The following is a 57,671-nucleotide window of genomic DNA, read 5'->3' on the forward strand; positions in this document are numbered from 1 at the left end:
TTTGGAGAAGAGGAATCCGTGTTATGAAAAAGCTTCGGTTATCTTTGATGCGGAAGTTATGTTGACGGATGCAGATGTGGAGGCGATAGTAGCAGCATTAGAAAAGGTATTATAATATGTATGTTTATGGAAACAACTGGCGGTAAAGAGACCCAATGTGCTTATATCCCTCAGGAGTTATTGAAAGAAATAAGTAAAATCGGCAATCGTTTGTTGATAGGCATTCCACGTGAACGTAATCAAGATGAAAGACGTTTGGCGCTGACACCTGAGGCGGTGGATATGCTTACGGATTGCGGACACCGCGTGTTAGTAGAAAGCGGAGCCGGTTTAGGTATTAATTATTCCGACAGCCATTTTTCAGAAGCCGGAGCAGAAATTGTTGCTACACCGGCAGAAGTCTTTCAAGCAGATATTATATTAAAAATATTACCGCCTCTTGCAGCAGAAGTGGCATTAATGCGGTCTCGTACTACCATTTTGTCGATGGTTCAATTCAATGCGTTTGCTTTGGAAACCATTGAGCTTATGATGGCGAAGCGTATAAATGCGATAGCCTATGAATTGATTGAGGATGAATACAGGCGATATCCTATACTAAGTATTATTTCGGAGATTGAGGGGGCTGCTTCTATTACCATCGCTTCCGAGTTATTAAGTAATACACAAGGAGGTAAAGGCATTTTATTGGGAGGTATTCCAGGTGTGTCGCCAACAGAAGTTGTGATTGTGGGAGCCGGGAATGCCGGTACGGTTGCAGCCCGGGCTGCTTTGGCTTTAGGGGCTTCCGTTAAAGTGTTTGATGATGATATTAATAAACTTCGAACCATACAGCAGGTCTTGGGACAAGGGCTTTTTACGTCGACATTCCATCCCAATGTATTGCGTAATGCGTTTCAAAGTGCTGATGTGGTAATAGGTGCCATGCGTTATATAAATACACGCCATCGTTATGTGATAGCGGAGGAACTGATCCGCACCATGAAAAAAGGAGCGTTGGTTATAGATCTCCGTATTAACCAGGGAGGTTGTTTTGAAACGACTTGTTGCTTATCCCCGGAGAATGATCCGACGGTATTTGAGCAATATGGCGTATTACATTATTGTAAACTTAATATAAGTAACCGTGTGGCAAGGACTACTTCCATGGCTTTTAGTAACATACTTGTACCGTTGCTTCTTTCTTATGGCGATACAGGTTCTATTCAAGGACTGATAAAGGCGGATTATGGTTTTCGTTCGGGGGTATATATGTATTGTGGCAAACTGGTTAACAGTTATGTTTCCAATCATTTTAATTTATCGTCCAATAGTTTGGATTTATATCTGTCGGCGTTTTAGGTAATAAAAGTTTTGAACTCGTAAAGTTTATGCTTTACTTTGCAGTTGAGGTCTTAAATTAAAAGCGATAAAGCTAATATAGAATATTATGGCAGAACAGACAAAAGTTACAACTTTGGAGAAGGTTGTAGTCCGTTTCTCTGGTGATTCAGGAGACGGAATGCAGTTGACCGGAACAATCTTTTCAAATTTGTCGGCTATTTTCGGAAATGAAATATCAACGTTTCCTGACTATCCGGCAGAAGTACGTGCTCCTCAGGGAACACTAAGTGGTGTATCAGGATTCCAGGTGCATTTGGGGTCGCGTAAGATTTTTACACCGGGTGATAAAGCCGACGTATTGGTAGCGATGAACCCGGCAGCATTGAAAGTAAATGTAAAACACCTTAAACCGAATGCGATTGTTATAATTGATACGGATTCATTCCAAAAGAATGATTTGGATAAAGCATTGTTTACAACAGATGATCCGTTTGCGGAACTGGGATTGAATAGTGTACAGGTTGTTGCTGCTCCTATTTCTACTATGGTAAAAGACGGATTGGTTGAATTTGGCCTCGATAATAAGTCTGCGTTACGTTGTAAAAATATGTTTGCTCTCGGACTTGTGTGCTGGTTGTTTGAACGTCCTCTTGAAGAAGCCATGCACATGCTGCAGAATAAGTTCGCTAAGAAGCCAACGATTGCTAAAGCAAATATTAAAGCACTTACGGACGGATATAATTATGGTCATAATATACATGCTTCCGTTTCTACTTATCGTATTGAAAGCAAGAAAGCAGAACCCGGTTTTTATACGGATGTAAATGGAAATAAGGCTACTTCGTATGGTTTGATTGCGGCAGCAGAAAAAGCAGGGCTGCAATTATTCTTAGGAAGTTACCCCATTACTCCGGCTACGGATATTTTGCATGAATTGTCTAAACGTAAAGACTTAGGCGTTATTACTGTACAGGCCGAAGATGAAATAGCTGGTATCAGTACTGCTATTGGCGCCAGTTTTGCCGGCTGTCTTGCCGCAACATCCACCTCAGGTCCGGGTTTGGCATTGAAAAGTGAAGCTATCGGTTTGGCCGTAATAGCCGAATTGCCTTTGGTGATTATTGACGTACAACGTGGAGGCCCTTCTACCGGAATGCCTACCAAGAGTGAACAAACAGATTTGATGCAAGCTCTGTATGGTAGAAACGGCGAAAGCCCGTTGGTTGTTGTTGCTGCTTCTACTCCGGGTGATTGTTTCGATGCCGCATATTGGGCAAGTAAATTGGCCGTTGAGCATATGACTCCGGTTATTTTGTTGACAGATGCTTTTATTGCCAATGGCTCTTCTGCCTGGAAGTTGCCGGATTTAGATAAATATCCTGCTATTCAGCCTAATTATGTATCAAATTACAAGGACGAAAAAGTATGGAAAGCTTATCGTCGCGATAAAGAAAGTCTGGTCCGTTATTGGGCTGTTCCCGGAACGGAAGGATTTACGCACCGTTTAGGCGGATTGGAAAAAGATTATGAAACCAGTGCAATATCTACAGACCCGGTTAACCACCAGAAAATGGTAACTACCCGTCAGGCTAAGATTGATAAAATTGCAGATTATATTCCTGAATTGGAGATCGTTGGTGATAAAGATGCTGATTTGTTGATCGTGGGATGGGGTGGAACTTATGGTCATTTATATGAAGCGATGGAGACTATGCAGGACCATGGAAAGAAGGTTGCGTTAGCTCACTTTAAATTTATAAGCCCGCTGCCGAAGAATACGGCTGAGGTTCTTTCTAAATATAAAAAGGTTGTTGTAGCAGAACAGAACAACGGACAGTTTGCAAATTATTTACGCAGTAAAATATCCGGCTTCAATCCATGCAAGTTTAATCGTGTGAAGGGGCAGCCTTTTGTAGTATCAAGGTTAGTTGAGGAATTTACTAAAATAATGGAGGCTTAAAAGATGGCAACAGAAGAATTAAAATATCAACCGAAAGATTATAAAAGCGATCAATATGTCCGTTGGTGTCCGGGCTGTGGAGACCATGCCGTATTGAATTGTCTGCATAAAGCGATGGCCGAAATCGGTGTAGCTCCTCATGATATGGCTGTTATTTCCGGTATCGGGTGTTCTTCCCGTTTACCTTATTATATGAACACCTATGGTTTCCACACTATCCATGGTCGTGGTGCGGCAATTGCAACAGGTGTAAAAACTGCGCGTCCGGATTTGAATGTATGGTTAATTACCGGAGATGGAGACTGTCTGGCGATTGGCGGTAATCATTTTATTCATGCGGTACGCCGTAATGTAGACCTGAATATCGTATTATTCAATAATAAAATTTATGGTCTCACGAAAGGTCAGTATTCTCCGACTTCGGATAGAGGTTTTGTGTCTAAAAGCTCTCCTTACGGAACGGTAGAAGACCCGTTCATCCCTGCTGAACTTGCATTAGGTGCTCGTGGTAATTTCTTTGCCCGTGCTATTGATGTCGATTTGAAAAATACAACGGAGATTTTGGCAGCCTCTGCCCGTCATAAAGGAACTTCTGTTACGGAAGTGCTTGTGAACTGCGTTATTTTCAATGATGGTATCCATAAAGGCATTGTGGATAAAGAATATCGTGCTGAACGTACAATTTTCCTTCGTCATGGAGAAAAGATGCTGTTTGGTAAGGACAACCAGAAAGGGATTGTTCTGGATGGATTGAAATTAAAAGCGGTAACAATTGGTGAAGACGGTTATACGATAGATAATGTATTAGTACATGATGCTCATGAGAAAGATAATACTTTGCATATGATGCTGGCCATGATGGGAGGCGATATGCCTGTTGCACTAGGCGTCATTCGTGATGTGGACGCTCCGACATACGATAAGGCCGTTCATCAGCAGATAGAAGAAGTTCAGGCAAAAAATCCGACACGTAAGCTGCACGACCTTCTTATGAGTGGCGAGGTGTGGGAAATTAAATAGCAGAATGAGGCAAATTGTAAAGTCCACTGAGCAAAAGGAATGCGCCTATTGTTAAATGGATAGAAAATAGTAATTATTACTGAAAAATTTCCTTAATAGAGTTTTGCCTATGAAAAAATGTATTACTTTTGTACCGCGGTTAACAAGGTGAGGCAAACAATAAGGTTGGAACTACAGTAATACATTAACCGTATTTACACACAGCGTGAGATAAAAGTTATATAAAGTCAATCAATTAAAATTAATTCAAGATGGCTAATTTAGATTTAAGCAAGTACGGAATTAAGGACGTAAAGGAAATCGTTCACAATCCGTCTTATGATGTTCTGTTCGCAGAAGAAACAAAACCGGGTTTGGAAGGCTTTGAAAAAGGTCAGGTAACCGAACTGGGTGCTGTAAACGTGATGACTGGTGTTTATACAGGTCGTTCACCTAAAGATAAATTTTTCGTAAAGAATGAAGCTAGTGAAAAGTCAGTATGGTGGACTTCTGAAGAATATAAAAACGATAACAAGCCTTGTAGTGAAGAAGCTTGGGCTGATCTGAAAGCTAAAGCTGTAAAAGAATTGTCTGGCAAACGTTTGTTCGTTGTTGATACTTTCTGCGGCGCTAACGAAGCAACTCGTATGAAAGTACGTTTTATCATGGAAGTAGCATGGCAGGCACATTTCGTAACTAACATGTTCATCCGCCCGACTGCTGAAGAATTGGCTAACTACGGAGAACCTGATTTCGTATGTTTCAACGCTTCTAAGGCAAAAGTTGACAACTACAAAGAATTGGGCTTGAACTCTGAAACTGCTACTGTTTTCAACTTGAAGACTAAAGAACAAGTTATCCTGAATACTTGGTACGGTGGTGAAATGAAGAAAGGTATGTTCTCTATCATGAACTACATGAACCCGCTACGTGGTATCGCTTCAATGCACTGCTCTGCTAACACAAACATGGAAGGAACTAGCTCTGCTATCTTCTTCGGTTTGTCTGGTACAGGTAAGACTACTTTGTCTACAGACCCGAAACGTAAGTTGATCGGTGACGACGAACACGGATGGGATGACGAAGGTGTATTCAACTACGAAGGTGGTTGCTACGCTAAGGTTATCAACCTGGATAAAGAAAGCGAACCGGATATTTACGCTGCTATCAAACGTGACGCTTTGCTTGAAAACGTTACTGTAGCTGCTGACGGTAAGATCGACTTCGCTGATAAGAGCGTAACAGAAAACACGCGTGTTTCTTATCCGATCTATCACATCGAAAACATCGTTAAGCCGGTTTCTAAAGGTCCGCACGCACAACAGGTTATCTTCCTGTCTGCTGACGCATTCGGCGTATTGCCTCCGGTATCTATCCTGAACCCGGAACAGGCTCAATACTACTTCCTGTCTGGTTTTACAGCTAAGTTGGCTGGTACAGAACGTGGTATCACTGAACCTACTCCTACATTCTCAGCTTGCTTCGGTGCTGCTTTCTTGTCATTGCACCCTACAAAATATGCTGAAGAATTGGTTAAGAAGATGCAAAAGACCGGTGCTAAGGCTTATTTGGTTAACACTGGTTGGAATGGTTCCGGCAAACGTATCTCTATTAAAGATACAAGAGGTATCATTGATGCTATCCTTGACGGTTCTATCGACAAAGCTCCTACTAAGGTTATTCCTTACTTCGACTTCGTTGTTCCTACAGCTCTTCCGGGTGTTGATCCGAAGATTCTTGATCCTCGCGACACCTATGCTAATGCTGCTCAATGGGATGAAAAAGCGAAAGATCTGGCTGGTCGTTTCATCAAGAACTTTACTAAGTTCACTGGTAACGAAGCAGGCAAGAAGTTGGTTGCTGCCGGTCCGAAGTTATAATAGATTAAAAATTGTTGGCAAGCACTGCCAACAATTAAAAATATTTGTTTTAAAAAGCGTAGAGATTATCTCTACGCTTTTTTTATTATGTATAGGTTAATTTTATTATATAATGTGAAGTAGTTTTAAAAAATATCACTACCTTTACCCCAAATTATCTTTTATTAAAAGGGAAAAGACAGTATAATGATAAAGAAGTTAATATGTTTTATCGGGATATTGTTGCTCTTGTCATCATGCGGCGATAGCAATACTTACCAGATTGAAGGGAAACTGACCAATCTGGAAGACCAGACTGTTTTTGCCGTTTTTGAAAGAGATGATTATAAGGTGGTGGATACGGTTGTATGTGATAAACCCGGCCACTTTGAAATAAAGCAGCCAAAAGACGGATTTAATTGTGTAACCATTTTCTTTGAAAATAAAACACGCTGGATTACCGCATATCTTCAATCAGAAAGTAAGATAACTATAACCGGTGACGCCAACTATCCTTTATTATTAGAAGTAAAGGGAGGGCGCATCAATAACAAACTATCCGCTATGCGGAAAGGGATAACGCCTTTGTTAAAAGAGTTTACGGATTTAAACCGGATGCTGAATGAAAAGAAATACAGTAATGCTATAGAAGAGGCCGATATTGCATCTCGTTTTGCCAACGTAAACTTACAATTGTCGGAGTACGCAATGTCCTATATAAAGGAAAATCCGGATGAAGAAGCATCGATTGTCTTGATACAACTATTCTTTACTGATGCTGAGGACACGAGGAAGATGGATGAATTGTTGGCCTTATTAGATCCGAAAATAAAAAGTTTTTACCTTATACACGAACTTGAACAGTATAGTGCGCGTGCTAAACGTACGGCATTAGGAGCCGAAGCTCCGGGCTTTACCGTAAAGAATATTTATGGCAATTCGGTAAGCCTCGATTCTTTTCCTCAAAAATATGTGTTGCTTACATTTACAGCTCCCTGGTGCGATATGTGTCAAACAGAGGATTTGTATTTGGATAAAGTGGCAACCAAGTATCCGAAAGATAAACTTGATATATTATTGATAAGTCTGGACGATAACCAGAAAAATGTCCGTGATGTATTGAAAAAGGACAGTATCCAGTGGAATTTAGTTACCGATTCAGCCGGTCAGGCTACCATGCTGATCGATTTATATAATGTAAATGCATTGCCGCGTTGTTTTCTTATTGATGAAAATGGGAAAATACTTCTTAAAACTGATAACGGCGGCGAGATAAAACAAACATTGGAGAATCTGATGGATGATGAATAAGCAAATAAATAATAGTAAGTAAATAGCAGAGAAATTCTGCTATTTCTGTTTTTAATAAAAATCTTAACTATGTTAGTAAAATCTTATGCTGCCGCATTGCAGGGTATCTCTGCCACTGTAGTTACTATCGAAGTAAATTGTACCAAAGGAATCCAGTTCTATTTAGTAGGCTTGCCGGATGTTGCTGTGCGCGAAAGCCATGAGCGAATTATATCGGCTCTACAGGTAAGCGGCTATAAGTTTCCCCGTAACCGCATTGTTATTAATATGGCTCCGGCAGATATCCGTAAGGAAGGTTCTGCCTACGATTTGCCTTTGGCGATTGGAATAATGGCAGCCGCCGAAGAATTGGATATTTCATTATTAGATAAGTTTATGCTGATGGGTGAACTCTCGCTGGATGGAAGTTTGCAGCCAATTAAAGGCGCTCTATCCATTGCTATCAAAGCGCGGGAGGCCGGTTTTAAAGGCTTTATTTTACCAAAAGAAAACGTGCGGGAGGCAGCTGTAGTAAATGATTTGGACGTTTACGGCGCTACTAATATCAAAGAAGTCATAGAGTTTATGAACGGCAAACAAACCATGCAACCTACGCTGGTGGATACCCGTAAAGAGTTTTATGACAACCGTGAATTATTTGACTATGACTTTTCGGATGTACGTGGACAGGAAAATGTAAAGCGGGCGTTGGAAGTAGCTGCGGCAGGAGGACATAACCTGATTATGGTAGGACCTCCGGGCAGCGGCAAGTCTATGTTGGCAAAACGCCTGCCGTCTATTCTTCCGCCCTTTACATTGAGAGAATCTTTGGAGACAACTAAGATTCATTCGGTAGCCGGAAAAATAGGAGGAGGAACATCTCTTATGGTGCAACGTCCCTTTCGTTCGCCTCATCATACTATCTCTACTGTGGCAATGGTAGGCGGAGGCACTTTTCCGCAACCGGGGGAAATTAGCCTGGCTCAAAACGGAGTTCTTTTCCTCGACGAATTACCCGAGTTCAACCGGAGTGTATTGGAAGTGATGCGCCAGCCGCTTGAAGATAGGAAAATCAGTATATCAAGAGCCCGGTTTACGGTAGACTATCCGGCTAGTTTCATGTTAATAGCTTCAATGAATCCATGTCCGTGCGGTTACTATAACCATCCGGAACGCCCTTGCTTGTGCACTCCTGGAGCGGTACAAAAATATATGAACCGCATTTCCGGCCCACTATTAGACCGTATCGATATACAAATAGAGATTGTACCCGTCCCGTTTGAGAAAATCTCCGAACAACGTCCTTCTGAGGCAAGCGCTTCTGTCCGCGAGCGTGTAGTGAAGGCTCGCGCAATTCAGGAACAGCGTTATGCCGGTTATGAAAACATCTTTTGTAATGCGCAAATGAGTACAAAATTGCTCCATGAATATGCTGTTCCCGATAATGCCGGATTATTGTTATTGAAAAATGCCATGCAGCGCCTTCATCTTTCAGCCCGTGCCTACGACCGTATTCTAAAGGTCTCCCGTACGATAGCCGACCTGGAAGGCTCGCCTGATATTGAATCTTCCCATTTGGCAGAAGCTATTCATTACCGTAACTTAGACAGGGAAAATTGGGGAATGTAGGGAGAGGTTGTCTGTAAATCCGCTTCTTTCTACCTCTTTTGTTACTTTTACTTACTGTTTTTGTCTACTTATTTTAGCTCAAGATACCGCTCTTTTTATTAGGCCGACACCTGTCGGCCTATAGTTTGACAAAGGTCGGCTTATGGACCGACAGCTGTCGGTCTATTAAAATAAGCGGGCTTTTCGGCTAATAGGTAAGCTGTATTGCTTTAAAACGTGCCGGCATTGAGCGTTTATGAAGGAGTGGTTAACTGTTTCTATACTCTTGCGGTCCCATGCCGACATACCGTTTGAAATACTTTCCGAAGAAAGACATGTTTGTAAAGTTCAGGGAGTAAGCAATGTCATGAATAGATAAATTAGTGGACTTGAGTTGTGTTTTCGCATCCATAATTACCATAAGAGAGATAATCTCGATACAAGTTTTGCCGGTTACCTGTTTAACAATTGTGCTAAGATGAGCCGGAGTTATGCCAAGCTTTTTGGCATACCACACAACGGAACGTTGTGTGGTATAATTCTGCGTAACTAATTGTCCGAATTTTTTACTTATCTGTTCGGCCTTAGATAAGCTTACTTTATTAAATACCTTGTTTTTATACATGGCACCTATTCCCAGTAATATTCCGGAAAGAAGATGATTCAACATTTCTTTTCCCATATTAGAGCCATAGAGTTCATAAGTCTTAATCAATAAAGTGAAATAATCTTCCATCAATTCGGCCGCGTTCTTTTTCAGGAATACAACGGGCGTTTCTTTTACAACGTAAAGTACATCCATTGCCGATTTTACAACATTGGAGTCGTTAATAAAGTTGGAAGAGAATCCCATAAAGTATATTTGCAGGTTTCCTTCTATTTTATGTATCTGAAAAATAGATCCCGGCAGGATTGTAATGAAACTGTATGGCTTTACCTGAAAACGAATCAGATTAAAAGAAACCTCTATTTCTCCTTCCATGCACAATACAAATATTCCGGCTTTCAACCGGCAGGGAAAGTCTGTATAGAGCCCTAGTAGCTCTTTGGTAATATTCGTACCTATAATCCAGTCTTGAGGGAGGTCTATTTTAGGGATATCATTCTCCATTTTTCTCTATTTTTATGTACGTTACAAAGATAAAATGATTTTATATAAATAAGTGCGATATCTGATAAATAGGACACGGTTGTAGCTTGTGTATATGTTATATGTAAGAAAACAAACTGTTAATGTTGTGTCTTTTTTATTTGATATCTAAAAAAAAGAACACATAATCGAATAAATAGACCTTGTGAGGATGATGGAGTTATATTTACTTTGCACCGGTTTAATTAGGCAAAAAGGGTATTTTCCGCAAACAACTGCATTTGTTTTTATTTAAGGCTGAATAAGTAAAGATACACTAACATAATGAAAAAGAGAAAACTAACACGTGGCTTGGCAAAGACATTGTTGTGTTTTGGAGCTATAAGTGCAGGACTTTTTTCTTGTGATTCGGATCGCCTGAATGAGAATGGAGGGTCCGGTCGTTTACGTATAAGTTTATCTGCAGATACTACGTCTTTAAAGAAAGGCGTGACCAGTTCCACCCGGTCTGTATCCGTAGATGATGAATTTCTTCCGTTCCTTACTACCGGCGATTATAAAATCCGTATCGTACAAGATAAAGATACGGTGAGTTCCTTTGACCGTTTCGATGAGATGCCTTCCGAGATAAAATTGAAAGAAGGGGCTTATACATTGGTTGCATATAAAGGCAATAATCTCCCTGCTGCTTTTGAGAATCCTTATTTTGAAGGTAATGCAGACTTTATCATTAAAGCGGATATGAATACTCCGATAGATATAACCTGTACTTTGGGAAATGCCCGCATTATGGCAGACTATACGGAGGATTTTAAAAAGATGTATTCGGATTATGCTACTCTTCTTAAGACTTCTTTTACAACAAATAACCTGGAAATAGTGAAAGGCGAGCAGCGTCCTGCTTATCTGCAGATTGACAAGGAAGGAACAGAGCTGTCAATCTCAATTCGCGTGAAAAAGGTGGGTGAGGAGAAAGAAAAGACATATACTGTACCTTCTACCATCCTTATAGAACGGCGTCAGAATGTGCGTTTGATCTTTAAAACGGATGGTAGTACGAACGGAATAGGCCTGGATGTTTTGTTGGATGATAAACTGGAAGAGAAAACCTACTGGCCTGAAATTCCTGATTTTATGCTTCCGAAGAATTAAAAATGATATTAAGATATTTATAAGATGAAGTATATAATTTATTCTATATTATTTCTTATGGCAGGTTTAGGTATTACCGGATGCGGTGATTCGGATAACCTGAAAGGCGGTTTTGCCGAAGGAACGGGAGGGCTTAACCTGAAAGAGCCGTCAACAGAAAAAGAAATTGATATACCTGTTATATATACACGTTCGGGCGATATTGCATTTGATTTGCAACCGGAGACGTTCCCTGTTTCTATTTATAAGAAAGGAAGCGAAACGAGTGTGAAAAGTTTTGAATCGTTTGCGGCCTTGATTGATGCCGGTTCTCCGCTGGTATTGCCTGTTGGCGAATATACGGTAAAGGCATCATCATTTACTCCTTCGGAAAAAGTTTCGGAGAAACCTTACTTTGATGGTTCTACCGATTTCGAAATAGAGGAAGGCGAAGTATTGAACACTTCCGTTAAGTGTTTCTTTAAAAGTCTGGGCGTGGAGCTTCGTCTTTCCGACCGGTTCAAAGAATTGCTTGCTGCACAACCCGAAAATTATGACTATACGGTTACGGTTTCAAATGAATTGGCAACCTGGACTTTTGATAAAAAGGAGATGAAGACGGGATATTTTCTAGATGGTTGTACTCGTTTGATTGTGAAAGTTGTAGTGAAAATGGGGGGACAGACCTACCCGGAACGTACGTGGTATTTTAAGAACGGTGAGAATGCTCCTCAGATAGGAGAATACTATATTATTACTTTGGATGCAGGTAAGAGTGAGTTGAAAATGTCTTCATGTAAACTTTAATAATTAAGAGGGAATGAACGCTTTTGCTAATAGATTGTTTTTAGTCTTTTTTGTTTTGGTTTCTGTTCTTTCTTCCTGTGAAATGAAGAAAGATATACTTGGACAAGTAGATAAACCGACAGACAATAAGATAAAGGGAGACGCAGGTTTACTTGATTTGGAACTGAAGCCTCAAAAAGAAGCGAGTATTCCGGACTCTAAAGGAGGCGTTTCCGGCTCGGATGTTGTTGTGATTGATGTAAATGATTTTGCCATAGAGATATTAGACAGTCTCGGACAAGTTTATAAGTCTTATAGAAGCTATGCCGACTTAAAGAATGAAGGCGGACTGCTTCTGCCTGTAGGCCGATACTCTGTAAGGGCTACATTAGGCGAGGACCTGGATGCCGCCTTTGATTCTCCTTTTTACTCCGGATCGAACGAATGCGAGATTACCCCTCAGGAGGTTGCTAAGGTAATTACCGATTGTGTGTTGAGTAATAAGAAAATTATATTTAGGTGCTCGGATGAATTTAGAAGTAGCTTTGAAGATGATTATTCGATTGTGGTAGATAATGGAAACGGGGCTTTGACTACATTCAGAGACGAAACAAGAGCCGCTTATCTTAGAAATACAGGTGTATTGCAATTCTGTATTTATGCCACTACCCGTAGCGGAAAAAATGATAAGGTTTATAATATCAATCTATCGGGTATGCAGGAAGTGAAAGACCATAATAATATTTTAGTTGATCTGGGTATTGTGAATGATATCCCCGGCGGAGATGATAATCCCGGCGGAGAAGATCCTGATGAACCGGAAGATCCGGGAGATGATGATAAACCGGAGCAACCGATAAAAGCCCCTACGATTAAAGTGGATGTCTCTTTGATAGAAAAAGACTATGTAATTGAGATACCTTCCAACTTTGTGGATGCCGGTGGAGAAGAGCCGGAGAATCCTTCGGGAGATAAAGATTTGCCGGCAATTACTGCAGAAGGTTTTTCTTTCACCAAGCCGGTGGAAATATCAGCGGGTAATTCGGATGTTATGGTAAAGATTAATATAAAGACTCCGAAGAAGCTTGCTTCCTTAGAAGTGGCGATTACTTCTGCAGTATTAGAGCCGTTGCTGGAGGAACTAGGGCTTGGAGCTACATTCGACATGTGTAATCTTTCCGGTGAACAGGCTTCCATATTGACAAGCTTACAATTGGCTATTCCTGAAAAGGGAGGAATTGAGACGCTATTTGATATATCGGCATTTATGCCAATGATTGCTCTTCTGGATCAACCAGGTAATTATCTGTTTAAGATATCTGTTAAAGATGAGGCCGGAAATACGGCATCGCAAACGCTTACTGTAACGATGAAATAACTAAAAAGGATTGAGTTATGCAAAGGTTAATACAATATATATATGCATGTTGCTGCGTTCTGCTTTTTATGTTCGTATCTTGTAATGACGATAAGAGTGGGCTGGCTCCCAGTGGAACTCTTTGTTTGAATGTAAATCAGGACGAAACTGTATTAACGAAAGCCCAGAGTGCTGTCGTTAATGAGAGTTTACGTGTGGATGTTATAGCGGCAAGCGGAGATACAATTAAATCGTATAATGACTATGTGAAGGAAGTGCAGAATGAAAAATTGGTACTGCCTGTCGGGACTTATACGGTGTCTGTAGTATCCAATCAATCGAAGGATGCCGGTTGGGAGAAACCTTTTTATGCAGGGGAAGAAACAGTGGAGGTGAAGGCTGGAGAAATAACCAGTGCTACTGTTATCTGTAAAATTGCAAATGCGAAAGTAACAGTAGTCTATACAGACGGTGTAAAGGAAAACTTTGTAAATTATGAAACAACAGTTAGTAACAATAGCGGTTCTTTACTTTATACACGTGACGAATACCGGGCCGGATATTTTACACCCGAGAAGTTAACAGCCAGTTTGGCACTGACTAATAATGATGGCAAAGCATATACATTCCGACAAGTATTTACAGATATCAAGCCTCGTTACCATTATACGATTAAGTATAAGATGGGAGATAAACCCGGAAGTCCGGAAGGAGGAAGTGACTTTAATATAACTGTAGATGATGAAGCTAAAGTAGTGGAATGTGAGGTGGTGATTGATGAAAGTGATATGGAAGGGCAGAAAGTGCCTGTTATCAAACTGTCCGATACTTTCAAAGAAAATATGCTTTCGATAAAAGTAGGCGATAATTTGCCTTCTTCATCTTTGCAGATTGTTTCTCAGGTGGGAATAGAAACGCTGACAGTGAAAGCCGAGTCCGATTTGTTTGCTGCTGTTGGTTTGGATTTGTTTGATTTAACCAAGCCGGATGAAACGACGAAAAACAAACTGGGTGTACTTGGTTTCCCTTTGTTGCCGGGTGGTCAGGATATGAAAGATATTACATTGAATTTTGATGCCTTGGCTGGAACATTCTTGCAGGATATCGCATATCTGCAATCAAAGAAGCTTCATACCTTCACAGTTTATGCAATGGACTCATTGCATCAGGAAACGGAGATAAAGTTTGTATATGAGGCTCGTCCGAATGTGTCTATTTTGACAAATAAACCTAATGCGTTTTCTACATTTGCTTTCTTATGTGGTGAATCACAGGAGGCATCTGGGCATGCTTTTGAGTTTAGGAAGCAAGGTGATATAGAGTTTAAAACTATTGAAGCTACACAAGTAGATGCGGATGGAACTTTTTCTGCGCTTGTAACTTCGTTAATTCCTGGACAAACCTATGAATACAGGGCCGTTGCCGGAACAGATAGCGAGGGAGATTTGGTCTCCTTTAAAACAGAAGGAGCGGTAGAATTGCCCGGAGGTAAGTTTGATGAGTGGAATGGTAATAATCCTGCTAACTCTTTTTGGAGTTCTGGTAATAATAGTTTTGCAGGTAATTTACTTTCACCAACTGATGATGTTGTAGGAAATGTTAACTCTATAAAGGCTGCATCACTCCAATCACAATTTGCAACGGTTAAATTTGCAGCAGGTAATTTATTTACAGGTGATTTTAATTTAAGTGGGACTACCGGTTATATAAAGGTCGGCCGATTGTTTTCTGCAAGACCTACTAAATTGAAAGGGTGGTATAAATATAGTCCGGGAAATATTGATTATTCAGGTGAGATAACAACTCCAAGTGGAAGAAAAATAAATGTACAAGGAATGGATACTTGTTCGGTTTTTATTGTGTTACTGAAAAATACTTTTACAATTAACTCTAATGATCAAAGTACATTCTTTGACTTAGAAACTGACTGGTTCAAAGAAAATGTCATAGCTTATGCGGAATTGCCATCCAGTCAATGTGTGGAGACTAAAGATTATACACAATTTGAATTGACATTGAATTATTTTTATCCTGATTATAATACCTCTTATTATTTAGCGATCATATGTTCAGCTTCTAAATATGGTGATTATTTTAAAGGAGGTACAAAAAGTAATCTGAAGCTTGATGAATTTGAATTATTATACGATTACGACCCTAAATGCTTTTCTAACGAATAATATAATGTAGATGAAAAGAATATTATTATCTCTTTTGGTATGTATATTTCCTGTGACGGGAATGGCAAAAGAGTCAAAATACGACCGTGGAATTGTGATGAAGACTTTTATTCCGAAAGGACAATGGATGGTTGGTGCAACTTTTTCATATTCGGAACATGTTGATGATAACTTTGAGTTCATGTCTTTATTGAAAGATATAAATAGTGAGGGCTATACTTTTAAAGTAACTCCGATAGTGAGCTACTTTATCCGGGATAATATCAGTATAGGAGGACGTTTGGCTTTTTCACGTTCATATACGAAGCTGGATAATATAAGTCTTTCATTAGGGGATGATCTGAATATTGAAATAGAGGATTATAATAATGTATCAAATACTTATTCGGCGGCTGCGTTTTTACGTACTTATCTGAATTTAGGGGATAGTAAACGTTTTGGCCTGTTTAATGAAGCACGGGTTAGTTACGGCTATTCGCAAAGTAACGGTTCTTCAGGAACGGGGGTGGACTTAAGTGGAGTGCATCAGTTGAAACATAACCTGAATATAGGTGTGGCACCGGGTATAACTTGTTTTGTGAATGACTTTACGGCTGTTGAAGCGTCTATTAACGTGGCAGGTTTGAATTTTAACTGGTATGATCAAACGCGAGATCAGGTATATAAAGGTTCGCGCTCGTCCAGTTCTGCTAACTTCAAGATTAATTTATTGTCGATAGATTTGGGTATTGTTTTTTATCTTTAATATAAAATGAGAGGGAATAAAGCTTTATATATCTGTTTGTCTGTCTTTTTGATCTTTACCGGATGTATCAAGAATGATTATCCGTTGCCTACTATTAAAGCGGAAATAATGGAGATTGCTATAGAAGGCACTCAATCTATAAAGATTAATGACGAAACAAATACGGTAACGATTAAAGTGGCCGATACTCTCGATTTGAAAAATCTGCAAATAGAAAAACTTGTTGTAACGGATAATACAACAATTATCCCGGATGAAAAAGCCTGTAAAGATTTTGTAAACTTCCCTGATACAAGTTTCTCTTCTATCAACTATTTACCGGCGTCGGCTAATACTTATATGGATTTCAGAAAGCCGGTATCTTTCCTGCTTCGTTTATATCAGGATTATGAATGGAAGGTAAATGTATCTCATGCGATAGACCGTAAGATAAGAGTGAAGAACCAGGTGGGACAGGCGTTGGTTGATGAAAATACGAAAAATGTGATTATTTATGTGGATGAAGAAGAACAACCCTCATTCCGCAATATAGAGATTCTGGATTTGCAATTGGGAAGTTCTATTGCAGAAACCGTTCCCGATCCTGCATTGGTAACCGACTTTACGCGTCCCCGTGTTTTTCTGGTTTCCCTCTTTGGTGAGACAGACCAATGGACGGTTAGTGTAAAATACCCTCCTGCAGATATGGAAACAACTACTATTTCACCATGGGCCAGAAGGGTTTATATTGAAGGTTATACAAAAACAGGCATTGTAGATGTGAAATACCGGGTAAAAGGTGATCAGGATTGGGAATACATGCTTTCCAGCGATTTGACCGTAGAGGATGGTTCATTTCAGGCGATAATAACTCATTTGCAGCCCGAAACTACCTATGAGTATGTATTAACAGTAGACGGAAGTGATAAAAGCGTTGAAGAGTTTACCACTGAAAAAATGGAACTTGTTCCGAACTTAGGCTTCGATAATTGGATTAATACGAACGGAACCTATTATCCGAATCTGGATTTGGAGGCTAATTACTTTTGGGATTCCGGAAATGGAGGAGCAAAGAGTGCGAATAAAACACCTACGGAAGAAGAAAAACGAAATGTGGTAAAAGGCTCGGCTGCTTATTTGCATTCAGAATATGCAATGGTTGCATTTGCCGCAGGTAATATATATACGGGCCAGTTTCTTAAAGCGGTGGTTGATTTAAAAAATCCCGGAGCAGAACTGGACTTTGGCCGTCCTTACACCGGTCGTCCTTCCGGATTGAGGGGGTACTATAATTATCGTCCGGGTATCATCGATTATGCAAAAGAACCATACGCGGATATGATGGGACAAAAAGACTCCTGTCATATTTATATCGCATTATTTGACTGGACACAGCCGTTCCGGGTAAATACTCAAAAGTCGTTGTTTGTGGATTTATCATGGAATAATGAGTCGATGATTGCTTTTGGTGAATTTAAAACAAATGCAACCTCCACTGATTATAGTACATTTAAGATAAACCTGAAATACCGGGATTATTTTACGAAACCAACTTATATACTTATTGTAGCTTCGGCCAGTAAGTATGGGGATTACTTTACGGGAAGCACAAGCAGCGCCTTGTGGCTGGATGAGTTTGAATTGGTGTTTGAATAATTATTGTAATCTATGCTGGAAGAAAGACGGATTGCAATATAGTAGTTTTAAGTATATGAAAACAAGAATGAATTATTTAAAGTACTTTGTGATATTGGTTTTTGCAGTATTGGGAACAACTGTGGTTTGGAGTGCAGATGTAAAAGTTCTTGTTGGTTCGGCTAATGAATTAAGAACAACTGTCAATGACGCTGCAAATAATCCAACAAATACATATTATATTCAACTAGTAGCCTCTCCTATAGAGCTCGGTGATAATCCTATAGTTATTTCTGCAGGTAAAATTGTGCTTGATTTAAATGACCAGACCTTGTCCGCTGCTCGTGAGAATGACGGAGCGGCTATTTGTATAGAGATGAAAGGGGGCTTTCTAACAATTGTAGGAGGAGGGACAGTTTCAGCGACAGCTAAAGGTACAACGGGGGGCTTTTTGGGTTCAGGAAAAAATGGATATGATGCTAGCACTATAAATTATAGTGCAGGTACGCTTAATATTCAGAAAGGAACTTTTATGGCTACGGCAACTAATGGTGCCGGCATTATTGCTGGTTCGGATGGAACAAGTTATTCTTTAAAGTCTGTTAAGACTATAGACGATATAGTAATGAAAGGCTCTGTTTTAAATAGAAATGGTGAGTATATGACTGACTATAGTATGACTGGTTTTAGCCAAAAAGGAGCTTCTTCTTCTTTTTCGGTTGAAATAGTTGACTATAAATTGACTTACAATCCTGCCGGTGGTACAAATCCTACTAGCTTATTAACGTCTTATACCATAGAAACTAAGGATATTTCTTTTCCTCCACCATTGGAGCCAAAGAAAAAAGGATATGATTTTAATGGATGGTATTATGAGTCAGGACAAAAAGCGGATGTGGAATCTTTATTTCCAAGAGCAACATCAAATCCGTATGAAAGAAATCTTACAACCCATTGGGAGGCAATCCGTTATCCTATTACTTATAACCTCAATGAAGGTGTCAATACCGATAATCCACAAGATTACACTATTGAATCAGAAATATCATTGAAAGATCCAACCCGAGCAGGTTATAAGTCTATGGGATGGTATGATAACAAAGAATTTACAGGAAATGCGGTAACTTCTATACCTCAGGGTTCTACAGAACCAAAAATATTTTATGCAAAGTGGTCTAAGCTTTATGCTATTCAGTATTATACAACAGAAGGAACAGGACCTTCGGATGCATCTTATGTAGTTGAAGATACCCCATTTAATTTGCCGAAACTCACTCCACCCGACGAAAGTTATAAATTTATGGGTTGGTGTGCAAAGAACGATTTCACAGACGATCCCATTTTTTCTTTACCCAAGGGTACTGTAGGTGATAAAGTTTTTTACGCAAAATGGAATAGAACTTATTATATTACCTATCACTGGCAAGTTCCGGAAGGGAAACCGACAATGACCCCGATGGGAGATGAAAAGCATCCTTATACTAAAGATGATGCCGTAACTCTTGAAACTCCTGTAAACGGAGCTTATCAGGTTGCCGGTTGGTATGATAATGCAGGATTGCAAGGTAGCCCGGTTCCTCCGGTTATTCCTAAAGGGACAGAAAAGAACTTTGAGCTTTATGCCAAATGGGAGCCTGCTAAATATTCAATTAAATTTGAAACTTACTATGGTTCTTTCCCTACGGGAGTTACTGTGCCTGATACATATACTTATGAATCGGAAAATATCACTTTGCCTAATCCGATTCGTAGTGGCTATACTTTTGCCGGTTGGTATACGGATGCCGCTTTGACGAATGGTATTGCTACATTGGAAAAGAATTCAATGGGAAATAAAACTTTCTATGCGAAGTGGACTTTGGGTAATGCCGTTAGCATATTAAAGCCGACAAATGGCCGGATTGTAGTAAATAGCGGAAATATAGAGATTAAGAATAATGAAAAAGTAGGAGCCGGAATTGCTTTAACAGTAACTGCTATACCGGATTCATCTATTTATAGCCTGACCAAGCTAACAATAGGGAGTAATATATATACTACTACTTCGGTTGATACGATTATGCCTGGAAATGATGGCCTAACCATTTCTGCAGAATTTGCGGATCTTCGTCCGTCCGCTTCTGCGCCTAAGGTAATAACAACGCCTTCGATTACGGATTATATTCCGGCAGGAGAGAGCGTGACTGTTTCTTTGGTGAATACGGATGCTGCTGCCACATTATATTATAGTATAGACGGCTCTGCTCCGAAACTCTATACTCAGCCGTTCCAGATCAGTAGTCTTTCGGTTGATAAGACCATACGCGTGGATGCTTATGCAAAGAAAAACGGTTATAAAGATGGGGTAACCACACGTAATATTACGTTTGGGAAGGGAAAAATTACGATTACTTTTGTATTGCCAAAAGGGGTAACAGCGGTTAATCCGGAGGGTGGTGAAGTCATATCGGCAGTTGCCAGTGGCGGAACATTTGAATTTAAACTGGTAGTAGACAAAAACTATTTTGAATCGTTGGATGATCTCAAAGTAATGGCGAATAACAAAGAGCTTTTGCCAAATACAAAAGGTGTTTATACATTAAACAATCAGACAGGGAATATAACGGTTAATGTGAGTGGAATTACCGGTATTACCCATACGGTAACATTGAAACAATCGGCAAACGGGTATATTTGCTTTACAGGAGACGATGAAGACAGCGCCCCTCGTACGGTGAGCCATGGCGACCGGGTTTCAATAACTGCTAAAGGGGATGCCGATTATAAATTCTTTTCATGGACGGACGGGACGAGCGATAATCCGCGTTTGGTACTGGTAGAGAAAGATACTACTATTCAGGCTCGTTTTGTGCAGGAAGATCCCGGATTCTTGATGGTATTACCTACACTGACCGGAGCAAAAGTGAAACCATTGACAGGTTATTCTACTTCTGTGAAGAAGGGTGGGACGTTTAAGTTTTATATCAGTAAAGAAAGTGACTATAGTGATTCGGAACCAGTGGTTTATGCGAATGGTGAGAAGCTTACTGTATATAAAGATGTATATAGTCTGTATAATATAGCTGAGAACTATGTGATTTCGGTTGATGGCATCCGGTTGAATAAAACGACACTTAAGTTGGCCGACAATGTTATTGCATTTAATATGGAGACGGCTAAGCAGATAACGAATGAGGCACTGACGCCTACGACGATGGTTTATCTGCTGGCGAAATCACCGGCAGGCAAGCGTTTCTCTATGTGGAATGATGGAAAGGTTGATAATCCGCGCATTATAGCGGTGAAAGATGCTCAACAGTTATTGCCTTTGTTTGTCTCTCTTCCGAACGAGAATTTGTTGAAAGTGGATTTACCTGTGATACCAGGTGCCGGTATGGGGGCAGTCAATGCGAATGCGGAGGCGTTGAAATCCGGAGACAATATTCAGTTGAAACTGGTTATTCTGCCTCAATATAGTAAAAGTTCGGTGAAGGTAACAGCAAATGGTGATGTTGTGGAGCCGGACTTGGCCCTTCGTTCGTCAACTGAGACTAAAACGCAGTTCTATACATTAAATAATGTTTCCGATAATGTAAAGGTTGAGGTGTCCGGGTTGGAATTGAATAATTATACTTTTTCTTTGGAACAGAATAAAGGAGGGAGAATAAGTGCTTCAAAGACTGGAACCGTAAAACATGGTACGGTGGTAACAGTAACTGCCACTCCGGATAATGGTAATCTGTTTTTGAAGTGGAGTGATGGCAATACGTTGAATCCTTATCCGTATACCGTGACCGACAATTGTGTTTTAAGTGCACAGTTCGGTAATGCAAGCATACCATTAGATAATGAGTCCATCCAAAAGGATGGTGTGCGTATTTATACGAAAGAACATACTTTGTATATAGAGACGGCGAAAACTTCGAATCTGCAAGTTTGGGGCTTTAGCGGGCAGATGGTATATAATGTATCTATTCCCGAAGGCCATTCTGCATTCTATTTACTAAGTGGAGAATATATTGTAAAGGTCGGTGATAATAAACCCGTGAAGGTTTCCATACGATAAGACAGAAAAGGCTTGCAAAGAAATGCAAGCCTTTGTCTTTTAGTGTGGTTTTACTGATATAACTTGTTGAATTTATATACCTTTTGATTATAAATGAAAAAAAATTCTTTTCTTTGTCTGTAAATAAGTTTCTGTTTATGAAGACAAAAGTAGAATGTTTGGAATTATTGCATAATTACTTTCAGAATGTGGCTAAGCATTATGGCATTGTAAGAATGGGGCTTTTTGGCTCAGTTGTCCGCAATGAACAAACGGAAAGTAGCGATATCGATATTGTGTATGAAGGTAAGCCTGATATTTTATTGCGTAGTCGAATGAAACAAGAATTGGAAGCTTTGTTAGGTTGTAAGGTAGATATAGTCCGTTTGCGCAAACAACTTTCAGGTTCAGCTTTTGAAAAGAGCATTTCTAAAGATTTGATTTATGTTTGATAAAGATCGGATATTAAGTTTGTTGGACAGAATAGAAGATTCGATTCTTCTTATTCAGAATAAATCAGGAGAAATAATTGATTCGGATGATTTTTTATTAACTCAGGATGGAATGTTTATTTTAAGTGGTATTTGCATGCAATTAATATTTATAGGGGAAAGTGTTAAAACAATTGATTACAAAACGAATCATGAGTATCTGAAAAATTATCCATGTATACCTTGGACTGAAATCATGGGTTTACGTGATATCATTGCTCATGAATATCATAAAATTGATGAAGAGGAAATATTTAATGTCATTAAAAATGATATACCTTCTTTACTCCATGAAATCCAAAAAATGAAGCAGGATTTAATAGATTCTTAGTAAGTAAAAAGGCTCGCTCCGTTTGATAATCTTATGTTGAAGGATTTAGCGGAGCGAGTTTTTTATTTTAAATGTAATTCCTGACGGTCTATTCTTTTATTTGCTTTTTCAATATCGGATAAAGTAATTCCGCGTATCGCATAAAACCTAAGTCTGTAAAATGGATGCCGTCTACGGTTGCTTCCGCATCGTGCCCTATCATGTCTTTGGAAGATAACATATAGATGTTCTTCTCTCCCCGTTGTTTTAGAGAACGGAAAATCGCATTGATCTCGTCATTTTTATCCTTTACCTCTTTCGCTATCTGCTGGTCGAAACGGGTATGGGTGAATATGGGATCTTCTACAAAAAGGATTGGCGTGTCCGGATGTTTTTCGCGGATAATGGAATAGAACTTAACCGCCCGCTCTTTCATCTGGTCGACACTCGCGTTTGGAACAAAATCCAATATGAACATCGAAGCGTCCACTCCGGAAATCAACTCTGCTATTTCCAAATCTAATAGGGCATTACCACTGAATCCTAGATTAATACATTCACGGTTTAGCCAACGGGACAGAATATTGGTGTGTGCCATACCCGGACGATTGGCACATCCTCCCTGAAGAATGCTGCTGCCGTAAAATACAACGGGTTTTTCTCTTACCGGCAGGTTTACTTTCGGTTGTGTGATTTCTGCTAATGAATCGATGCCTATACTCAAAGACACAGTTCCGTCGTATAATGGCAGATATAGCATATATTCCCGTTCTTCCGGTTTCATATTGGAAATGATAGTTGCCGTATTGTCTTTTCCTGTTGGACGTCCGCTATTAACGAATATCCATTTTCCGTCCTGTAAACAATAAAGGTCGAGACCTTTTGTGCCGGTTGGAGTCATGTGGTTCATGGCATTATTGTTTAATACTTCCCACTTTGCGGCTATGGTTGTGGAGTTGGAATGGAAGCGAATAGCAAGTCCGGCACTGTTTTGCCCTAATTCCCAGACAGGCCCTCTTGATATGTTTTTTAAAGATTCAGGCAAACGGCTGTAACGTGTGTAAGTATCAGGTGTAGCCTTGCCTAAAAGAGGAAAAACGGATGCGTCATGGTAAACGATCTGCCCTTTTATCGAAAGAGATAGAGATAAGAGGAATAATGAAATTAAAATAACAGGAGTTTTCATATGTGTATTGTTAATAAAATATTGTTTCAAAGGTATAAAATAGAATACGAATCTCCAATATCTTACTTTCATAATAATTCCTTACCTTTGTATTTCAAAAAGAAATCACAAAGTATGGAAAAGCATTTTAAAAGAACGCTGATAACTACGGCTTTGCCGTATGCTAACGGACCTGTACATATTGGCCATCTTGCCGGAGTATACGTGCCTGCCGATATTTATGCACGTTATCTTCGTCTTAAAGGAGAAGACGTTTTAATGATAGGTGGCTCGGACGAACATGGTGTGCCTATTACATTACGGGCTAAAAAAGAAGGTATTACTCCGCAGGATGTAGTGGATCGTTATCATGGTATAATCAAGAAGTCTTTTGAAGATTTCGGCATTTCGTTTGATATCTATTCCCGTACGACTTCGGCAACACATCACCAAATGGCGTCGGATTTTTTCCGTACTTTGTATGATAAAGGCGAGTTCATCGAGAAAACGAGTGAACAATATTATGATGAGGAAGCGAAGCAATTCCTTGCGGATCGTTATATTACTGGAACATGTCCGCATTGCGGTAATGAAAAGGCTTATGGCGACCAATGTGAGGCTTGCGGTACTTCTTTGAGCCCTACCGATCTGATAAATCCGAAATCGGCTATTAGTGGAAGTGAGCCTGTAATGCGTGAAACAAAGCATTGGTATCTGCCTCTTGATAAATGGGAACCCTTCCTGCGTCAATGGATTTTGGAAGAGCATAAAGAATGGAAACCTAATGTATATGGTCAATGTAAAAGCTGGCTGGATATGGGATTGCAACCTCGTGCGGTAAGCCGTGACTTGGATTGGGGAATTCCTGTTCCGGTAGAAGGGGCTGAAGGAAAAGTGCTTTATGTTTGGTTTGATGCTCCTATTGGTTATATCTCTAATACAAAAGAATTGCTGCCTGATAGCTGGGAAACCTGGTGGAAAGATCCCGAAACGAAAATGATTCATTTTATCGGAAAAGATAATATTGTATTCCACTGTATCGTATTTCCTGCCATGTTGAAAGCGGAAGGTTCTTATAATCTGCCGGAAAACGTACCGGCTAATGAGTTCCTGAATCTGGAAGGAGATAAAATTTCTACATCACGTAACTGGGCGGTATGGCTGAATGAATATTTGGTGGATATGCCAGGTAAACAGGATGTGTTGCGTTATGTCCTGACTGCCAATGCACCGGAAACGAAGGATAATGATTTCACTTGGAAAGATTTTCAGGCACGTAATAATAATGAGCTGGTTGCTATTTTAGGTAATTTTGTAAATCGGGCTTTAGTACTTACGGATAAGTATTTTGAAGGAAAAGTACCTGCTGCCGGAGAGTTGACAGATTATGATCGCCAGACGCTAAAGGATTTCGAAGATGTAAAGGCGAATGTGGAACGTTTGTTGGATACTTTCCATTTCCGGGATGCGCAGAAGGAAGCAATGAATCTGGCACGAATCGGTAATAAGTATTTGGCGGATACTGAACCCTGGAAGTTGGCTAAGACCGATATGTCCCGCGTAGCTACCATTATGAATATCGCTCTGCAGATTACGGCAAACCTGGCTATAGCATTTGAACCGTTCTTACCGTTTAGCATGGAAAAGTTGAATAAGATGCTGAATGTAGAACCGCTTGGCTGGAATCGGCTGGGGGCAACTGACTTATTGGTGGCTGGTCATCAATTGGGAAAAGCAGAGCTTTTGTTTGAAAAGATTGAAGACAGTGTAATTGAAGCTCAGGTTCAGAAATTGCTGGATACAAAAAAAGCAAACGAAGAAGCTAATTATAAGGCAAAACCGGTACGTGAGAACATTGCTTTCGATGATTTTATGAAATTGGATATTCGTGTAGGAACTATATTGGAATGCACTAAAGTTCCGAAAGCCGATAAGTTATTGCAGTTCCGTATTGACGATGGTTTGGAGAAACGTACCATCGTTTCGGGTATTGCTCAGCATTATAGCCCGGAAGAACTGGTAGGAAAGCAGGTTTGTTTTATTGCTAATCTGGCTCCTCGCAAACTGAAAGGCATTGTTTCGGAAGGCATGATCCTTTCTGCGGAAAATTTTGACGGAAAATTGGCTGTTATTACTCCTGAAAAAGAAGTGAAACCGGGTAGCGAGGTAAAATAATAAGTTGTATATTGCGTTCGTATAATAAAAGTATTAAGAAATAATGTCTGGAAAACAAATAGAAATGGTCGACCTTCAATCTCAATATTTTCGTTTGAAGGACGAGATTGACAAAGCTATTCTTGCTGTCAACGAGAGTTGCGCTTTTATTAATGGTCCGCAAGTAAAGGAGTTTGGTACTCATCTTGAGACTTATTTGAAGACTTCGCATGTCATTCCGTGTGGAAACGGAACTGATGCTTTGCAAATAGCATTGATGGCTTTGGGATTACGGCCTGGAGATGAAGTCTTGGTGCCTGCCTTTAATTATGTGGCTGCCGCAGAAGCAGTCGCCTTATTGGGTTTAGTTCCTGTGATGGTAGATGTTGAACCTAGAACGTTTAATATTAGTCCCTGGCAGATAGAACCATGTATTTCACGACGCACAAAAGCTATTATTGTTGCACATTTGTTTGGGCAGGCTTGCGATATGGAAACTATTTTGAATATTGCAAAAGCTTATCACTTGTATGTAATAGAAGATAATGCCCAATCACTTGGAGCTGATTATATTGATAAAGATGGAGCGCTTAGAAAGGCTGGTACTTTAGGACATATCGGTACGACTTCTTTTTTTCCGTCTAAACCATTGGGATGTTATGGAGACGGAGGAGCCATAATAACAGCCGATCGACGTTTGGCAGAACGTATCCGTATGATTACCATGCATGGACAGGAGAGTAAATACCATCATAAAGTGATAGGATGCAATTCCCGTTTAGATACGATTCAAGCGGCTATACTGGATGTGAAGTTGAAGTATCTGGATGAGTTTAATGCCTACCGGATTAAATTGGCTATTCGTTATAATAAAATGCTTGCATCTTGTAAATATCTTAAAATACCGCAGAAATCATCTTTCTCATCACACATATACCATCAATATACTCTTATAATAAAAGATGGAAAGCGTGATTTCTTCCAGCAGTATTTAAGGGAGAAAGGCGTTCCTTCAACAGTTTATTACCCACTGCCGTTACAAGATCAGGATGCGTTTAAAGGCATAGCTTTTATGCCTACTAAACCGAAGGTGGCATCTGATTTATGTAAATCGGTTTTGTCTATTCCGATTCATACGGAGATGACGAAAGAGGTGCAGGATTATATTATAAAGACTGTACAGGAAGCCGATCAATTGGCTTGATAAAGGTAGGAAATGAAACAAAAGAATAAAATCCGTTTTGCAGTAGTTGGCTGCGGCCATATCGGTAAGCGCCATGCGGAAATGATTTCACGTGATGAAGGTGCGGAATTGGTTGCATTATGTGATATCCGGCCAAAAGAGGAGTTGGGGATAGAAACTTATGATGTTCCCTTTGTACAAAGTTTGGAGCAATTGCTGGAGTCTGATCTGGATATAGATGTTATTAATATATGCACCCCTAACGGCTTGCATGCATCCATGGCGATTTGTGCTATTGAATCCGGGCATCATGTAGTTATTGAAAAGCCAATGGCATTGACTTTGCCCGATGCCGAAAAAGTGGTTTATACTTCTCTGAAATACAGTAAACAGGTGTTTTGTGTCATGCAAAACCGTTATTCACCTCCTTCCGTATGGATCAAGGAAATGGTAGAATCCGGAAAACTCGGTAAAATCTATATGGTGCAGCTGAATTGTTTTTGGAATCGAGACAATCGCTATTATAAACCGGACGGATGGCATGGTGATGCGACTCTGGATGGTGGAACTCTGTTTACCCAGTTCTCGCACTTCATAGACATAATGTATTGGCTGTTTGGCGATATATGTAATATCCAGGCTCGTTTTGCCGATTTTAATCATAAGGAACTGACCGCTTTTGAAGATTCTGGTTTTGTAAATTTCCAGTTTGTGAACGGTGGTATGGGAAGCCTGAACTATTCTACTTCTGTGTGGGATAAGAATATGGAAAGCAGCATGTTGATCGTTGCAGAGAACGGAAGTGTTAAGATTGGCGGACAATATATGAACGAAGTGGAATATTGCCATATCAAGGATTATACAATGCCGGAATTAGCGCCAACTAATCCGGGTAATGATTATGGCCCGTATAAAGGTTCTGCTCAGAATCATAATTTCGTTATCCGTAATGTCGTTAATGTCTTGTCAGGTGCGGAGGCCATAACCACTAATGTTTTGGAAGGAATGAAAGTGGTAGACATTATCCAACGTATCTATGCGTTGAAATAATAGAAACATCCTGATCATTTTTATAAAACATCCCGATGATTTTTTGAAATCATCGGGATGTTTTATATTATCTCTATGAGAATAGATTTACTGGAAAAGCATAGAAAATTGGCGAAATCTGTTATAACTCAGTCTGAATTGGAAATACACCTTGACCTAAATTCTTTCCATTCAAATAATGAAAGCCATAAAACAGATAAATAACTACTATTTTATGAATTTTAATCTATCCAAATTCCTATCTTTGTGGCAGTTTTGTCGCACCATATATGGGAGTGACGAGCCTTTGGTGTATCTATATGGCAGCTTTGCGCATAAATAAATGAGGAGGAATAATATGAAACAGATTTTGGTTACCGGTGGTGCCGGATTTATTGGCTCACATCTTTGTGAACGCCTTCTGAAAGAAGGGAACAATGTAATATGCATGGATAACTATTTCACCGGGCGAAAGCGAAATATTGTTCATTTATTAAACAATCCTTATTTCGAATTAGTTCGCCATGATATAACATTTCCATATTATGTTGAAGTAGACGAAATTTATAATCTGGCGTGTCCTGCTTCACCTGTTCATTATCAGTTTGACCCCGTAAGTACTTTAAAAACGTCTGTTATCGGTGCTATTAATATGTTAGGGTTGGCAAAACGTGTTAAAGCGCGTATCTTGCAGGCTTCCACCAGTGAAGTGTATGGTGATCCTATTGTGCATCCTCAGCAAGAAAGCTATTGGGGAAATGTTAATCCGATAGGGCTTCGCTCTTGTTATGACGAAGGCAAGCGCTGTGCCGAAACACTGTTTATGGATTACCATCGCCAAAACAACGTGGATGTAAAGATTATCCGTATATTCAATACATATGGTTCAAATATGCGTCCGGATGATGGCCGTGTGGTTTCCAACTTTATCGTGCAGGCATTGAAAGGTGAAGACCTTACTATCTACGGTGATGGAACACAAACCCGTAGTTTTCAGTATGTGGATGATCTGGTAGAAGGGATGATACGTATGATGGCGACAGAGAATTTTACCGGCCCGGTTAATTTAGGTAATCCGGGTGAGTTTACTATGTTGGAACTGGCCGAAATCGTTATTCGTATGACGGGTTCTAAATCCAAAATTACTTTTATGCCGTTACCGTCCGATGATCCGAGACAACGTAAGCCCGACATCACTCTTGCAAAAGAAAAGCTAAACGGTTGGGAACCTAAAGTAAAATTAGAAGAAGGTTTAAAACCTACCATTGAATATTTCCGTAATTTGTAATCGAAAAAATCTTTATATGAAAATCGCTATAGTAGGAACGGGTTATGTAGGCCTTGTCAGTGGTACCTGTTTTGCAGAAATGGGTACTGAAGTTTTTTGTGTGGATGTTGATACCAAAAAGATAGAAAATCTGAATAACGGTATTATGCCTATTTACGAGCCAGGTCTGGAAGAAATGGTAAATCGCAATAAAAAAGCAGGTCGCCTTCATTTTACTACAGATTTGACCGAATGCCTCAATGAGGTGGAAGTTGTATTCAGTGCTGTTGGAACACCTCCTGACGAAGACGGTAGCGCCGATTTAAAATATGTGCTGGAAGTAGCCCGTACAGTGGGACGTAATATGAATAAACACCTTTTAGTCGTTACTAAAAGTACCGTTCCGGTTGGTACGGCAAAGAAAGTACGTAAAGCTATTCAGGAAGAATTAGATAAAAGAGGATTGGATATTGCTTTCGACGTAGCGTCTAATCCTGAATTTTTAAAAGAAGGAGCTGCCATTAAAGACTTTATGAGTCCGGATCGTATCGTTGTAGGCGTGGAATCCGAACGTGCGAAGGAGCTGATGACTCGATTATACCGCCCATTTCTATTAAATAACTTTCGCGTAATCTTCATGGACGTCCCTTCTGCGGAAATGACTAAATATGCAGCTAATGCTATGTTGGCTACTCGTATTAGTTTTATGAACGATATAGCAAACCTTTGCGAGATTGTAGGAGCCGATGTCAATATGATCCGTAAAGGAATCGGAACAGATGACCGTATCGGTCACCGTTTTCTGTATGCCGGATGTGGCTATGGGGGGTCTTGTTTCCCTAAAGATGTAAAAGCATTGATAAAAACGGCAAATAAGAATGGATATCCGATGCGTATTCTTCAGTCGGTAGAAGATGTAAATGAAGATCAAAAATCTATTCTTTTCCGCAAGTTGGAAAAACAATTCAAAGGAGATTTGAAAGGTAAACGCGTTGCCATTTGGGGATTAGCCTTCAAACCGGAAACAGACGATATGCGAGAAGCGCCTGCGTTAGTTATCATAGAAAAATTGTTGGAAGCCGGTTGCAAAGTATGTGCTTATGATCCGGTAGCCATAGACGAATCCCGTCGTCGGGTAGGAGATACAATCCGTTATGCAAAAGATATTTACGATGCTGTTGTTGACGCTGATGCCCTGTTACTTGTTACCGAATGGAAAGAATTCCGCATGCCTTCCTGGGCAGCTGTTCATAAATTAATGGCAAATCCGTTGGTAATAGATGGTCGAAATATTTATGATATCAAAGAAATGGAAGAATACGGATTTGAGTACCATTGTATAGGGCGATGAAAGATAAATATTAAATTAGTACGTAATAATCCGGACCAATTCCCGATTGGTTATTGTTTTAATTTGCAATTCGCTGAGAAACAGTATGTGGTGGAAAATTTCCACCGCTTTCAATCGCTTAAATTTTCAACTATGGAACCTCGGGCCTTTACCGAAAAAGGCCTCTATATGCTCGCCACTATTTTAAAGAGTGAGCGTGCAACCCAAACAACAATTGCTATTGTTGAAACATTTGCCAAACTAAAAGAGCTTTCTCGTACTGTTTCTGCTTTATCCGAGGCAAACGAACAGGGACAAAAAAACTTGATGCAAAAAGGCAGCGAACTTATTGCCGATTTACTGGATGACGAACAGAAAGTAACAGATTCCGAAACAACAATCGAATTGAATCTGGCAGTGTTGAAGGTAAAACATACGGTGAAACGGAAGGCGGAGAAGGAATAAGTAAAATACCCATAATGACAAAAGAAGTTCTTTTACATCTACTTCAAGAAGGAGAATGTTTTCATCTGGAAGCGAAAAAGGCGGAAAGAGACCTTCCTGCATCCATCTGGGAAAGTTATTCTGCCTTTTGTAATACGGATGGAGGAATAATTTTATTAGGGGTATCCGAAGATAAGAAAAAGAATTTATCTGTAACAGGTATACAGGATAGTAGTAAGCTCATCCAAAACTTTTGGAATCAGATAAATAATAAACAAAAAGTAAGCGACAACCTATTATTTAATCATCAGGTATATCCGTTTACTATTGATGATAAAGAAATTATAGTTATTGAAGTTCCTCGTGCCGATCGTCATTATAAGCCTGTTTTTATCAGTGATAATCTTTTTACAGGAACTTATCGAAGAAATGCAGATGGTGATTATCGTTGTTCCCGGGAAGAGATAAATTTTGGATTACCGGGAGGTGGAAGATGAAAATCGTTGGACAGACCGTGTGTTTTCTTCCTCTGGGGATTGGTCTGGAAACCTGTTTGATTTTTATTTTAAGATAATTGATCGTCTGACATCCAGTGTGAAGGTCCCGTTTAAATTGCAGAATGGGCTTGATAGGATAGATGAAACATCAGCCCACGAGGCTTTGCGTGAAGCTCTGGCAAATGCTTTGATTCATGCCGATTATTATGGACGGCGTGGTGTAGTGGTTGTAAAAGATAAAGATAAATTGGTTATTTCAAATCCCGGAACACTCCGGATCACGTTGGACGAGGCATTGGAAGGAGGCGTTAGTGATCCGCGCAATACAGTTATATTTAAGATGTTTGCCATGGTCAATGTCGGAGAACGAACAGGAAGTGGCTTGCAGAATCTTCGGTATGTGTGGAAGGATATGGGATTGCCGGCACCTCGGTTGGTGGAAAAATTTTCACCTGATCAGATCTATATAGAGATACCATTTACAAATGGAGATTCATTTTCGTTATTGGAGAGTGAAGATGATTTCCACAAAGGTATGGTACGTGAATCTCCTGTTTCATATAGAAGGGTCCCCGATAAGGTCCCCGATAAGGTCCCCGATAAGGTCCCCGATAAGGTCCCCGATAAGGTCCCCGATAAGGTCCCCGATAAGGTCCCCGATAAGGTCCCCGATAAGGTCCCCGATAAGGTCCCCGATAAGGTCCCCGATACCCTTACCGACAATCAGATTCGGATATTGGAATTATTATCTGAAAATAACCGGTTGTCGATGATGGAATTATCAGAGAAAGTAGGTATATCTAAACGTAAGATATTAGATAATATCAACAAGCTGCGGGATCAAAATTTGATTCAGCGTCTTGGTGATAATAGGACTGGATATTGGAATGTCCTTATAAAGTAATCAAATGGAAGAAAATGGTTTTGAGTACCATTGTATAGGGTGATGAAAGATAAATATTAAATTAATATATGCACCAAAATCTTAATTATGAAAAAAAAGAAATCGTTTAATTCCGGAAGGTAGAGGAGCGGATTATTATTGTAAGACCAATGGGTATTACTGTTAAAAATAATCTAGGTAAGTTCCCAAGAGGTTATGTTATTGAGCTAAACAACAATGATTTAATTGCTTTGCGGTCAAAAATTTTGACCGCAAATTGATAAAAAATGAGAACTGTTCTTAAAGCTTTCACTGAAAGAGGCCTCTATATGCTCGCCACCATCTTAAAAAGTGAGCGTGCAACCCAAACGACAATTGCTATTGTTGAGACATTTGCCAAACTAAAGGAAGTCTTCTATACTGTTTCTGCTTTATCCGAGGCAAATGAACAAGACCAAAAGAGCCTGATGTAAAATAGCAGCAATGATTATTATTTATTGATAGATAAGATAAATAATATTATATAATTGAAAAAATAATAAATATAACCACTGATAATAATAATTTGAATGTTAATTTCTTTTGTAATTNCCGGGAGGTGGAAGATGAAAATCGTTGGACAGACCGTGTGTTTTCTTCCTCTGGGGATTGGTCTGGAAACCTGTTTGATTTTTATTTTAAGATAATTGATCGTCTGACATCCAGTGTGAAGGTCCCGTTTAAATTGCAGAATGGGCTTGATAGGATAGATGAAACATCAGCCCACGAGGCTTTGCGTGAAGCTCTGGCAAATGCTTTGATTCATGCCGATTATTATGGACGGCGTGGTGTAGTGGTTGTAAAAGATAAAGATAAATTGGTTATTTCAAATCCCGGAACACTCCGGATCACGTTGGACGAGGCATTGGAAGGAGGCGTTAGTGATCCGCGCAATACAGTTATATTTAAGATGTTTGCCATGGTCAATGTCGGAGAACGAACAGGAAGTGGCTTGCAGAATCTTCGGTATGTGTGGAAGGATATGGGATTGCCGGCACCTCGGTTGGTGGAAAAATTTTCACCTGATCAGATCTATATAGAGATACCATTTACAAATGGAGATTCATTTTCGTTATTGGAGAGTGAAGATGATTTCCACAAAGGTATGGTACGTGAATCTCCTGTTTCATATAGAAGGGTCCCCGATAAGGTCCCCGATAAGGTCCCCGATAAGGTCCCCGATAAGGTCCCCGATAAGGTCCCCGATAAGGTCCCCGATAAGGTCCCCGATAAGGTCCCCGATAAGGTCCCCGATAAGGTCCCCGATAAGGTCCCCGATACCCTTACCGACAATCAGATTCGGATATTGGAATTATTATCTGAAAATAACCGGTTGTCGATGATGGAATTATCAGAGAAAGTAGGTATATCTAAACGTAAGATATTAGATAATATCAACAAGCTGCGGGATCAAAATTTGATTCAGCGTCTTGGTGATAATAGGACTGGATATTGGAATGTCCTTATAAAGTAATCAAATGGAAGAAAATGGTTTTGAGTACCATTGTATAGGGTGATGAAAGATAAATATTAAATTAATATATGCACCAAAATCTTAATTATGAAAAAAAAGAAATCGTTTAATTCCGGAAGGTAGAGGAGCGGATTATTATTGTAAGACCAATGGGTATTACTGTTAAAAATAATCTAGGTAAGTTCCCAAGAGGTTATGTTATTGAGCTAAACAACAATGATTTAATTGCTTTGCGGTCAAAAATTTTGACCGCAAATTGATAAAAAATGAGAACTGTTCTTAAAGCTTTCACTGAAAGAGGCCTCTATATGCTCGCCACCATCTTAAAAAGTGAGCGTGCAACCCAAACGACAATTGCTATTGTTGAGACATTTGCCAAACTAAAGGAAGTCTTCTATACTGTTTCTGCTTTATCCGAGGCAAATGAACAAGACCAAAAGAGCCTGATGTAAAATAGCAGCAATGATTATTATTTATTGATAGATAAGATAAATAATATTATATAATTGAAAAAATAATAAATATAACCACTGATAATAATAATTTGAATGTTAATTTCTTTTGTAATTCCTGTTTATCGAAATGAGAATGCTCTGATTCTTACCTACCGTAAGGTTAAAGCTGTCCTTGAAAGGGATTTGTCACAATATGAATATGAATTCATATTTGTAAATGATGGATCTGATGACAACTCTTTGGATGAATTATTATCTCTTCGACAACAGGATAATAAAGTTCAAGTAATATCTTTCTCTCGTAATTTTGGACAGGTAGCGGCAATGATTGCTGGATATAAATACTGTCGAGGAGATGTACTTGTTAGTATGTCTGCAGATTTACAAGATCCGGCAGAAAATATAACTAAAATGATCCGTAAATGGGAGGCTGGTAATGAAATTGTTATTTGCCATAGGATTCAACGGAATGATGGTTTAGGTGCGAGAATTGGTTCTAAAATATTTTATAGTTTAATGCATTATGTTTCACCTCGAATGCCTAAAGGAGGATTTGATTTTTTTTGTTTAGATCGCTGTGTTGTGGATTGTTTAAACAAAATAGATGAACGAAATCGATTTCTTCAAGGGGATATATTATGGATGGGGTATAATATAGTAATGATTCCTTATGAAAGAGTAAAACGTGAAATAGGAAAATCTCAATGGACATTAAGAAAAAAGGTAAAGTTATTTATTGATTCTCTTATTGCGATGTCTTATTTACCTATACGTATTATGTCTTTGTTGGGGATAATCGTTTCTTTAATAGGATTTATTTATAGTGCAATTGTTTTTATTGGTTATTTCTATAATGAAACACCATTTAAAGGTTGGACTCCTATTATGATGGTTATTTTAATAATAGGAGGATTATTAATGCTAATGTTAGGGATTATAGGAGAGTACCTTTGGCGTATTTTGGATGAAACCCGAAAAAGGCCTTTGTATATAATCAAAGAAAAATATTTGAGTGAAGATAGTTGTAAGTAAAAAACTTTTTTATTGTTTTATAAAGTATGGGATTGTTGGTAGTTTAAATTTCTTGTTTACAACAATTGTATATTACCTTATGTTAAAGGTTGTAAACTATTCCATTGCATTTTCTATTTCTTGGTTATGTGGTGTGATTTTTACATATTTTATTAATTTATATTGGGCTTTTAAGCCCGAAGAAATCATTAGTTTTAAACGGAGATTTTCCAAATATTTGATGGTTTATATTTTATCTTTTGTCATTAACCTAGTACTATTGTACTGTGGGGTTGAATTACTAGATTTTAATCCTTTTTATTGTCAATTCTTTTTAATTCCGATCATTGTTTGTCTGAATTTTATCGGTATAAGGTATTGGGTCATGAAATAACTAAAATAGGAATGAATAACAATATTATAACTGTAACTTCTCCTCTTCTTCCTCCTTTAGAAGAATTTATACCGTATCTTCAAGATATTTGGAATCGTAAATGGCTTACCAATAATGGTTATTATCATCAAAAATTAGAAAATGCTTTATGTGAATACCTAAATGTTCCATTTATAAGTTTATTTACCAATGGTACATTACCATTGATATGCGCATTACAAGCAATGCGCATATCAGGAGAGGTCATTACTACGCCATATAGTTTTGTTGCTACTACACATGCTTTATGGTGGAATGGCATTAAGCCTGTATTTGTGGATGTAGATATATCAACAGGCAATTTAGATCCTGAAAAAATAGAAGCAGCTATTACACCGAAAACAACGGCTATCATGCCTGTTCATGTTTATGGCAATCCTTGCGATACAAAAAGAATACAAGAGATTGCTGAGAAATATGGCTTAAAGGTTATTTACGATGCAGCACATGCTTTTGGTGTTGAACAGGATGATGTATCTGTTATTAGTGCTGGAGACATGGCTACATTAAGTTTCCATGCAACAAAGGTGTTTAATACAATAGAAGGTGGAGCTTTGGTCTGCCATGATAAAGAGACGAAGCAACGTATTGATTATCTGAAAAATTTTGGATTTGCTGATGAAGTTACTGTTGTGGCTCCTGGAATTAATGGAAAAATGGATGAAATACGCTCTGCTTATGGTTTATTAAGTCTTAAATATGTAGATGAAGCTATTGAAAAACGGCATCAAATAGCAATAAAATATCGTGAGGCAATGAAAAACACTAATGGCATTCGGTGTTTGAATGATATTTCTGGTGTGAAGCATAATTATTCATATTTTCCTATATTTATAAATGAAAAGGAATATGGAATGAGTCGTGATGCTTTATATAATAAAATGAAATCGGCTGAGGTGTATGGTCGTCGATATTTTTATCCATTGATTAGTACATTCTCTACATATAGGGGATTGGACTCATCTAGTCGTGCTAATTTGCCAAATGCTTATAAGATGGCAGAAGAGGTGATTTGTTTACCGATGCATCATGCTCTGAATGAAAATGATTTAGTTAGGATTATTGATTGTATAATTTAATGAAAAATTCATTTTATACTCAAGATGAAGTTCTAGAAATAGGCTTTAAATCTATAGGAAAGAACGTGTGCATTAGTAAAAAAACATCTTTTTATAATCCTGAAAATATAGAAATAGGAAATAATGTTAGGATTGATGACTTTTGTATACTTTCTGGAAATATAAAAATAGGTTCATACGTTCACATATCAGCATCAACAATATTATATGGAAAGAAAGGCATAGTTCTGTCAGATTTTACAGGTATTTCTGCAAGATCAATTATATATAGTGAAGTTGATGATTTTAGTGGGAACTATATGATTGGGCCAATGTGTTCAGCAGAATATACCAATGTGACAGGTGGAACAGTCTATTTGGAGAAATATGTGCAGATAGGTGCTTCGTGCGTTATTATGCCTAATCTGAGACTTAAAGAAGGATCTGCTGTTGGTGCTATGAGTTTTGTTAATAGAGATTTGGAATCATGGACTATTTATGCTGGTATTCCTGTAAAAAGAATAAAAGGTAGATCTGAGAGGCTTAAAAATTATTGTTTAGACGTAGAATAAAATGATAGGTACTCAGTATAATTTAGATTTATTTCGATTATTGCCTTATTATTTAGCAGCAATAGTATTTTTGTTATTATCATTTTGTGTAGGAAGTTTATTATTCTTTAAAAGGAAAAGTAAGTTTTCTTCTTTTTCTATATTTACAAAAATAATGACGGGCTGGTTGGTTCTCATTATACTTTACTCCTTCGTTACGACAACTGGAGTAACTATGAATGTAATATTCTTTATTTTGTTTTGTTCTTATTTCGTAGATAGATATAAGAATCGAAATAATGATTTAATTTATAGTAATATTCACTCGTTGTCTATTTTTTGGTATCTATTTTTTATATTGTTGATTGTAACATTTACTTTTTCGTATAATTTATTTCAAACAGTTTCTATTTACGATGGTTCAATAATAAGACCGTATCATGATGGAGACTATTATGCTAAAATATCGCAGTTCTTGAATTTGGGATATGAAAATCGACAATTTGTTTATAATTTCACTCAAAAATTTACTCCTGAACCATATCATTATTTTGAAATCTGGACAAGTTCAATGATTTATAAAATAGGGAATTTGAATGCGTCTTTAGTTTTTTATCTAACCATACCATCATTGTTTGTATCTCAAATCTTTTTGGCATTATTGGCTGTAATTGAGCGTTCTGGAAAACCTTCGTTTATACATATTTTATGTATAATAATATTATTGTTTGCTGTGAGTTTTATGCCTGTAATATCTTTAGTTACAAGTAAAACTGTTAAAGAAATGTATGTTTTAGGTACTCATAAATGGATGTCTATCCTTTTATTTGTTATTTGGTTTGCACTCTTTTTTTATTATGGAAAGAAAAAAGAAGCTTATTATATTCTTTTATGTTTACCTTTTGTGAATATAATAACGATTGTTTGGATATATGGTGTTATAGGTGTTGTTTTGACGTGGAATCTGCTGATTAAAAAAAAGATTGATAAAGCATATCTAATTCCGTATGTTGTTTCTGTTCTAATATATCTTTTTTTTGTTATATGTGGTCCGGAACGTTCTTCTAGTGTCCGTGAGCCGTTCAAATTTTCTTTACTACGATTGTATTTTACACAGGCTGTAATGTATAGTCTATATTATATTCATATAATTATTGCATTATATTTACTTAATCGTAAATATTTCCTTTTTTGTTTGAGAAAATTCTTCCCTATATTGGCTATAACATTTATAGTGACAGAGAGTTTTAGTATTTTTCTAAGAGGTTGGAATTATGACGCAACTCAATTTCCTTCAGTTTCTATACCTGTTTGTTTATTTGTCTTTTTAGTTTGTGTGTTTTTGAATATAGTATCAAGAATGGATTGGACAAATCGAAATAAAATAATTATAGGAGGATTTGCCTTAGTCAGTTTTTTATTAACTTTTTCTGTGTGTAAAATATCTTATAATTCTTTGTCTATTGATGAATTGAAATATAGATCTGAAATACTATCTAAATTACCTACCCAAAACGAATACAGAATTGGTTTTTATCGTGATGCCAATGACGAAAGAGGCTGGGGGGGAGGATTAGGACGAGTCGACGGACTAATGAAACCAGATTTCTTAGATTATTATCATAATAATGTTTGGCATTTTACAGTTAACAAGGGTGATAATGAGTTTGTTTATGGAACAGAGAACAGCCCATATCGTGATTTTTATATGGCCGAGAACAAACGTGATACTACTTTAACAGATGATGAGATTCGATTAAAATATATTAAAGAGAATAAGATTGAATATTTAGAAATTCTTTCTGGTGTATTATCGGATTCTTTTTTATCTCATTTTATTTTAATTGCTGAAAACAAAGAGTCAGGTGAAAGTTTTTATAAACTAGCTTATTAGTTTAGTATGATAGATAAATTTATAAATACATTTAAGGATAATATTTGTTTTATACTATTATTGTTTTTATTAGGTTTTCTTACTGGAGCAATAAATAATTTTTTGCATGAATCTTTTATTTCGATGATTTCTAAATGGGCTCATGGAGTTTGTAACGCTATGTTGATAGCTTATTTCTTAGCATTTATAAAAGATTTGTTTGAAAATAAATGGTGGAGGCGTGTTATTTCTTTTTTGTCAATATTTGTATTTTCTATATTGTTTTTGATAGAATGTTTTTTATTGATAAAATATAACAATGTATTTACCCCTTCTATTATTCTTGTTATTTCTGAAACAACAAAAAATGAAGCATTGGGATATTTAAAAACCTTTATTGATATTAAAGTTGGATTTGTTGTTGTACTATATGCTGCTATTCTTTTTATTTTGCGAAAAATTCGAATGCCTTTACAGCGTAAGATTTTGGAGTATATAATGCCTCTGTTTTTTGTTTGTATTATGCTAGGAGCTTGTTTTTTTGTTTATAGAAATATACAATCAATGTCTGTATTTACGAAAGCTTTAACTCCAATACAGCGAATATATACATTGTATAAGACGGAAATAGGAGACCTTAATAATATAAGGTATATCCTTCTTTCTAGAAAGAAGGATATGGGTATTAAAGAAAAGAAAGTGGATAAAGAATCTGTTAAAAATGTTGTTTTAGTAATAGGAGAATCTTTAAATCGAGACCATATGAGTTTATATGGTTATGATTTAGAGACAAATCCTTTATTAGAACAACTGAAAGATAGTAGTCAATTGTTTATATTCAAAGACGTAATTTCTCCTCATGCGCATACTATAGCGTCTCTGCAAGAAGTACTCTCATTTCATAATTATGAATCGAAAAAGAAATGGTATGAATGTAAAACATTGCCAGAAGTTATGAAAGAGAATGGATATTATAATATATGGATATCAAATCAACCAGGTTCTGGTCGTAGTAATGCTGCAAATCTAGTTGCGGAAATAAGTGATACCTGTGTCTTTGCTCATGGGGGATATGACGAAGATTTACTTCCATTATTAGATACGTTATTACATAAATTGCCTGAAAAGAAATTTATTGTAATACATTTAGCAGGTTCACATATATCATATAAAGAACATTATCCTCCTGCATTTAATAAATTTACTTCTGCTGATATTAGTAGAGATATTGCCGAATATCAGAAAGAAACTATTGCACAGTATGATAACTCTGTATTGTATAATGATTATATACTTTATAATATAATAGAACGTTTTGTTGATAAAGAGACTGTTTTGATTTATTTATCAGACCATGGAGAAGAAGTCTATGATTATAGGAATTTTATAGGACATATGGAAGAGAATGTTAGTCGCTATATGCTTGAAATACCTTTATTTGTATGGTTGTCTCCTATTTTTATAAATACGTATCCTGAAAAAATAGATCGGATAGAATGCTCTGAAAATCTGCCATATATGACTGATGATTTGATGCATACTTTGTTGGATTTAAGTAGTATATCAGGTTTTGATTCGACAAGAAGTCTTGTTAATCCAATGTACAATAAGTATCGAAAAAGATTGTTTTATAATCAAGATTACGATAAAGTTTATAAAAATATTAATTAGTTTGATGGAAAGAGACTCTCTGAAACATAAAACGGCTCAAGGACTCTTTTGGGGAGGGATAAGTAATGGCTTTCAACAATTGCTAAGTTTATTTTTTGGTATATATTTTGCTCGTCTATTGAGTGCGGATGATTATGGATTAATAGGCATGTTGGCTATTTTTTCAGGCATAGCGGGAACTATAATTAATAGTGGTTTTTTTATTGCATTAGTGAATAAAAAAGATGCAAAGTATGAAGACTATAATGCTGTTTTTTGGTTTACTTTTTTTACAGGGTTAATTTGTTACTCAATTTTATTTTTATTGGCTCCATTAATAGCTACATTTTATGATCACTCAGAATTAAAATCGTTATCTAGAGTTGTTTTTATTTCATTTTTTTTCTCAGGAATTGGTGTTGTTCCATCTGCTATATTGTATAAAGAATTACGAGTGAAAACGAAGGCGAAAATTGATATTTTAACATTATTAATAGCTGGTTCAATAGGAGTGTTTTTAGCAATAAAAGGATTTTCATACTGGGCTTTGGCAACTCAAAGTTTGATATTTATTATAGGAAATGCATTACTAACTTTTTTTGTTGTACGTTGGACACCTTCATTCCCGATTATTTTTACACCATTAAAAGAAATGTTGCCATTTAGTATGAAGCTGCTTTTTACAAATATCTTTCAACAAATTAACAATAATATTTTCTCGGTTTTGTTGGGACGTTTTTATACAGCTGCAGAAACTGGATATTATACGCAAGGGTATAAATGGATGTGGATGACTCGTTCCGTCATTTCAGGAATGATAGTTAATGTTGCTCAGCCTGTGTTGATAAATGTAAAGGAGGATAAAGAGCGAGAACTAAAAATTTTTCGAAAAATAATACGATTTACGGCTTTTGTTTCTTTTCCAAGTTTATTAGGATTTGGATTAGTTTCTTCCGATTTTATTCAATTGACTATTGGAGACAAATGGCTTCCTTGTGTTCCAATATTGCAAATGTTATGTGTTTGGGCTTCAATAGATACTTTCATCTCTTTATTCCAGCAACTTTTTTTTATACGTGGACGTTCTGATATTTATTTATGGACGAATATTTTATTAGGAGTTTTGCAAATAACAGTTGTTATTGCAATGTTAAATTGGGGAATTTATTGGATGGTTTTAGGGTCTATATTTGTATATATTGGCTATTTCTTTATTGTATTTTTTTGTGCAAGTAAATTAATTCAGTTTAGTTTATTGGACCTGTTAAAAGATTTGACTCCTTATTTATTAATAACTGTTTTCACTCTTGTTCTTTCATATTTCTTTACAAAAGAAATTAGTAATATTTGTTTGCGTTTTATTTCAAGGATAAGTATTGCTATTATTATTTATATAATAACAATGAAATTGACAAATTCTACTATATTTAATGAAGGTGTTGATTTCCTTTTTAAAAGAAAAAATAATCTATAAATATTATTTATGAGCCAGAAATTCACTTATTTAAAAGAGCATCGAAGAACTTTAGATGGAGAAAAGATTTTACCAATAATAATGGATATAATTAAACCTAAAAGTGTCGTAGATGTAGGGTGTGGTAGTGGTACTTTCTTACATTATTTTAAGCAACAAAATATTGAAATTTTAGGGCTAGATGGTAGTTGGTGCAATAGAGAAATGTTGTTCGAAAATATAGAACCTTCTGATTTTTTAGAAATAGATTTAGAAAATGATTTTAATTTAGAAAGGAGGTTTGACTTAGCAATAAGTTTAGAAGTTGCAGAGCATATTTCTCCTGAAAGAGCAGACAACTTTGTGAAAAATCTAACAACATTGAGTGATTGTATTCTTTTTTCAGCGGCTGTTCCTGGACAGGGAGGGGATCACCATGTAAATGAGCAATATGTTTCTTATTGGATAGAAAAATTTGGTAAACATGGCTATGTTTTCTACGATATTATTCGTCCTAAAATCTGGAATGAAACAGATGTTTTCGGTTGGTATAAGCAAAATTCTTTTTTAGTAACTAAAAAAGAATTTATATCTTCCAAATATAAATTCTTTTATGGCTATAATGTTATTCATCCAGATATATTCCAAGCAAAAGTTTCTGAATTAAACAATATTTTAGAAGGGAAACGTGGAATATCATTTTATGTCAATTTGTTAATGAAGTACTTTTCTTATAAATTTGTACGAAAAAAATGAAAAATATTCGAGTAACTATATCTATACCTATCTATAACTGCTCGAAAACAATTGAGAGATGTCTTTATTCTGCTTTAAGCCAAACCTATGAAAATATTGAATATGTTATTGTTGATGATAGAGGCAACGATAATAGTATGGAAATCGTTCAGTATATTGCCAAACAGTCTTCTCGATTAGAAGACATAAAGTGTGTTTTACACGAAAAAAATTTTGGATTAGGAGCTGCTCGTAATACAGGAATTAGACATGCTACTGGTGACTATATATTCTTTTTGGATAGTGATGATACAATACCTTTAAATGCGATTGAATATTTAGTAAATCAAATTCAAGACGAAGACTATGACATGGTTGCCGGTTCCTATAACCGTATAGGACAGAATGGGGAAATAATGGATTCTTGGATTTTACCGGATAAAATATTTTCTTCTTTTGAAGATTGCGTAATAGCGTTTATGAAAGATAAATTGTATTATGTTACGAATTGGGGAAAATTGTATAAATTGGAATTGTTCAAAGAGAATAATATTACCTTTATTCAGGGTTGTCATCAAGATACTCCATGTTCTTTTGAAATAGCATTGAATCAGAAAAAAATAAAATTGTGCAGTAAAATTGTTTATAACTGGTTCTATACAGAAGGATCAATCTCTACAAGAGTTTATAAAAAGAAAGATTATGATGCTTTTGAAGAGAGCTTTTTATTAATGAAAAAAATAGCACAATTATATGAAAATGATAGTTTGTATCCTGTTATTTTGGAATATGTAAATAATTATAGACTATATCCAATTTGGAAATTATTGTCTAAAGATATAGATATTGAAAATAAGAGTGTTTTACTTCATAGTTTTATGTTCCCATTATTGTCTTTAGGGCAGTTAGTAAGATTAAAAATATCTTCTAAAGAAAAACTAAAGCATATTTTGTTTTTGTTTCCTGATAGATTTAAATTGATGTTATTGAGGTTAGTTTCTTATAAAGAAAGAAGACGTTTATGAAAATATTGGTGACTGGTGCTGCAGGCTTTATCGGATCATATGTTGTAGAGCATTTGGTGAAAAGAGGAGATGAGGTTATTGGGTTGGATAATATAAATAGCTATTATGATATTCGTTTGAAATTGGAGCGGTTAGAAGATTTGGGCATTGATGCTGATGAAATACGGGAGAATGTATTGATTAGAAGTCGGAACTATCCTAACTTTCAGTTTGTAAAAACAAATATAGAAAATCCTGGATATCTTTTTCGTTTATTTGAGGAACAAATGTTTGATAAAGTATGTCATTTGGCAGCTCAAGCCGGAGTTCGGTATTCTATAGAAGCCCCATTGACATATGTAAACACTAATGTTGTTGGATTTCTACATATTTTAGAATGCTGTAAAAATATACGATACAGCATTTAGTATATGCTAGCTCCAGCAGTGTTTATGGGTTAAATAGTTCTATTCCATTTAAAACCTCGGATCCGGTAAATCATCCTGTTAGTATATATGCTGCAACAAAAAAATCTAATGAACTAATGGCGCATACTTATAGCTATTTGTTTAATCTTCCAACGACAGGATTGAGATTTTTCACTGTTTATGGGCCTAAAGGCCGTCCGGATATGTCTCCTATGTTATTTGCGAAAGCGATAGTAAAAGGAGAGCCTTTAAAGGTTTTTAATCATGGAAATATGGAACGTGATTTTACGTATATTGATGATGTTGTAGAAGGAGTTGTCAGAGTATTGGATGTTCCTGCTAAAAGTAGTGGTGATTTTAATACGCAAAAACCAGATCCTTCGATCTCTTCTGCTCCTTATAAATTATATAATATAGGTAATTCCTCTCCAGTAAAATTGATGGATTATATATGTGAAATGGAAAAGGCTTTTGGGAAAAAAGCAAGAAAAGAGTTTTTTGATATGCAGCCAGGAGATGTTTTAAAGACTTATTCCGATGTGTCTTCTTTAGAACATGACTTTGGTTATAAACCGAGCACTCCGTTATCAATTGGTATTTTAAGATTTGCAGAATGGTATATGAAATGGTCGATGAAAATTAATGGTTGATTATGTATAATGTTCCTATTCTTTTTCTAATTTTTGCTCGTCCAGACACTACGACTCAGGTTTTTGAACGTATCCGGCAAATAAAACCGGCAAAACTTTATGTCGCCGCTGATGCACCACGTGAAAATCGTTTGGATGAAGCAGAGCGTTGTGTGAAGACAAGGGCAATAATTGATAAAATAGATTGGCCTTGTGAATTAAAGACATTGTACAGAGATAAAAATTTAGGATGTAAGGTTGCTGTCTCAGAGGCTATCACTTGGTTCTTTGAACAAGAGGAATATGGTGTAATTCTGGAAGATGATTGTTTACCTGATTTGTCTTTCTTCCTTTTTTGTGAAGAATTACTTATTAAATATAAAGATGATGACCGTATAGGTCATATTGGAGGTAATAATTTCTTTCCTGGCATTGTTAATGAAAATCTCAGTTATGACTTTTGTTCTATTTCCCATATTTGGGGATGGGCGTCATGGAGTCGAGTTTGGAAGAATTATGATGTAAACTTTTCATATTGGGAAGAGGCAAAAAAGAATCAATCAAAAAGAAAATCTTTATTTAAGAGTTTGAGGGAAGAAATTTATTTTTCTTCTTTTATAGAAGATACATTGAATGGAAATAAAGGCATAAATACATGGGATGTGCAATATTTATTTATGCTTCGCGTACAAAATCAACTTAGTATTTATCCTTCGGTGAATCTAGTTACAAATATAGGATTGAATTCTATAGGGGCAACACACACTTCTTCTAAAAATGGTAGATTGTGTGTTAAGTCAGAATCTATACATTCTCCGTTATCTCATCCGAAATATGTTTTATCTAACGAAGAAATTGATAATATAACAGTGCGAGTAAATTTTTTTTCATATAAACGGATTTTGAGATATTTAATGCATAATTATTAAGATAAGACTAAACTTTTTGAATAATGAAATGTGTTGAAAAGATTTCAGTTGTTATGTGTACTTATAATGGTGCTAAATATTTGAAAGAACAACTGGACTCAATAATAAATCAGACATATCCTATCTATGAAATGATTATTCAAGACGATTGTTCTACAGATGATACAATGACTATATTGCAGGAATATGCAAATAAGTTTTCATATATAAAAGTATTTCAAAATTTTGAACAGAAAGGAATAAATAAAAACTTTTTTTCTGCAATAATAAAAGCAACAGGTGATTATATTGCTATATCAGATCAAGATGATATTTGGGAATTAGACAAGATTGAATATCAGATAAATAGTATAGGTGATGATTGGTTGTCGTCAGGCTTTTCTCGTCCGTTTGTTAATGGAAGAAATATTAATTGCCATTTTGATAGAAGAATACCTAATTGTACTCTTGAGCGTATGATGTATGTGGGAGTAACTCCAGGTCATACGATGCTTTTTAAAAAAAATGTAATGGGGAAAATCCCTCATTTAGATAAATATATGTGTTTTTATACTTATGATAAAGTAATTCAAATGGTTGTTGCTGCTTATGGGAAGATTCAATTTTGTGACCATATTCTAGTAAATAATAGACGACATATACAGGCAGCAACATATACTCCTTCACTAAGCTATGAATGGAATTTTTTGAATGTTTTAAAATCGATCTATCGGACATTTAAATTACGCCTAGAATTGAAAGACGGGATTAAAGAATATTTTGGTAAGACTTTTGTTTTTTTACAAGATTTACCAATGGAAGCTATTTATAAGGATAACGCTATTAAAATGGCTTTATATCAATCGCGTGGCTCTTTTGTATCGTATATTAAACTAATATTCTTATGTGTAAAGTTAAGGAATAAAATATTTTATTCACCAGAGAAAAATTTATTTTTCTCTGTTTTTAGAGCATTGTTTTTCCCTATTTCATGTAGTGATTATTTTCGTTATATGTCTAAGAGCTTTAAAAAATAGATTATGTCCATATTGAAAGATATGTATTGCCTTTTTGCTAAAAAGTTACAAAAATATAGAAGAGAAAAAGAATGGAGGAAAAGAAATTCTCATAATTTTACTTTTCTTGGTCCGAGCACTTTATATTTGTCAAATATATCTATTGGACCGTATTCCTACGGTCCAATAGATGTACTTGCATATAATAATGTTGATAAATTAAAAATAGGAAGTTTTGTTTCTATTGCGATGGGAGTACAGTTCTTGTTGGGAGGGAATCATCGAATGGATACTATTTTGACATATCCAATAGCATCGTTATTGTGCTCAACAAAAAAGTATAATGATATAATTTTAAGTGGAGATACAGTAGTTGAAGATGATGTTTGGATTGGACGTAATTCTCTGATTATGTCTGGGGTTAAAATACATAGAGGTGCTGTTGTTGCTGCAGGATCTGTAGTTACGAAGGATGTTGAACCTTTTGCAATTGTTGGTGGTTGTCCTGCTAAATTAATACGTTATAGATTTAATGAAGATTTAAGAATGAATTTAATGAAGTTTGATTACTCAAAGATAAATAAATCTTTTCTTCAGAAGCATCTTGATGACTTCTACACATCTTTAGATGATGCCGTTTTGGATAAAATAGAAAAAGAAATACATCGATATGATGGGAACAATGAAATCTTTTCTTAAGTACTTGAAACATAAATTCCAAAGTACTGAAAGATATAAAATGACATCTGCTATTCGGACATTTTTACAAAATGAGTCTGCTTCATATATAGACGAGTTGGATCGAAAAACAATGTTGAAATTTTTGCGGTATAATTTAGTAGATATGTATTTTTAGGCATGGAGTTATTCATGCAGAGGTTTGATATAATGAAAATTTTAATACTAAATACCTCAGAACAAACAGGTGGTGCTGCCGTTGCCGCTAATCGTCTTATGCATGTTTTACAAAATGTAAATGTAGAGGTAAAGATGCTTGTCCATGATAAAACTACAAAGAATCAATCTGTTGTTGCGCTGAATGAATCTTTTGTGAAACAAATGATTAGTTTTATTCGGTTTCTCTGGGAAAGATTAGTTATTTTTATATGTAATCTTTTTAATAGAAAGAATCTATTTCAGGTATCGATTGCTAATACGGGGATTGATATTTCTGATCATCCTTTGGTTAGAGAAGCAGATATAATTCATTTGCATTGGATTAACCAGGGATTTTTGTCATTAAATGATATACAGAAGTTAATAGCGATAGGAAAACCTATTGTCTGGACTTTGCATGATCTTTGGCCTGCTACAGGCATATGCCATTATCCGGATAAATGTATTAAGTATAGGAAAGAATGCTACCGTTGTCCTATGATGGTGAAATATCCATTATGGGATTTAGCCAAGCAAACATTTCATCATAAGCTTAAAATGGATTTTTCTAGAGTGACATTTGTTGGGTGTAGTCAATGGATTGCTTCAAAAGCGAAAGAAAGTGCTTTGCTACAAGATGCTAATTTTACGTCAATACCTAATCCGATTGATACTTCGGTTTTTAAAACTGTAGAAAAAAAAATTGCTAGAGAGCATTTTAATCTTCCTTTGGAAAAGAAAATGATATTATTTGCCGCAGCAAAATTATCGGATACAAGGAAAGGTGCAAAGTACTTTATTGAAGCGTGTAATATTTTAAAGCAATACTATAGTAATGGTGAGTTGGAGATAATATTAATGGGGAATTGTCCGGAAGGTTTGGATTCTTTATTGTCATTTAAGGTAAATGCTTTGGGTTATATTTCAGATGTTGAATCTATTGTGAAGGCTTATAATTGTGCAGATATGTTTGTGATACCGTCTTTGGAAGATAATCTTCCGAATACAATAATGGAGGCGATGGCTTGTGGTGTACCTTGTGTTGGGTTTAATACGGGAGGAATTCCGGAAATGATAGACCATTGTGAGAATGGGTATGTTGCTGATTATATGGACGTGGCAGATTTGGCTAAAGGTATCCGGTGGGTTTTGGACTACAAATATCCTTGTGCATTGGCTGAGAATTGTGTAACTAAAGTGCAAAATAATTATATGGAACGAATAGTGGCAGGAAAATATATAATCCTTTATGAAAATCTATTGCAAAGGGGATATTGCTGATTATTGTTTGAATATGAATCAAGAGATTATACAAAGAGAAAGGTACTGGATTAGAATTGGCCTATTCAGCGTATTATTTGTAATAATTGCTATTCAATTTATGCAGATTGATTTAGCAGATTATAGTTTAGTTGGAGATCGAACCTTTTATCGAGATGTTCTATATGGTTTTACAGATAAAGCTATTAATGAGGGATTTGATGCCTATTATTTGAAGAAAGGTTTACCATTTGCCCTTATTAATATAACATATACCATATTCGAGATTCCTAAAACAGATAGCTCCTTTTTGATCTGTCTATTTGTGATGAACATTGTTTCTTTATTGTTGGTGGTTTTCTTATTTTTTAAGATATCTACTTTATTAAAATTGAGTTGGCAGGCAGAAGTTATCGGCTTTTCTATTATTTTTTACAGTGTTCATATATTAAAAGCATTTGTGTTGAATCCGGTAGGTGTCGATTATCTAGGCTATATGGTCTGCATTTTCTTATATTGGCTTTATTTGAAGAAGAAAAAGTGGACTATAGTATTTGTCTCTTTTATTGGTGCTTTTGTTGATCCTTTAATCATGCTTATTGGAATTCTATTATCTTTAGTTCCTCAAAAAGAGTTTGAAGTTTGTGTGAAGTCTCTTCCAAAGAAAAAGGTTTTATTGCTGAATGTTTTAAAATGGATATTGATTATAAGTATAATTCCGGTATTGATTTTACTTACTTATTTTAAAGCGCCATCTTTTAGTTTGAATGGTTTGAAAAGTTTATTCTCCGGTTTTTGGTATGATCATAATTATACGAGTTTTCCTGTTTTATTGTTGTCGGTATTATCTTTGATGATTATCATCTACCGAATGTTAAAGCCCTTTTATATAGATATAATTGCAACTGTAAAAGATATTCTATATTCTTTTAGGAAAAGTGATATATTGGTGATTGTTATAATGTATCTGCTGGTTTCGTTAATAACAAATTCTATTTCAAATGGAGAACATGCATGGGGTGTGTCTGGCTTGGCAAAGCAAGCCGCTATGGCTGCTGTCTCAATGCCTTTTGAGGTATTAGAGGCTCAGTTTAGGTATCATGGTCTTATTGTTTTATATGTAATATTTTGTTGGAGGAGTTTAGTTGAGGTATATGCCTCTAATGGATATGGTTATTTTGGTGTGATATGTTTAGGGATAATGTTTATGATGTATCCGGAAGCACGTTATACTATTGATATATTGCCTTATTTTTTATTTCCTATTTTGATTAGAATAAATAATTACAGAATTAAAAAATCAGTAATTGTTTGTTTTATTTTATTATCTATTCTTTATTCCCGTTTTTGGTATCCTTATACATGGGATAATCGTTTTTGGCAAGGTGTTGCTACATATCAATATTGGAACGTATATTTTTTGTTTATGTCAATTGCAATATTCTTTTCAGTAATTATATGGTTAGGATATAAACGATCGTGGTTTTTTGAAAAAGCTAATTTATGAAAACTGTTTCTATTTTGATCCCTGTATATAATGAGACGGATGTCTTAAAGTTATTATATGATCGTCTAAAATATTTAATGGATAATAGTACCTCTTATAAATGGGAGATATTATTTGTGAATGATGGAAGTAAAGATGATTCTCTATTAATAATAAGGAATTTAAGAAATGTAGATCAACGAGTGAACTTCGTTGATCTTTCCCGTAATTACGGGAAAGAGATTGCTATGCTAGCTGGATTTGATTATGTCATAGGAGATTGTGTGGTAATCATGGATGCTGATTTACAAGATCCTCCGGAGCTTATACCCCAAATGCTTCAATATTGGGAAGAAGGATATGATGATGTTTATGCCAAAAGAAGAAAACGTGATGGAGAGAGCTTCCTTAAAAAAATGACATCTAAGTTGTATTATAGGATTTTACAAAAGACGACTAAAATAGAATTACAGGTTGATACTGGTGACTTTAGATTGTTGGATAGAAAATGTATTAGTGCTTTGAAACAGATAAGAGAATCTCAGCGTTATACAAAAGGTATTTTTAGTTGGATAGGTTTTAAAAAGAAAGAGCTTTTATTTGATAGGGATATTCGCGCCGCAGGTAAAACAAAATGGAATTATTGGTCATTAATTGGTTTGGCTATTGAAGGGGTGACTTCATTTACTATTAGTCCTTTGAGAATTTCATCTATATTAGGGTTGATTGTGTCTGTGTTTTCTTTTATTTATATGTGCTACGTATTTGGAAAAGCACTTTTATATGGAGATCCTGTACAAGGTTATCCATCTTTGATTGTGATAATTTTGTTTTTAGGAGGCGTACAGTTACTATCCTTAGGTATTTTAGGTGAATATGTGGGACGCATTTTCTATGAAACGAAACGTAGGCCTCCTTACTTTGTTCGGGAATATAATGGGGAATATCAAATGAAAAAGAATAATTAATGTCTACATTTTCCATCATCACCATCACATACAACGCTTCTCAATGGCTTGAGCGCACAATACTAAGCGTTCTGAGTCAATCATACCCAAATATTGAATATATTATTATTGACGGGGCTTCTACAGATGGAACAGTTGATATAATCAAGCAATATGAATCCGGGATAGCTTATTGGGTTAGTGAACCGGATAAAGGCTTGTATGATGCTATGAACAAGGGTTTGCAGAAGGCTACGGGGGATTATGTCTGGTTTCTGAACGCGGGGGATACTATATATACTTCGGATACGATACAACGTATAGTAACGGCTATGAGCAGAAGGAAACGAGTGCCGGATATTATATATGGAGAGACTGCGATAATAGATGCTGCCGGGAAATCGTTAGGCATGCGTCGTCTGAAAGCTCCCAGACGATTGACATGGAAGAGTTTCCGTAAAGGAATGCTGGTTTGCCATCAGTCGTTTATATCAAAACGGGCAATTGCTCCGTTATATAATACGGATTATCGTTTAGTGGCCGATTTTGACTGGTGCATACGGTGTCTGAAAGGAGCGGAAGTTATTTATAATACGCATCTTATTTTATCGAATTTCTTAGAAGAAGGGATGAGCAGTGTGCAACGGAAAGCTTCTTTGAAAGAACGGTATGAAGTGATGTGTAAGTATTATGGTACGTTGCCCACTATGTTGATGCATGGTTGGTTTGCAGTGCGTTTTTATTTTGCCAAATGGTTTAAAGGACGGGTTTAAAAAATAGATAGTTTTTTATGAATTTTCCTGAATCCGAAAATCAACATATTGAGTTTAAACAGTCCTTTAATGCGGCTGTGATTGAAACGTTAGTTGCTTTTGCGAATAGCAAAGGGGGGATTGTATATGTAGGTATGGAGGATAATGGAGATATAAGAGGGATAACTATAGGAAAGGAAACAATTGCTCAGATTGTTAATGAAATAAAGTTTAAAACGATACCTTCTTTGGTACCTGATGTAGAGGTTGCAGAACAATTCGGAAAGGAGGTTTTGCTTTTGTCTGTTCAGGAATATCCGGTGAAACCGGTTTCTACGCAAGGACGTTATTATAAACGGGTTGGCAATTCCAATCATCAGTTATCTATTGCTGAAGTGGTTGATATGCATTTGCAATCTATGAATTCCAGTTGGGATTATTATCTGGATGCTTCACATACGCTGAATGATATTTCTTTGGACAAAGTGAGGCTTGCGATGGAGAAGATGCGGAAAATGGGTCGGGTTATAGAGGATGATCCGTTGACATTTCTAATGAAATATGATCTGATACGGGATGGTAAATTGAGTAATGCCGCGTATCTGCTATTTAAAAGAAATGATTCGGTATTGACTACGATTGAATTGGGGTATTTCCAGAATGATATTATTATAAAGGACTCAGACCGGAGTAAAGAGGACGTTCTGACCCAAGTGGAACGGGTGATGGATTTCGTTCGGAAACATATCAATAAAGAAGTGATTATAACCGGTGACCCTCAGAGTATACAGAAGTGGCAATATCCTTTGGAAGCAATAAGGGAGATTGTAATGAATATGATTATCCATCGTGATTACCGTTCTGCTTCCGATTCGATAGTGAAAGTCTATGCGGATAAAATAGAGTTTTATAATCCCGGACGTTTACCGGATAATATTACAGTTAAAGATCTGTTGGAGAATACTTATAAATCTACTCCCCGGAATAAGTTAATTGCTGATTTTTGTAAAGATTTAGGTATAATTGAAAAGTATGGTTCCGGTATTCGTCGTATATTGGATTATTTTAGAACTGAAGGGCTGGAGTTGCCTGTTTTTGAGAATATATCAGAGGGGTTTATGGTAACGGTTTTTGCAAATAAGGCCGGTGGTACAATTGGTGGTACAATTGGTGGTACAATTGGTGGTACAATTGGTGGTTGGTTATTTAATGATTCTGTAATTACTCTTGATGAAATTAAGGAACAAATCATATTGAGAATGATGGAATTTCCAACTGTTACTGTCCGGCAATTATGTTTATTATTGGGAATGAATAAGTCGGCGGTCCAGAAGCATGTAGATATTTTGAAGAAAAGTAGATACATAGAGCGGCAAGGTACTACTAGAGGTGAGTGGGTGGTCAAAGTAAGAAAAAAATTGAAATAATATATGCAAGATTTAGTAAAGAAATGGGGTAAGCATGTACTTGCCTTAATCGTATTTTTAGCCTTGTCGGCTGTTTATTTCTCTCCGGCAGTGTTTGATGGAAAACAGGTGCGTCAAGGGGATATGGAGAAACATGCCGGAATGGGGCATAGTCAGATGGATGAATATGCAAAGACGGCACGACCGGGTGAGTTCAGTGTCTGGTCGGATGCGATGTTTGGAGGAATGCCGTATGTTTCAGGGTATGGGAATCCTGCACCGCAATTGCCTAATTATGGTATTGTTTCCGGACTTTTGTTGAGATTGGGGACGAATGATGCGGGAATCGTTTTTGCCGGAATGGTCTGTTTCTATCTCCTTATGTGCATCATGGGAGTGAATGTATGGTTGGCAATTGCCGGTTCCATTGCATTTGGATTTACTTCATTTAATATTATTATTATTGAAGCCGGACATATTACGCAAGCTTGGGTTATTGCCTTTATGCCTGTAACATTGGCCGGAATGGTACTTCTCTTTAAGAAGAAATGGCTTTGGGGAGCTGCGTTGTTTTTACTTGGTGTTGCTTGTTCCATTGGATATGGACATATACAGATGACTTATTATTTAGTGCTGATCTGCCTGTTTATATATCTGGGGTATGCTGTTTGGAAGATTAAGGAAAAAGCATTTGGTGAACTGGCTAGGACAACCGGCATTATGGCTGTTTGTGTTATTGTTGCTGTGATGCCGAATGCCGGAGGCATGTATGCAAACTGGGACTTAGGCCAACATTCTATTCGTGGAGCAACGGAGTTGACAACTACTACGCCGAGCGGTGAAAAAATATCTTCGGGACTGGATAAAGATTATGCTTTTGCCTGGAGTTATGGTAAAAGTGAATTGCTTACGCTTCTTGTTCCAAATGTTTATGGAGGTGGTTCGGGAGGCATGTTAGGAAGTGATTCGGAACTATATAAAGAACTGAAAGCGAAAGGCGCTCAGATTGGGAAAGAGGTACAGGCGCCTACTTATTGGGGGGATAAATCGTTTACTTCCGGACCTGTATATTTCGGGGCATTGGTTTGCTTTTTGTTTGTACTGGGTATGTTTGTGATACGAAATCCGATGAAATGGTGGGTGTTTGCCGGTACTATGTTTCTGGTTCTAATGGCCTTGGGGCGTAACTTTGATTCATTCAATACGTTTTTGTTCCATCATTTGCCGTTATATAATAAGTTCCGTACGGTAGAGTTTGCTTTGGTTATTCCTGAATTGATATTCCCGATTGTTGGCATTTGGGGACTGAAAGAGATATTATCGAACAATGTGGATGCAAAGGCCTTTAAGCGTGGAATGATAGGTGCTTTGGCTATTACAGGAGGTTTGTCGCTGATTCTTTGGCTGATGCCGAGTATGCTTCTGGATTTTCGTTCTTCTTTTGATGCTCAGTATCAGTTGCCCGACTGGTATTACAACGCGTTGTTGATGGACCGCGCTTCATTGGCTTCTGCTGATGCCTTGCGTTCTCTGATTTTCATTTTATTAGGTGCCGGTTTGTTATTCTGGTATAGCAAAGCTAAGAATAAACAAATGGCTTCTGTAGTGGTAAGCGCCGGAGTCGCTATTTTGATTCTTGTCGATTTATGGTCTGTGGATAAACGCTATCTGAATGACAGTAACTTTGTAAGTCCGAATAAGACAAAAGAGATATTCAAACCTTCTGTGGCAGATACGGAGATATTGAAAGATACGACCTCTTATCGTGTGCTGAATCTGAATAATCCGTTTCTTGAAACAAATACATCCTATTATCATCACTCTATTGGCGGGTATCATGCTGCTAAGTTGAGAAGATATCAGGAGTTGATAGAGCATCGCTTGCAAGGTGAAATAGGCATGATAATGGAAGCTCTTAAGAAGGCGCAAACGGCAAATGATTTACTGCCGGCAATGGCGGCCAGTCATTCGCTGAACATGCTGAATACCCGGTATATCATTTATAATCCGGAGCAACTTCCGTTGGTGAATCCGTTTGCTTATGGAAATGCCTGGTTTGTCAGGAAGGTGGATATTGTGGAGAATGCGGATGCCGAGATTGCAGCGTTGAATACAATTAACCCGTTGGAGACAGCTGTTGTTGATAAGCGTTTTGCTGATGATTTAAAAGGTTTTACTCCGCAGCCTGACTCTACGGCTACCATTAAGTTGGATAGTTATCGCCCGAATCGTTTGGTATATACATCCAATACTTCATCGGAACAACTGGCTGTATTCTCGGAAATCTACTATCAACCGGGATGGAACGCCTATATTGATGGCAAGGAGGTGCCTCATTTCCGGGTGGATTGGATATTAAGGGGAATGTTAGTTCCGGCCGGTGAACATCAGATTATGTTTGAATTCAGGCCGCAAGGATATATTATAGCTGCTAATATTGCGGCATACAGTGGCTTTGTTATTTTGCTGCTGTTGATCGTTGCTGCCGGATATTCTATATGGAAAACATATAAGAAGAAAAACGCGTCAACCCTTCAGGAATAGCGGAAGCATATATGTTTCAATGGGAAAAGGGCTGAATAGTTTGTGAAGAACTATTCAGCCTTTTTTATAAGAAATAAATAGATACGTAACTGTTAAAATTAAATTGTGAAAAAGTTGCAATTGTTAAAAGTATTTCTTTCCTTTGTAGAACAATAAACCAAAGGTTTAACTATGGAAAAAGCCTTAACTATGAAGTAAAAGATCTATCTTAACAAAACTTTAAATATGATTAGAAAGATCTTTAAGGGTGATTGCCTCTGTTAAAAAGAGCAATCACCTTTTTTTATTTTACTTCTGCCACCCAATAGAAATTTCCTTTTTCTGTATGTATTTTGGGAACGTTATGTCTATGTAGCAGACGTCCGAAAGAAGTGATGGTGGTAGATGACAGTTTTACTGAAGTACGCTTTTGAATGCGTTGCAAGATCTCAACAGCTTGTAGACGTTCTGCTCCTTCTTCTTCTTTTAAAGCCGGCCGGAAGTAGCGTAAGAAGAGTTGTTCAGCCGGTGGTAATTGTTGGAATTTACTGTTTTGCCGGCTGATCTCCATTTCTTCTTCATGAGTAAACCAATAACGCTGTCCGGATGACAAAGCATGCAAGGCTTCGGCATAAAGTTGCTCGTATTCGATTGGCAGATCATGGTGAATTTGGCCGGTTACTTCCACGCAAAGGTAACGACGGTTTCCACTGGAGTCTGTCAACAAGTCAAACTGATTGCAAGTCCCTACAAAAGAGGCGTATCGTTTCATCTGCCGGATTGCTATTTGATACGGGCGTCGTAATTGTACGACCGGCTTTTGCAGGATGTGCTTCAGAAAACTCTGATAGGAGTTTCTGACCGAATCGAACTCATCTATGTTGATAAGTAGAAAACGACCTAGGTAATGTTCTGCTTCGCTCCGTTGTCCCAGATTAATGCTGTCTGTATAAAATTCCCGCAAACAGGGAGGCAGTAAGTTTAA

At 37.0% G+C, this 57,671-nt stretch carries 47 protein-coding genes and 2 pseudogenes (2 of these 49 cut by a window edge); 46 read left to right on the forward strand and 3 right to left on the reverse strand.

Going from position 1 to position 57,671, the window contains the following annotated elements:
- From C1721_RS06220 to C1721_RS06250, 7 genes are all read left to right on the forward strand, one after another.
- On the forward strand, positions 1-115 hold the end of the coding sequence (locus C1721_RS06220; protein ID WP_102407594.1) for a shikimate kinase. The gene continues 407 nt to the left of window position 1, outside the view; only the last 115 of its 522 coding nucleotides appear in the window; its start codon lies beyond the left edge, outside the window; its stop codon occupies positions 113-115.
- Between the two features lie 11 nt (positions 116-126).
- Positions 127-1,341, forward strand: coding sequence for an alanine dehydrogenase (locus C1721_RS06225; protein WP_102409275.1), 1,215 nt, complete (start codon positions 127-129; stop codon positions 1,339-1,341).
- Between the two features lie 88 nt (positions 1,342-1,429).
- Positions 1,430-3,283: a 2-oxoacid:acceptor oxidoreductase subunit alpha gene (locus tag C1721_RS06230; protein WP_102407595.1), complete on the forward strand. Its 1,854-nt coding sequence runs from the start codon at positions 1,430-1,432 to the stop codon at positions 3,281-3,283.
- A 3-nt stretch (positions 3,284-3,286) separates the two neighbouring features.
- Entirely contained in the window at positions 3,287-4,303 is a 1,017-nt protein-coding gene (locus tag C1721_RS06235; protein ID WP_102407596.1) for a 2-oxoacid:ferredoxin oxidoreductase subunit beta, read from the forward strand.
- Positions 4,304-4,554: 251 nt separating this feature from the next.
- A complete protein-coding gene (gene pckA, locus C1721_RS06240) occupies positions 4,555-6,162 on the forward strand; it encodes a phosphoenolpyruvate carboxykinase (ATP) (RefSeq protein WP_102407597.1) in 1,608 nt (535 codons plus the stop codon).
- 186 nt (positions 6,163-6,348) lie between these two features.
- Entirely contained in the window at positions 6,349-7,452 is a 1,104-nt protein-coding gene (locus C1721_RS06245) for a TlpA disulfide reductase family protein (RefSeq protein ID WP_102407598.1), read from the forward strand.
- A gap of 69 nt (positions 7,453-7,521) precedes the next feature.
- Positions 7,522-9,060 carry a YifB family Mg chelatase-like AAA ATPase gene (locus tag C1721_RS06250; protein WP_102407599.1) on the forward strand — a complete coding sequence of 513 codons (1,539 nt, stop codon included), beginning with the start codon at positions 7,522-7,524 and terminating at the stop codon, positions 9,058-9,060.
- A gap of 247 nt (positions 9,061-9,307) precedes the next feature.
- Here the strand turns inward: C1721_RS06250 and C1721_RS06255 are convergent, their stop codons facing one another.
- A complete protein-coding gene (locus C1721_RS06255) occupies positions 9,308-10,150 on the reverse strand; it encodes a helix-turn-helix domain-containing protein (RefSeq protein WP_102407600.1) in 843 nt (280 codons plus the stop codon).
- 303 nt (positions 10,151-10,453) lie between these two features.
- On the opposite strand from C1721_RS06255, the gene C1721_RS06260 reads away from it, so the two are divergent.
- The 9 genes from C1721_RS06260 (at position 10,454) to C1721_RS06300 (ending at position 22,788) form a co-directional block, all read left to right on the forward strand.
- Entirely contained in the window at positions 10,454-11,281 is an 828-nt protein-coding gene (locus C1721_RS06260) for a DUF4493 domain-containing protein (RefSeq protein WP_102407601.1), read from the forward strand.
- A gap of 24 nt (positions 11,282-11,305) precedes the next feature.
- Positions 11,306-12,067 (forward strand): DUF4493 domain-containing protein, encoded by a 762-nt coding sequence (locus C1721_RS06265; protein ID WP_102407602.1) that lies wholly within the window; start codon positions 11,306-11,308, stop codon positions 12,065-12,067.
- An 82-nt stretch (positions 12,068-12,149) separates the two neighbouring features.
- Complete coding sequence (locus C1721_RS06270; protein ID WP_102407603.1) at positions 12,150-13,424, forward strand: DUF4493 domain-containing protein; 1,275 nt, start codon at positions 12,150-12,152, stop codon at positions 13,422-13,424.
- 17 nt (positions 13,425-13,441) lie between these two features.
- Entirely contained in the window at positions 13,442-15,583 is a 2,142-nt protein-coding gene (locus C1721_RS06275; RefSeq protein ID WP_102407604.1) for a DUF4493 domain-containing protein, read from the forward strand.
- Between the two features lie 10 nt (positions 15,584-15,593).
- On the forward strand, positions 15,594-16,328 hold the full coding sequence (locus C1721_RS06280; RefSeq protein ID WP_102407605.1) for a hypothetical protein: 735 nt from the start codon (positions 15,594-15,596) through the stop codon (positions 16,326-16,328).
- 6 nt (positions 16,329-16,334) lie between these two features.
- On the forward strand, positions 16,335-17,963 hold the full coding sequence (locus C1721_RS06285) for a PCMD domain-containing protein (protein WP_102407606.1): 1,629 nt from the start codon (positions 16,335-16,337) through the stop codon (positions 17,961-17,963).
- Positions 17,964-18,030: 67 nt separating this feature from the next.
- Entirely contained in the window at positions 18,031-21,987 is a 3,957-nt protein-coding gene (locus C1721_RS06290) for an InlB B-repeat-containing protein (RefSeq protein ID WP_159063542.1), read from the forward strand.
- Between the two features lie 137 nt (positions 21,988-22,124).
- Positions 22,125-22,418: a nucleotidyltransferase family protein gene (locus tag C1721_RS06295; protein WP_102407608.1), complete on the forward strand. Its 294-nt coding sequence runs from the start codon at positions 22,125-22,127 to the stop codon at positions 22,416-22,418.
- A complete protein-coding gene (locus C1721_RS06300; protein ID WP_102407609.1) occupies positions 22,411-22,788 on the forward strand; it encodes a HepT-like ribonuclease domain-containing protein in 378 nt (125 codons plus the stop codon). The genes C1721_RS06295 and C1721_RS06300 overlap by 8 nt, the downstream gene beginning before the upstream one ends.
- An 88-nt stretch (positions 22,789-22,876) precedes the next feature.
- Here C1721_RS06300 and C1721_RS06305 read toward each other — a convergent pair whose 3' ends face one another.
- Positions 22,877-23,953 (reverse strand): SGNH/GDSL hydrolase family protein, encoded by a 1,077-nt coding sequence (locus C1721_RS06305; RefSeq protein WP_102409277.1) that lies wholly within the window; start codon positions 23,951-23,953, stop codon positions 22,877-22,879.
- A 114-nt stretch (positions 23,954-24,067) separates the two neighbouring features.
- On the opposite strand from C1721_RS06305, the gene metG reads away from it, so the two are divergent.
- The 30 genes and pseudogenes from metG to C1721_RS06460 all read left to right on the forward strand — a co-directional run bounded on the left by metG (position 24,068) and on the right by C1721_RS06460 (position 56,707).
- Positions 24,068-26,107 (forward strand): methionine--tRNA ligase, encoded by a 2,040-nt coding sequence (gene metG, locus C1721_RS06310; RefSeq protein WP_102407610.1) that lies wholly within the window; start codon positions 24,068-24,070, stop codon positions 26,105-26,107.
- Positions 26,108-26,150: 43 nt separating this feature from the next.
- A complete protein-coding gene (locus tag C1721_RS06315; RefSeq protein ID WP_102407611.1) occupies positions 26,151-27,290 on the forward strand; it encodes a DegT/DnrJ/EryC1/StrS family aminotransferase in 1,140 nt (379 codons plus the stop codon).
- A 12-nt stretch (positions 27,291-27,302) separates the two neighbouring features.
- Positions 27,303-28,319, forward strand: a complete 1,017-nt coding sequence (locus C1721_RS06320) for a Gfo/Idh/MocA family protein (RefSeq protein ID WP_102407612.1) — start codon at positions 27,303-27,305, stop codon at positions 28,317-28,319.
- A 337-nt stretch (positions 28,320-28,656) separates the two neighbouring features.
- Complete coding sequence (locus tag C1721_RS06325) at positions 28,657-29,586, forward strand: UDP-glucuronic acid decarboxylase family protein (RefSeq protein ID WP_102407613.1); 930 nt, start codon at positions 28,657-28,659, stop codon at positions 29,584-29,586.
- A 16-nt stretch (positions 29,587-29,602) separates the two neighbouring features.
- Positions 29,603-30,916 (forward strand): UDP-glucose dehydrogenase family protein, encoded by a 1,314-nt coding sequence (locus tag C1721_RS06330; RefSeq protein ID WP_102407614.1) that lies wholly within the window; start codon positions 29,603-29,605, stop codon positions 30,914-30,916.
- Between the two features lie 12 nt (positions 30,917-30,928).
- Positions 30,929-31,360: pseudogene (locus C1721_RS06335) on the forward strand (ORF6N domain-containing protein); the annotation flags it as partial.
- Between the two features lie 14 nt (positions 31,361-31,374).
- Positions 31,375-31,836 carry an AlbA family DNA-binding domain-containing protein gene (locus tag C1721_RS06340; protein WP_102407616.1) on the forward strand — a complete coding sequence of 154 codons (462 nt, stop codon included), beginning with the start codon at positions 31,375-31,377 and terminating at the stop codon, positions 31,834-31,836.
- Positions 31,811-32,740 (forward strand): ATP-binding protein, encoded by a 930-nt coding sequence (locus C1721_RS06345; protein ID WP_102407617.1) that lies wholly within the window; start codon positions 31,811-31,813, stop codon positions 32,738-32,740. Before C1721_RS06340 ends, C1721_RS06345 begins: the two co-directional genes overlap by 26 nt.
- Positions 32,741-33,006: 266 nt before the next feature.
- Positions 33,007-33,192 carry a hypothetical protein gene (locus tag C1721_RS06350; protein WP_102407618.1) on the forward strand — a complete coding sequence of 62 codons (186 nt, stop codon included), beginning with the start codon at positions 33,007-33,009 and terminating at the stop codon, positions 33,190-33,192.
- A gap of 125 nt (positions 33,193-33,317) precedes the next feature.
- Positions 33,318-34,232: an ATP-binding protein gene (locus tag C1721_RS06355; protein ID WP_159063543.1), complete on the forward strand. Its 915-nt coding sequence runs from the start codon at positions 33,318-33,320 to the stop codon at positions 34,230-34,232.
- Between the two features lie 266 nt (positions 34,233-34,498).
- Complete coding sequence (locus C1721_RS06360) at positions 34,499-34,684, forward strand: hypothetical protein (RefSeq protein WP_102407618.1); 186 nt, start codon at positions 34,499-34,501, stop codon at positions 34,682-34,684.
- A 96-nt stretch (positions 34,685-34,780) separates the two neighbouring features.
- Entirely contained in the window at positions 34,781-35,719 is a 939-nt protein-coding gene (locus C1721_RS06365; RefSeq protein ID WP_102407620.1) for a glycosyltransferase family 2 protein, read from the forward strand.
- On the forward strand, positions 35,700-36,092 hold the full coding sequence (locus C1721_RS16530; protein WP_102407621.1) for a GtrA family protein: 393 nt from the start codon (positions 35,700-35,702) through the stop codon (positions 36,090-36,092). The genes C1721_RS06365 and C1721_RS16530 overlap by 20 nt, the downstream gene beginning before the upstream one ends.
- A gap of 11 nt (positions 36,093-36,103) precedes the next feature.
- A complete protein-coding gene (locus C1721_RS06375) occupies positions 36,104-37,210 on the forward strand; it encodes a DegT/DnrJ/EryC1/StrS family aminotransferase (protein WP_102409279.1) in 1,107 nt (368 codons plus the stop codon).
- Entirely contained in the window at positions 37,210-37,761 is a 552-nt protein-coding gene (locus C1721_RS06380) for an acyltransferase (RefSeq protein ID WP_102407622.1), read from the forward strand. The genes C1721_RS06375 and C1721_RS06380 overlap by 1 nt, the downstream gene beginning before the upstream one ends.
- 454 nt (positions 37,762-38,215) lie before the next feature.
- A complete protein-coding gene (locus C1721_RS06385) occupies positions 38,216-39,634 on the forward strand; it encodes a hypothetical protein (protein ID WP_159063544.1) in 1,419 nt (472 codons plus the stop codon).
- A gap of 6 nt (positions 39,635-39,640) precedes the next feature.
- The gene (locus C1721_RS06390; RefSeq protein WP_102407624.1) at positions 39,641-41,284 is read left to right on the forward strand and encodes a phosphoethanolamine transferase; all 1,644 of its coding nucleotides are present in this window, start codon (positions 39,641-39,643) and stop codon (positions 41,282-41,284) included.
- 4 nt (positions 41,285-41,288) lie between these two features.
- Positions 41,289-42,737 carry a lipopolysaccharide biosynthesis protein gene (locus C1721_RS06395; RefSeq protein WP_102407625.1) on the forward strand — a complete coding sequence of 483 codons (1,449 nt, stop codon included), beginning with the start codon at positions 41,289-41,291 and terminating at the stop codon, positions 42,735-42,737.
- 9 nt (positions 42,738-42,746) lie between these two features.
- Positions 42,747-43,472, forward strand: a complete 726-nt coding sequence (locus tag C1721_RS06400; protein WP_102407626.1) for a class I SAM-dependent methyltransferase — start codon at positions 42,747-42,749, stop codon at positions 43,470-43,472.
- Positions 43,469-44,476, forward strand: coding sequence for a glycosyltransferase family 2 protein (locus C1721_RS06405; protein WP_102407627.1), 1,008 nt, complete (start codon positions 43,469-43,471; stop codon positions 44,474-44,476). The genes C1721_RS06400 and C1721_RS06405 overlap by 4 nt, the downstream gene beginning before the upstream one ends.
- Positions 44,473-45,533 (forward strand): annotated as a pseudogene (locus C1721_RS06410) (NAD-dependent epimerase). The gene C1721_RS06405 and the pseudogene C1721_RS06410 overlap by 4 nt, the downstream one beginning before the upstream one ends.
- Positions 45,534-45,535: 2 nt before the next feature.
- Positions 45,536-46,441, forward strand: a complete 906-nt coding sequence (locus C1721_RS06415) for a hypothetical protein (protein WP_102407628.1) — start codon at positions 45,536-45,538, stop codon at positions 46,439-46,441.
- Positions 46,442-46,464: 23 nt separating this feature from the next.
- The gene (locus C1721_RS06420) at positions 46,465-47,457 is read left to right on the forward strand and encodes a glycosyltransferase (protein ID WP_102407629.1); all 993 of its coding nucleotides are present in this window, start codon (positions 46,465-46,467) and stop codon (positions 47,455-47,457) included.
- A 3-nt stretch (positions 47,458-47,460) separates the two neighbouring features.
- Positions 47,461-48,135, forward strand: coding sequence for a CatB-related O-acetyltransferase (locus C1721_RS06425; RefSeq protein ID WP_199830398.1), 675 nt, complete (start codon positions 47,461-47,463; stop codon positions 48,133-48,135).
- 189 nt (positions 48,136-48,324) lie between these two features.
- The gene (locus C1721_RS06435) at positions 48,325-49,593 is read left to right on the forward strand and encodes a glycosyltransferase (protein WP_102409283.1); all 1,269 of its coding nucleotides are present in this window, start codon (positions 48,325-48,327) and stop codon (positions 49,591-49,593) included.
- Positions 49,562-51,079, forward strand: coding sequence for a hypothetical protein (locus tag C1721_RS06440; RefSeq protein ID WP_159063545.1), 1,518 nt, complete (start codon positions 49,562-49,564; stop codon positions 51,077-51,079). Before C1721_RS06435 ends, C1721_RS06440 begins: the two co-directional genes overlap by 32 nt.
- Positions 51,076-52,026, forward strand: coding sequence for a glycosyltransferase family 2 protein (locus C1721_RS06445; protein ID WP_102407632.1), 951 nt, complete (start codon positions 51,076-51,078; stop codon positions 52,024-52,026). The genes C1721_RS06440 and C1721_RS06445 overlap by 4 nt, the downstream gene beginning before the upstream one ends.
- A complete protein-coding gene (locus C1721_RS06450) occupies positions 52,026-52,778 on the forward strand; it encodes a glycosyltransferase family 2 protein (RefSeq protein WP_102407633.1) in 753 nt (250 codons plus the stop codon). Before C1721_RS06445 ends, C1721_RS06450 begins: the two co-directional genes overlap by 1 nt.
- Before the next feature lie 17 nt (positions 52,779-52,795).
- A complete protein-coding gene (locus C1721_RS06455; RefSeq protein WP_102407634.1) occupies positions 52,796-54,184 on the forward strand; it encodes an RNA-binding domain-containing protein in 1,389 nt (462 codons plus the stop codon).
- 3 nt (positions 54,185-54,187) lie between these two features.
- The gene (locus tag C1721_RS06460) at positions 54,188-56,707 is read left to right on the forward strand and encodes a YfhO family protein (RefSeq protein WP_102407635.1); all 2,520 of its coding nucleotides are present in this window, start codon (positions 54,188-54,190) and stop codon (positions 56,705-56,707) included.
- 283 nt (positions 56,708-56,990) lie between these two features.
- Here C1721_RS06460 and C1721_RS06465 read toward each other — a convergent pair whose 3' ends face one another.
- Positions 56,991-57,671, reverse strand: the 3' portion of a protein-coding gene (locus C1721_RS06465) for a VapE domain-containing protein (protein ID WP_234347369.1). It continues 603 nt past the right edge of the window; only the last 681 of its 1,284 coding nucleotides appear in the window; the start codon falls outside the window, past its right edge — the gene reads right to left on this strand; its stop codon occupies positions 56,991-56,993.

This window comes from Parabacteroides bouchesdurhonensis (assembly GCF_900186615.1).
GTDB lineage: Bacteria > Bacteroidota > Bacteroidia > Bacteroidales > Tannerellaceae > Parabacteroides > Parabacteroides bouchesdurhonensis.

Excerpts from the sequence above, each read along its gene's own strand:
- C1721_RS06405 (WP_102407627.1), top strand. The coding sequence starts at position 43,469 with ATGAAAAATATTCGAGTAACTATATCTATACCTATCTATAACTGCTCG.
- C1721_RS06300 (WP_102407609.1), top strand. The coding sequence starts at position 22,411 with ATGTTTGATAAAGATCGGATATTAAGTTTGTTGGACAGAATAGAAGAT.
- C1721_RS06330 (WP_102407614.1), top strand. The coding sequence starts at position 29,603 with ATGAAAATCGCTATAGTAGGAACGGGTTATGTAGGCCTTGTCAGTGGT.
- C1721_RS06305 (WP_102409277.1), bottom strand. The coding sequence starts at position 23,953 with ATGAAAACTCCTGTTATTTTAATTTCATTATTCCTCTTATCTCTATCT.
- C1721_RS06270 (WP_102407603.1), top strand. The coding sequence starts at position 12,150 with ATGAAGAAAGATATACTTGGACAAGTAGATAAACCGACAGACAATAAG.
- C1721_RS06425 (WP_199830398.1), top strand. The coding sequence starts at position 47,461 with ATGTCCATATTGAAAGATATGTATTGCCTTTTTGCTAAAAAGTTACAA.
- C1721_RS06315 (WP_102407611.1), top strand. The coding sequence starts at position 26,151 with ATGTCTGGAAAACAAATAGAAATGGTCGACCTTCAATCTCAATATTTT.
- C1721_RS06455 (WP_102407634.1), top strand. The coding sequence starts at position 52,796 with ATGAATTTTCCTGAATCCGAAAATCAACATATTGAGTTTAAACAGTCC.
- C1721_RS06460 (WP_102407635.1), top strand. The coding sequence starts at position 54,188 with ATGCAAGATTTAGTAAAGAAATGGGGTAAGCATGTACTTGCCTTAATC.
- C1721_RS06235 (WP_102407596.1), top strand. The coding sequence starts at position 3,287 with ATGGCAACAGAAGAATTAAAATATCAACCGAAAGATTATAAAAGCGAT.
- C1721_RS06285 (WP_102407606.1), top strand. The coding sequence starts at position 16,335 with ATGAGAGGGAATAAAGCTTTATATATCTGTTTGTCTGTCTTTTTGATC.
- pckA (WP_102407597.1), top strand. The coding sequence starts at position 4,555 with ATGGCTAATTTAGATTTAAGCAAGTACGGAATTAAGGACGTAAAGGAA.
- C1721_RS06435 (WP_102409283.1), top strand. The coding sequence starts at position 48,325 with ATGAAAATTTTAATACTAAATACCTCAGAACAAACAGGTGGTGCTGCC.
- C1721_RS06415 (WP_102407628.1), top strand. The coding sequence starts at position 45,536 with ATGTATAATGTTCCTATTCTTTTTCTAATTTTTGCTCGTCCAGACACT.
- C1721_RS06390 (WP_102407624.1), top strand. The coding sequence starts at position 39,641 with ATGATAGATAAATTTATAAATACATTTAAGGATAATATTTGTTTTATA.
- C1721_RS06360 (WP_102407618.1), top strand. The coding sequence starts at position 34,499 with ATGAGAACTGTTCTTAAAGCTTTCACTGAAAGAGGCCTCTATATGCTC.
- C1721_RS06440 (WP_159063545.1), top strand. The coding sequence starts at position 49,562 with ATGAAAATCTATTGCAAAGGGGATATTGCTGATTATTGTTTGAATATG.
- C1721_RS06325 (WP_102407613.1), top strand. The coding sequence starts at position 28,657 with ATGAAACAGATTTTGGTTACCGGTGGTGCCGGATTTATTGGCTCACAT.
- C1721_RS06350 (WP_102407618.1), top strand. The coding sequence starts at position 33,007 with ATGAGAACTGTTCTTAAAGCTTTCACTGAAAGAGGCCTCTATATGCTC.
- C1721_RS06400 (WP_102407626.1), top strand. The coding sequence starts at position 42,747 with ATGAGCCAGAAATTCACTTATTTAAAAGAGCATCGAAGAACTTTAGAT.
- C1721_RS06320 (WP_102407612.1), top strand. The coding sequence starts at position 27,303 with ATGAAACAAAAGAATAAAATCCGTTTTGCAGTAGTTGGCTGCGGCCAT.
- C1721_RS06375 (WP_102409279.1), top strand. The coding sequence starts at position 36,104 with ATGAATAACAATATTATAACTGTAACTTCTCCTCTTCTTCCTCCTTTA.
- C1721_RS06295 (WP_102407608.1), top strand. The coding sequence starts at position 22,125 with ATGAAGACAAAAGTAGAATGTTTGGAATTATTGCATAATTACTTTCAG.
- C1721_RS06340 (WP_102407616.1), top strand. The coding sequence starts at position 31,375 with ATGACAAAAGAAGTTCTTTTACATCTACTTCAAGAAGGAGAATGTTTT.
- C1721_RS06250 (WP_102407599.1), top strand. The coding sequence starts at position 7,522 with ATGTTAGTAAAATCTTATGCTGCCGCATTGCAGGGTATCTCTGCCACT.
- C1721_RS06230 (WP_102407595.1), top strand. The coding sequence starts at position 1,430 with ATGGCAGAACAGACAAAAGTTACAACTTTGGAGAAGGTTGTAGTCCGT.
- C1721_RS06255 (WP_102407600.1), bottom strand. The coding sequence starts at position 10,150 with ATGGAGAATGATATCCCTAAAATAGACCTCCCTCAAGACTGGATTATA.
- C1721_RS06445 (WP_102407632.1), top strand. The coding sequence starts at position 51,076 with ATGAAAACTGTTTCTATTTTGATCCCTGTATATAATGAGACGGATGTC.
- C1721_RS06290 (WP_159063542.1), top strand. The coding sequence starts at position 18,031 with ATGAATTATTTAAAGTACTTTGTGATATTGGTTTTTGCAGTATTGGGA.
- C1721_RS06380 (WP_102407622.1), top strand. The coding sequence starts at position 37,210 with ATGAAAAATTCATTTTATACTCAAGATGAAGTTCTAGAAATAGGCTTT.
- C1721_RS06275 (WP_102407604.1), top strand. The coding sequence starts at position 13,442 with ATGCAAAGGTTAATACAATATATATATGCATGTTGCTGCGTTCTGCTT.
- C1721_RS06420 (WP_102407629.1), top strand. The coding sequence starts at position 46,465 with ATGAAATGTGTTGAAAAGATTTCAGTTGTTATGTGTACTTATAATGGT.
- metG (WP_102407610.1), top strand. The coding sequence starts at position 24,068 with ATGGAAAAGCATTTTAAAAGAACGCTGATAACTACGGCTTTGCCGTAT.
- C1721_RS06365 (WP_102407620.1), top strand. The coding sequence starts at position 34,781 with ATGTTAATTTCTTTTGTAATTCCTGTTTATCGAAATGAGAATGCTCTG.
- C1721_RS06280 (WP_102407605.1), top strand. The coding sequence starts at position 15,594 with ATGAAAAGAATATTATTATCTCTTTTGGTATGTATATTTCCTGTGACG.
- C1721_RS06450 (WP_102407633.1), top strand. The coding sequence starts at position 52,026 with ATGTCTACATTTTCCATCATCACCATCACATACAACGCTTCTCAATGG.
- C1721_RS06265 (WP_102407602.1), top strand. The coding sequence starts at position 11,306 with ATGAAGTATATAATTTATTCTATATTATTTCTTATGGCAGGTTTAGGT.
- C1721_RS06395 (WP_102407625.1), top strand. The coding sequence starts at position 41,289 with ATGGAAAGAGACTCTCTGAAACATAAAACGGCTCAAGGACTCTTTTGG.
- C1721_RS06225 (WP_102409275.1), top strand. The coding sequence starts at position 127 with ATGGAAACAACTGGCGGTAAAGAGACCCAATGTGCTTATATCCCTCAG.
- C1721_RS06260 (WP_102407601.1), top strand. The coding sequence starts at position 10,454 with ATGAAAAAGAGAAAACTAACACGTGGCTTGGCAAAGACATTGTTGTGT.
- C1721_RS06245 (WP_102407598.1), top strand. The coding sequence starts at position 6,349 with ATGATAAAGAAGTTAATATGTTTTATCGGGATATTGTTGCTCTTGTCA.